The 57,671-nt window shown below is 37.4% G+C and carries 58 protein-coding genes and 1 tRNA gene (2 of these 59 cut by a window edge); 32 read left to right on the plus strand and 27 right to left on the minus strand.

What is annotated here, in order from left to right; all coding sequences use genetic code 11:
* The 3 genes in view from glmS to BQ3481_RS10490 are tightly spaced (at most 46 nt apart) and all read right to left on the minus strand, a layout consistent with a single transcriptional unit that may run on beyond the window.
* Positions 1–169, minus strand: partial view of a glutamine--fructose-6-phosphate transaminase (isomerizing) gene (glmS, locus tag BQ3481_RS10480; protein ID WP_157928209.1) — the 5' portion only. 1,592 nt of this gene lie to the left of the window's left edge; the window shows 169 of its 1,761 coding nt (coding positions 1–169); its start codon is at positions 167–169; its stop codon lies off the left edge, out of view.
* 46 nt (positions 170–215) lie between these two features.
* Positions 216–755, minus strand: coding sequence for a 30S ribosomal protein S4 (locus tag BQ3481_RS10485; protein ID WP_157928210.1), 540 nt, complete (start codon positions 753–755; stop codon positions 216–218).
* A gap of 9 nt (positions 756–764) precedes the next feature.
* A complete protein-coding gene (locus BQ3481_RS10490) occupies positions 765–1,388 on the minus strand; it encodes a 30S ribosomal protein S13 (protein WP_157928211.1) in 624 nt (207 codons plus the stop codon).
* Between the two features lie 361 nt (positions 1,389–1,749).
* Between BQ3481_RS10490 and BQ3481_RS10495 the strand changes: the two genes are divergently transcribed.
* Genes BQ3481_RS10495 through BQ3481_RS10505 form a run of 3 tightly spaced genes read left to right on the plus strand, consistent with a single transcriptional unit; the run spans position 1,750 to position 5,025 of the window.
* Positions 1,750–3,384: an AAA family ATPase gene (locus tag BQ3481_RS10495; protein WP_157928212.1), complete on the plus strand. Its 1,635-nt coding sequence runs from the start codon at positions 1,750–1,752 to the stop codon at positions 3,382–3,384.
* The gene (locus BQ3481_RS10500; protein WP_157928213.1) at positions 3,374–4,708 is read left to right on the plus strand and encodes a VWA domain-containing protein; all 1,335 of its coding nucleotides are present in this window, start codon (positions 3,374–3,376) and stop codon (positions 4,706–4,708) included. The genes BQ3481_RS10495 and BQ3481_RS10500 overlap by 11 nt, the downstream gene beginning before the upstream one ends.
* Before the next feature lie 5 nt (positions 4,709–4,713).
* Complete coding sequence (locus BQ3481_RS10505) at positions 4,714–5,025, plus strand: hypothetical protein (protein ID WP_157928214.1); 312 nt, start codon at positions 4,714–4,716, stop codon at positions 5,023–5,025.
* On the opposite strand, the gene BQ3481_RS10510 is transcribed toward BQ3481_RS10505, so the two are convergent.
* Positions 5,022–5,522, minus strand: a complete 501-nt coding sequence (locus BQ3481_RS10510; protein ID WP_157928215.1) for a hypothetical protein — start codon at positions 5,520–5,522, stop codon at positions 5,022–5,024. The genes BQ3481_RS10505 and BQ3481_RS10510 overlap by 4 nt on opposite strands.
* Before the next feature lie 257 nt (positions 5,523–5,779).
* Here BQ3481_RS10510 and BQ3481_RS10515 point away from each other — a divergent pair, with 257 nt between their 5' ends.
* The gene (locus BQ3481_RS10515) at positions 5,780–8,611 is read left to right on the plus strand and encodes a peptidase (protein ID WP_157928216.1); all 2,832 of its coding nucleotides are present in this window, start codon (positions 5,780–5,782) and stop codon (positions 8,609–8,611) included.
* Between the two features lie 13 nt (positions 8,612–8,624).
* Here BQ3481_RS10515 and BQ3481_RS10520 read toward each other — a convergent pair whose 3' ends face one another.
* Genes BQ3481_RS10520 through larC form a run of 3 tightly spaced genes read right to left on the minus strand, consistent with a single transcriptional unit; the run spans position 8,625 to position 11,808 of the window.
* Positions 8,625–9,782 (minus strand): cysteine desulfurase family protein, encoded by a 1,158-nt coding sequence (locus BQ3481_RS10520; RefSeq protein WP_157928217.1) that lies wholly within the window; start codon positions 9,780–9,782, stop codon positions 8,625–8,627.
* Positions 9,779–10,579, minus strand: a complete 801-nt coding sequence (gene larE, locus BQ3481_RS10525; RefSeq protein ID WP_157928218.1) for an ATP-dependent sacrificial sulfur transferase LarE — start codon at positions 10,577–10,579, stop codon at positions 9,779–9,781. Before larE ends, BQ3481_RS10520 begins: the two co-directional genes overlap by 4 nt.
* Positions 10,576–11,808, minus strand: coding sequence for a nickel pincer cofactor biosynthesis protein LarC (gene larC, locus BQ3481_RS10530; RefSeq protein WP_157928219.1), 1,233 nt, complete (start codon positions 11,806–11,808; stop codon positions 10,576–10,578). Before larC ends, larE begins: the two co-directional genes overlap by 4 nt.
* Before the next feature lie 129 nt (positions 11,809–11,937).
* Between larC and BQ3481_RS10535 the strand changes: the two genes are divergently transcribed.
* Positions 11,938–12,846 (plus strand): malate dehydrogenase, encoded by a 909-nt coding sequence (locus BQ3481_RS10535; RefSeq protein ID WP_157928220.1) that lies wholly within the window; start codon positions 11,938–11,940, stop codon positions 12,844–12,846.
* Between the two features lie 43 nt (positions 12,847–12,889).
* Positions 12,890–13,669: a nickel pincer cofactor biosynthesis protein LarB gene (gene larB / locus BQ3481_RS10540; RefSeq protein ID WP_157928573.1), complete on the plus strand. Its 780-nt coding sequence runs from the start codon at positions 12,890–12,892 to the stop codon at positions 13,667–13,669.
* Here larB and BQ3481_RS10545 read toward each other — a convergent pair.
* Complete coding sequence (locus tag BQ3481_RS10545) at positions 13,659–14,378, minus strand: VIT1/CCC1 transporter family protein (protein WP_231911797.1); 720 nt, start codon at positions 14,376–14,378, stop codon at positions 13,659–13,661. The genes larB and BQ3481_RS10545 overlap by 11 nt on opposite strands.
* A 106-nt stretch (positions 14,379–14,484) precedes the next feature.
* Here BQ3481_RS10545 and BQ3481_RS10550 point away from each other — a divergent pair, with 106 nt between their 5' ends.
* Positions 14,485–16,050 carry a B12-binding domain-containing radical SAM protein gene (locus tag BQ3481_RS10550; protein ID WP_157928221.1) on the plus strand — a complete coding sequence of 522 codons (1,566 nt, stop codon included), beginning with the start codon at positions 14,485–14,487 and terminating at the stop codon, positions 16,048–16,050.
* Here BQ3481_RS10550 and BQ3481_RS10555 read toward each other — a convergent pair.
* From BQ3481_RS10555 to BQ3481_RS10580, 6 genes are all read right to left on the minus strand, one after another.
* On the minus strand, positions 16,043–16,381 hold the full coding sequence (locus tag BQ3481_RS10555) for a hypothetical protein (RefSeq protein WP_157928222.1): 339 nt from the start codon (positions 16,379–16,381) through the stop codon (positions 16,043–16,045). The genes BQ3481_RS10550 and BQ3481_RS10555 overlap by 8 nt on opposite strands.
* Before the next feature lie 211 nt (positions 16,382–16,592).
* Complete coding sequence (locus BQ3481_RS10560) at positions 16,593–17,567, minus strand: PEFG-CTERM sorting domain-containing protein (RefSeq protein ID WP_157928223.1); 975 nt, start codon at positions 17,565–17,567, stop codon at positions 16,593–16,595.
* Positions 17,568–17,665: 98 nt separating this feature from the next.
* Positions 17,666–18,511: a PEFG-CTERM sorting domain-containing protein gene (locus BQ3481_RS10565; RefSeq protein WP_157928224.1), complete on the minus strand. Its 846-nt coding sequence runs from the start codon at positions 18,509–18,511 to the stop codon at positions 17,666–17,668.
* Between the two features lie 70 nt (positions 18,512–18,581).
* Positions 18,582–19,472, minus strand: coding sequence for a PEFG-CTERM sorting domain-containing protein (locus BQ3481_RS10570; protein ID WP_157928225.1), 891 nt, complete (start codon positions 19,470–19,472; stop codon positions 18,582–18,584).
* A 310-nt stretch (positions 19,473–19,782) separates the two neighbouring features.
* Positions 19,783–20,346, minus strand: a complete 564-nt coding sequence (locus BQ3481_RS10575; RefSeq protein ID WP_157928226.1) for a PEFG-CTERM sorting domain-containing protein — start codon at positions 20,344–20,346, stop codon at positions 19,783–19,785.
* Between the two features lie 64 nt (positions 20,347–20,410).
* Complete coding sequence (locus BQ3481_RS10580; protein ID WP_231911798.1) at positions 20,411–21,313, minus strand: PEFG-CTERM sorting domain-containing protein; 903 nt, start codon at positions 21,311–21,313, stop codon at positions 20,411–20,413.
* A gap of 172 nt (positions 21,314–21,485) precedes the next feature.
* Between BQ3481_RS10580 and BQ3481_RS10585 the strand changes: the two genes are divergently transcribed.
* From BQ3481_RS10585 to BQ3481_RS10615, 7 genes are all read left to right on the plus strand, one after another.
* Positions 21,486–21,737: a DNA-directed RNA polymerase subunit H gene (locus BQ3481_RS10585; protein ID WP_157928227.1), complete on the plus strand. Its 252-nt coding sequence runs from the start codon at positions 21,486–21,488 to the stop codon at positions 21,735–21,737.
* Complete coding sequence (locus BQ3481_RS10590) at positions 21,737–25,084, plus strand: DNA-directed RNA polymerase subunit B (protein ID WP_157928228.1); 3,348 nt, start codon at positions 21,737–21,739, stop codon at positions 25,082–25,084. The genes BQ3481_RS10585 and BQ3481_RS10590 overlap by 1 nt, the downstream gene beginning before the upstream one ends.
* A complete protein-coding gene (locus BQ3481_RS10595; protein ID WP_157928229.1) occupies positions 25,084–28,878 on the plus strand; it encodes a DNA-directed RNA polymerase subunit A' in 3,795 nt (1,264 codons plus the stop codon). The genes BQ3481_RS10590 and BQ3481_RS10595 overlap by 1 nt, the downstream gene beginning before the upstream one ends.
* Positions 28,871–29,188, plus strand: a complete 318-nt coding sequence (locus BQ3481_RS10600; RefSeq protein ID WP_157928230.1) for a ribosomal L7Ae/L30e/S12e/Gadd45 family protein — start codon at positions 28,871–28,873, stop codon at positions 29,186–29,188. Before BQ3481_RS10595 ends, BQ3481_RS10600 begins: the two co-directional genes overlap by 8 nt.
* Positions 29,189–29,262: 74 nt before the next feature.
* A complete protein-coding gene (locus tag BQ3481_RS10605) occupies positions 29,263–29,721 on the plus strand; it encodes a NusA-like transcription termination signal-binding factor (protein WP_157928576.1) in 459 nt (152 codons plus the stop codon).
* Between the two features lie 4 nt (positions 29,722–29,725).
* Positions 29,726–30,163, plus strand: coding sequence for a 30S ribosomal protein S12 (locus BQ3481_RS10610; protein WP_101477235.1), 438 nt, complete (start codon positions 29,726–29,728; stop codon positions 30,161–30,163).
* A gap of 3 nt (positions 30,164–30,166) precedes the next feature.
* Positions 30,167–30,766: a 30S ribosomal protein S7 gene (locus BQ3481_RS10615; RefSeq protein ID WP_148693218.1), complete on the plus strand. Its 600-nt coding sequence runs from the start codon at positions 30,167–30,169 to the stop codon at positions 30,764–30,766.
* Between the two features lie 26 nt (positions 30,767–30,792).
* Here the strand turns inward: BQ3481_RS10615 and BQ3481_RS10620 are convergent.
* Positions 30,793–30,895, minus strand: a tRNA-Gln gene (locus tag BQ3481_RS10620).
* A 31-nt stretch (positions 30,896–30,926) separates the two neighbouring features.
* The gene (locus tag BQ3481_RS10625; protein WP_157928231.1) at positions 30,927–31,247 is read right to left on the minus strand and encodes a hypothetical protein; all 321 of its coding nucleotides are present in this window, start codon (positions 31,245–31,247) and stop codon (positions 30,927–30,929) included.
* A 37-nt stretch (positions 31,248–31,284) separates the two neighbouring features.
* On the opposite strand from BQ3481_RS10625, the gene BQ3481_RS10630 reads away from it, so the two are divergent.
* Positions 31,285–31,986, plus strand: coding sequence for a YkgJ family cysteine cluster protein (locus BQ3481_RS10630; protein WP_157928232.1), 702 nt, complete (start codon positions 31,285–31,287; stop codon positions 31,984–31,986).
* Positions 31,987–31,988: 2 nt separating this feature from the next.
* Here BQ3481_RS10630 and BQ3481_RS10635 read toward each other — a convergent pair whose 3' ends face one another.
* From BQ3481_RS10635 to alaS, 3 genes are read right to left on the minus strand one after another with little or no spacing between them, the layout of a single operon-like run.
* Entirely contained in the window at positions 31,989–32,996 is a 1,008-nt protein-coding gene (locus BQ3481_RS10635; protein WP_157928233.1) for an NAD(P)/FAD-dependent oxidoreductase, read from the minus strand.
* A 45-nt stretch (positions 32,997–33,041) separates the two neighbouring features.
* Positions 33,042–35,912: a leucine--tRNA ligase gene (gene leuS, locus BQ3481_RS10640; RefSeq protein WP_157928234.1), complete on the minus strand. Its 2,871-nt coding sequence runs from the start codon at positions 35,910–35,912 to the stop codon at positions 33,042–33,044.
* Between the two features lie 3 nt (positions 35,913–35,915).
* Complete coding sequence (gene alaS / locus BQ3481_RS10645; protein WP_157928235.1) at positions 35,916–38,627, minus strand: alanine--tRNA ligase; 2,712 nt, start codon at positions 38,625–38,627, stop codon at positions 35,916–35,918.
* 77 nt (positions 38,628–38,704) lie between these two features.
* Here alaS and BQ3481_RS10650 point away from each other — a divergent pair, with 77 nt between their 5' ends.
* The 3 genes from BQ3481_RS10650 (at position 38,705) to BQ3481_RS10660 (ending at position 40,284) form a co-directional block, all read left to right on the plus strand.
* Entirely contained in the window at positions 38,705–39,211 is a 507-nt protein-coding gene (locus BQ3481_RS10650) for a hypothetical protein (protein ID WP_157928236.1), read from the plus strand.
* A 73-nt stretch (positions 39,212–39,284) separates the two neighbouring features.
* Entirely contained in the window at positions 39,285–39,584 is a 300-nt protein-coding gene (gene rpl12p / locus BQ3481_RS10655) for a 50S ribosomal protein P1 (protein ID WP_148693225.1), read from the plus strand.
* 70 nt (positions 39,585–39,654) lie between these two features.
* Positions 39,655–40,284 (plus strand): trimeric intracellular cation channel family protein, encoded by a 630-nt coding sequence (locus BQ3481_RS10660; protein WP_157928237.1) that lies wholly within the window; start codon positions 39,655–39,657, stop codon positions 40,282–40,284.
* Positions 40,285–40,301: 17 nt separating this feature from the next.
* Here BQ3481_RS10660 and rplJ read toward each other — a convergent pair whose 3' ends face one another.
* Together rplJ and BQ3481_RS10670 are read right to left on the minus strand one after the other, a co-directional pair.
* A complete protein-coding gene (rplJ, locus tag BQ3481_RS10665) occupies positions 40,302–41,168 on the minus strand; it encodes a 50S ribosomal protein L10 (protein ID WP_157928238.1) in 867 nt (288 codons plus the stop codon).
* Between the two features lies 1 nt (position 41,169).
* The gene (locus BQ3481_RS10670; RefSeq protein ID WP_157928239.1) at positions 41,170–41,826 is read right to left on the minus strand and encodes a 50S ribosomal protein L1; all 657 of its coding nucleotides are present in this window, start codon (positions 41,824–41,826) and stop codon (positions 41,170–41,172) included.
* A 188-nt stretch (positions 41,827–42,014) separates the two neighbouring features.
* On the opposite strand from BQ3481_RS10670, the gene BQ3481_RS10675 reads away from it, so the two are divergent.
* Positions 42,015–42,449 carry an Lrp/AsnC family transcriptional regulator gene (locus tag BQ3481_RS10675; protein ID WP_173848127.1) on the plus strand — a complete coding sequence of 145 codons (435 nt, stop codon included), beginning with the start codon at positions 42,015–42,017 and terminating at the stop codon, positions 42,447–42,449.
* Here the strand turns inward: BQ3481_RS10675 and BQ3481_RS10680 are convergent, their stop codons facing one another.
* The 3 genes from BQ3481_RS10680 to BQ3481_RS10690 form a co-directional block, all read right to left on the minus strand.
* The gene (locus BQ3481_RS10680) at positions 42,450–42,932 is read right to left on the minus strand and encodes a 50S ribosomal protein L11 (RefSeq protein WP_157928241.1); all 483 of its coding nucleotides are present in this window, start codon (positions 42,930–42,932) and stop codon (positions 42,450–42,452) included.
* Between the two features lie 155 nt (positions 42,933–43,087).
* Positions 43,088–43,543, minus strand: coding sequence for a transcription elongation factor Spt5 (locus BQ3481_RS10685; protein WP_148693231.1), 456 nt, complete (start codon positions 43,541–43,543; stop codon positions 43,088–43,090).
* A 1-nt stretch (position 43,544) separates the two neighbouring features.
* A complete protein-coding gene (locus BQ3481_RS10690; RefSeq protein ID WP_231911799.1) occupies positions 43,545–43,730 on the minus strand; it encodes a SecE/sec61-gamma family protein translocase subunit in 186 nt (61 codons plus the stop codon).
* A gap of 126 nt (positions 43,731–43,856) precedes the next feature.
* Between BQ3481_RS10690 and BQ3481_RS10695 the strand changes: the two genes are divergently transcribed.
* From BQ3481_RS10695 to BQ3481_RS10705, 3 genes are all read left to right on the plus strand, one after another.
* Positions 43,857–45,023, plus strand: coding sequence for an RNA-guided endonuclease InsQ/TnpB family protein (locus BQ3481_RS10695; protein WP_157928242.1), 1,167 nt, complete (start codon positions 43,857–43,859; stop codon positions 45,021–45,023).
* Positions 45,024–45,246: 223 nt separating this feature from the next.
* Positions 45,247–46,026, plus strand: coding sequence for a D-aminoacyl-tRNA deacylase (locus BQ3481_RS10700; protein ID WP_157928243.1), 780 nt, complete (start codon positions 45,247–45,249; stop codon positions 46,024–46,026).
* Positions 46,023–46,319 carry an MGMT family protein gene (locus BQ3481_RS10705; RefSeq protein ID WP_157928244.1) on the plus strand — a complete coding sequence of 99 codons (297 nt, stop codon included), beginning with the start codon at positions 46,023–46,025 and terminating at the stop codon, positions 46,317–46,319. Before BQ3481_RS10700 ends, BQ3481_RS10705 begins: the two co-directional genes overlap by 4 nt.
* Positions 46,320–46,321: 2 nt before the next feature.
* On the opposite strand, the gene BQ3481_RS10710 is transcribed toward BQ3481_RS10705, so the two are convergent.
* Together BQ3481_RS10710 and BQ3481_RS10715 are read right to left on the minus strand one after the other, a co-directional pair.
* Entirely contained in the window at positions 46,322–46,771 is a 450-nt protein-coding gene (locus BQ3481_RS10710; RefSeq protein WP_157928245.1) for a 50S ribosomal protein L19e, read from the minus strand.
* Complete coding sequence (locus tag BQ3481_RS10715; RefSeq protein WP_157928246.1) at positions 46,755–47,156, minus strand: 50S ribosomal protein L32e; 402 nt, start codon at positions 47,154–47,156, stop codon at positions 46,755–46,757. The genes BQ3481_RS10710 and BQ3481_RS10715 overlap by 17 nt, the downstream gene beginning before the upstream one ends.
* A gap of 101 nt (positions 47,157–47,257) precedes the next feature.
* Between BQ3481_RS10715 and pckA the strand changes: the two genes are divergently transcribed.
* Entirely contained in the window at positions 47,258–48,862 is a 1,605-nt protein-coding gene (gene pckA / locus BQ3481_RS10720; protein WP_157928247.1) for a phosphoenolpyruvate carboxykinase (ATP), read from the plus strand.
* A 2-nt stretch (positions 48,863–48,864) separates the two neighbouring features.
* Here the strand turns inward: pckA and BQ3481_RS10725 are convergent, their stop codons facing one another.
* Positions 48,865–50,847, minus strand: a complete 1,983-nt coding sequence (locus BQ3481_RS10725) for a S8 family serine peptidase (protein WP_157928248.1) — start codon at positions 50,845–50,847, stop codon at positions 48,865–48,867.
* A 124-nt stretch (positions 50,848–50,971) separates the two neighbouring features.
* Between BQ3481_RS10725 and BQ3481_RS10730 the strand changes: the two genes are divergently transcribed.
* The 9 genes from BQ3481_RS10730 to secY form a co-directional block, all read left to right on the plus strand.
* Positions 50,972–51,595, plus strand: a complete 624-nt coding sequence (locus BQ3481_RS10730; RefSeq protein ID WP_157928249.1) for a superoxide dismutase — start codon at positions 50,972–50,974, stop codon at positions 51,593–51,595.
* Positions 51,596–51,666: 71 nt separating this feature from the next.
* Entirely contained in the window at positions 51,667–52,089 is a 423-nt protein-coding gene (pfdA, locus tag BQ3481_RS10735; RefSeq protein WP_157928250.1) for a prefoldin subunit alpha, read from the plus strand.
* Between the two features lie 11 nt (positions 52,090–52,100).
* The gene (ftsY, locus tag BQ3481_RS10740; protein WP_157928251.1) at positions 52,101–53,402 is read left to right on the plus strand and encodes a signal recognition particle-docking protein FtsY; all 1,302 of its coding nucleotides are present in this window, start codon (positions 52,101–52,103) and stop codon (positions 53,400–53,402) included.
* Positions 53,399–54,313, plus strand: coding sequence for an ornithine carbamoyltransferase (gene argF / locus BQ3481_RS10745; RefSeq protein WP_157928252.1), 915 nt, complete (start codon positions 53,399–53,401; stop codon positions 54,311–54,313). Before ftsY ends, argF begins: the two co-directional genes overlap by 4 nt.
* Positions 54,314–54,359: 46 nt before the next feature.
* Complete coding sequence (locus BQ3481_RS10750; RefSeq protein ID WP_157928253.1) at positions 54,360–54,848, plus strand: 50S ribosomal protein L18; 489 nt, start codon at positions 54,360–54,362, stop codon at positions 54,846–54,848.
* Complete coding sequence (locus BQ3481_RS10755; protein ID WP_157928254.1) at positions 54,845–55,480, plus strand: 30S ribosomal protein S5; 636 nt, start codon at positions 54,845–54,847, stop codon at positions 55,478–55,480. Before BQ3481_RS10750 ends, BQ3481_RS10755 begins: the two co-directional genes overlap by 4 nt.
* Positions 55,481–55,488: 8 nt before the next feature.
* Positions 55,489–55,956: a 50S ribosomal protein L30 gene (locus BQ3481_RS10760; protein WP_157928255.1), complete on the plus strand. Its 468-nt coding sequence runs from the start codon at positions 55,489–55,491 to the stop codon at positions 55,954–55,956.
* 1 nt (position 55,957) lies between these two features.
* On the plus strand, positions 55,958–56,380 hold the full coding sequence (locus BQ3481_RS10765; protein ID WP_157928256.1) for an uL15 family ribosomal protein: 423 nt from the start codon (positions 55,958–55,960) through the stop codon (positions 56,378–56,380).
* Positions 56,377–57,671 carry the 5' portion of a preprotein translocase subunit SecY gene (gene secY, locus BQ3481_RS10770; protein ID WP_157928257.1) on the plus strand. It continues 145 nt past the right edge of the window, so the window shows 1,295 of its 1,440 coding nt (coding positions 1–1,295); its start codon is at positions 56,377–56,379; its stop codon lies off the right edge, out of view. The genes BQ3481_RS10765 and secY overlap by 4 nt, the downstream gene beginning before the upstream one ends.

Raw genomic sequence — 57,671 nt, forward strand, 5'->3', positions numbered from 1 at the left:
TTTTGTTTACTTCTAAAACTTTACCCACACCCTTTCTTACACTGATTTGATGTTCGGAAAAAGTGGCAACTCCTACACTGTCATAACCACGGTATTCCATTCTCTTTAATCCCTTGACTATTATTGGTGCAGCAGAGCTTAGACCCAGATATCCTATAATTGAACACATGTTGATATCGTATACATATTATTGATAAATAATGATTGCGTGTGTGTTATTCCGTTGGTTGTTCGGTTTCTACTTTTTGAACAGGCTGTTGTTTTGTCTTGCTAAGATCTAATTCTGGTGATAGGCAAATTTGATCTTCTTCCTCCACCTTTACCGTATATGAAGGAACAGTAACCACTCTTTCTCCTATCATCACATGACCGTGTACTACTATTTGTCTTGCAAGATATGGACTCTTGATTGATTCTTTTTTCTGGATAATTGTCTGTAATCGCCTGGATAAAAAGTCCGTCACCTTTAGATTAAGTACATCATCTAAGGTTGAATTCTCTTTGACTAGTCCAACTCTTGCAAGTGATTTCATCAATATTGGTTCTTTCGTACTTCTAACATCCTGAGTTAACGCCAAGAGTGATCTTGCTTGGTTTCTTATTCTTGAAAGTTCGGTATGTGCTTTCCATAATTCTCTTTTATTTTTGAGTCCAAAAGTACCTAGAACATGTAATTCTTCATTTAGTAAATCATAGTTGAGAGGACGTTTTGGTTTTCTCCACATTTTGCGTGAATTTTTTGGATGATCTCCCACCTGTTACACCTACTTTTTCTTTTCCGCTGCAGCAGGTTTTGCTGCAGGAGCTGCACCTGCCTTTGGAGCTGCTGCAGGAGCTGCACCTGCCTTTGGAGCTGCTGCAGGAGCTGCACCTGCCTTTGGAGCTGCTGCAGGAGCTGCGCCCTCAGCTGGTGCACCAGGTGAACCAGCTGGTAATACCTTGCCACCTTTCTTAACCCCGACCGCACCGCCCTTTCTACCTGTGGTACGTGTACTTTGTCCGCGAACTTTTAATCCATATGTATGACGAAATCCTCGCCAGCTATTCATGCCTTTTTCTCGCTCGATATCATTTCTTACGTTAAAGTCAATATCAGAAGTAATAAGATGAAAGTTATTTCCTGTATCCATATCCTTTTGCCTATTTAGAAACCACGTGGGTATATTGACAGATATTGGATCTCTCATGGCTTTTTCAATTTCTTCTACCTGTGATTCTGTAAGAAAACCGACATTACTGTTAGGATTAATCTTTAATACTTCTAAAAGTGATTTTGCAAAATTATAACCAATTCCTTTTACTTGACCAACTCCAATGATGGTCTTTTTAGCGCCTGGAATATCCTTACCAGCAATTCTAACTATGTGCCTAAACTCCTGTGAAGACAAGTATTAAAAAATCCCCGACATCCCCGATAAAAACCATGCTAAATAGGCGCCGTTACATCTCAGGCCGATTTCATGGTTTTGGAATGGGTGGTCATTTTCTTAGATCAAGCACAAGAGAGTTACAAGTAGATGGAACTAATAATCGAGTTATCAAAAGTAGGTTCTAGGGAAACAGCAACTCTGTACCTGGTTTGGTAATTCTAAAGACAATACAAGTGAAGCGATGGAGAAAAATGTTGTGTACACCGCCATTAATTCTTCAAGTCAATGCATCAAAGTTACAGTTGGCCGGTTATCAAATGACAACATGCGAGTCCTAGAATAATAATACTTTAAATCCAATTTAAAGAGTATTATTGTAATGTCTCCGGAATTTACAAATTTTGTTAGTAGAAGTTATGATTCTGAACCAAAGTATACTGAAATCATGGCCGGTGTTCCTGAAGACTATGAACAAATCAAAACACTACGGGATCTTCTAGAAATTAATTATAAAGTAATTGGTGCAAAGGAACAACTTCGTAGAAATTTAATCTCAAAGATCAAATCCGGGAGTGTAAAATATCCTGGAATAGTAGGTTTTGATAATGACGTCATCCCCGCTTTAGATCGTGCAATATTGTCATGTCATGATATGATTCTAGTTGGCCAGATAGGACAAGCAAAAACTAGGATAGCTCAAACAATTGCAAACACATTGCTTTCTCCAATGCCTGTAATCCAAGGAAGTGTGACAAATGATTGTCCCATGGATCTTCCACCAGACGATTTGATATTTTTATTGGAGGACAAAGACAATCCCACATCTGTTCCAAAATTCCACATAAATGGTGAAAGCATGGAAAAAATTCGTAATAACAAACTTGACACTTCTATTGAATGGATTGATGGTAAAAACAGATTCAAGTATGTGCTGGCAACTCCTGATATTTCTGTAAAAGATCTAGTTGGACAGATAGATGCAATCAAGATAACTAAAAATGGTAAAGAACTTTATGAAATTGAATCTTATTCTCCAGGCCAACTCATGCAGGCAAAACATGGATTATTTTGTATTGATGAATTGCCAGTTCTTGATACTAGAAAACAGGTAGCACTTTTGTCTGTCTTACAAGAAGGACGATTCACAACTGGCGCGTATCCTGTTATATTTGAACCAAAAACAGTATTCATCGCTACTGCAAATCCTATAGATTATACACACTCTGGAAAAATAATCGAGCCTCTTTATGATAGACTGAAAAGTCATATTCAAACACATTATCCAAAATCAATCTCAGAAGAGATGTTAATTATAATACAGGAAGCAAAAATACCTCATTCGTTTATTCCTGTATTCATACTGAAGATCCTGACAAGAATTGTTCAAGCAGCGCGTTCCAGTAATGAGATAAACCAAGACAAGGGTGTGAGTGTACGAATGGGAATACATAGTTTGGAACTACTTGTGGGAGAGGCAGAAAGAACTAGATCCATATCTCATAATGTTTTGGCATTACCCAGACCATCTGATATATTCTCAATTGAACAATCTATAAAGTTTGAACTTGTTGAACTAGATGATACTGCTATAAATCGTTCCAAAGTTCTGCATAGTCTAATATCTGATTCTATAAGAGATACCTCGCTAGAATATCTAAAAGAAGTAGGTCCAAGTATTTTTGATTCAATAAAAAATGAATTTCTGAATAAATCATTTCAAGTGTCTCAAACAATTCTTGGCTCAAGTGATCTACAAACATCTTATGATAATCAATTAAAGACTTTTCCAGCCCTTTCAAATTTAGTTGCCAGTATATATTCAAAGGTTATTTCCGATCAGGAAATATTTGTAAAAGAAACTGCACAGTATGAAATTTCTAACGATGCTCTAATAGTTTCAGATAATGCACAAAATGAACTTAAGGCAAGTGTAACCGAATTGGTACTTGATGGTCTGTGCTGGGTTGAGCCAAAAATTCTGGACAAAAAAGAAGGTATGTACATTGCAAACTAGTACTACAAAATTTGTCTATGTCTCAAGCGAAAATCACAAACCTGCAAGTCCTACAACAGAAATATCTGATGAAAAACTCAAACAAGCTCTTAAAACCCTGGCAACACAAGCCTTGAAGGAAAAAACACCATCGATGAAAGATCTAGAAAATACACTGGATAGTGTGATGTCTAACACTTTTTCCAAAAATCAATTCAACAGTGAACAAGAAACAACAGCATATGGAAACAGTGAATCCGTGACAAAACACTTGCAAAAACTTGGATATCTTAAAGATGATAAGAAATGGTTAACAAAAAAAGCGTTTTTTGAAATTGGCCAAAAAATGCTCGGAGATATAATAAAAACAATCAACGAAGGAAATTCAGGTTTCCACGAAACCAAGAACATGGGATCAAGTGATGTAATGCTTGATACTACTAGAAAATTCGAAGTGGGTGATGATATTAGACATCTGAACGTACCAGTCACAATATTAAATTTAATTCAAAGAAAAAAAAATAAAAATGAACCAATTCAATTCCCACTTGAAATAAAACTTGACGATTTTGAAAAATTTGAAACAAAAGAGGAAGTAAAAGTTGCAGTAGTTTACTGCATAGATCTCAGCTCTACGATGAAATATTCTCTAAGTTCTGGAGAGGGAACTAGGATAGAGGCTGCAAAAAAGGCTCTCTGGGCATTATTTGTATTAAATAAAAAATTCTTTCCAAATGACTCTGTTTACATTGTAGGTTTTGGTTCGCTTGCTGCACAAATCAACCCTTCTGATATACCATATCTGAAAACATATGATGCAAATGATAATTTTCTTCATTATACAAATTATCAAGCCGCATTAAGACTTGCATTAAAAATTCTAAAGAAAGATGGATCGCAAAATAAAAGAATTGTTATGATAACTGATGGTCAACCAAGCGCATGTTTTGTAGATAATGAATCTCAAAAAAATTCCATATTGGCAAATAAACCATATTCGCATTTTTACAGGCCTGATGAACCAACTCTTTCTAAAATAAAAAATGAGCGAGATCTGAGGCTGGATATCATTGATGAATCGGTATACCTGTGTTACAGATACAGGCAAGTTGATCCTGTTGTGGAAGCAAAGACTTTGCAGGAAGCAAAACAATGTAGAAAAGAAGGCATTGAAATTGATACAATCATGGTAAGCGAAGAGTCGGAATTGTTGAGCTATGTTCAAAGTCTTGAAAAACATTTGAAGGGGAGGGCATACTACATAAATCCAGAAAAAATCGATAGAGTTCTGGTAAGTGATTTTATATCTAACAGAAAAAAAATATTACATTCTAGGAACAGTTGATAGACATGAATGAAAGCTTTGACAAGCAAAAAATGATGGAAACACTAGTTGATCCAGAAGTGTCATCTATTCTTACAGAGCTTGAGGGTGGAGAAAAAGACTCTGCATATCTTACAGATAAACTACAACTTTCTCCAGGTCAGATAAAAGATCTTCTTTCATATGTGATAGAACACAAGTTTGTTGTGATAAATCAAAATGATGGCAAGGAAATTTTCAAAGTTGATCTTAACAAACTAAATAAAATTATGGAAAACGATGATAATTTTAAAAGTGTAGTTGATGGATTGACTGAACTAGATCAATTTCTCAATTAAGACCTTGCCCGATTCCTAATGAGATACATCATGCCGACGGCAAGCCCGCTGAGACCTATTATGAGTGCTATGAATCCTGAAATGTCTGCCAATTCTATATCATGTGGATAGTATCCGATAATTCCGAGAACCTGTATATCGCCTTGTCCGTGATTTTCTATCTGTAATGTATAATTTCCTGATGTCGAAATCTTGAATGTTTCCTGAATTGGGCTTTTTGTTATGGATTTTGTTATTATCGGCGTGCCGGTAGGATCAATTATTGTTGCCTTGACATTGTCATCATTTTTAAAATCTGTTATTTGAATAGAGTACACTCCTTTCTGGTTGTTATCTGGATTCATTTCCTTTGTAACAATCATCTGTGTTCCAATACCTATAGTATTTTGTTGGTTTGAAAGATTTTCTGAAGTTATCTGTGATTGATATGCTGTTATTGCAATACCGAGCAATACCAGTATTCCACTTACTATTAGAATTGGTTTGGGTTTTATCACACCACAATTTCATCTCTTGCCCTAGTTAAAACCTGTGTACAGATGATATGCCAACAAAATTCAGTATGAATTATTCGATAACGTTATCTTGTACATCTTCTCATATTAGAAAGTTGCATAAAACTCTGGTGATTCTTCTGGTTTTTTCAATGATTGTTTTACCATCATCTTCACCTGGCGTAAAAGCCTATTCTGATCATCCTAATCTTTTTGTCTCTTCAGAAAATAGTATTTTCGGTAATCATATTTCTGGACCTATGATAACAGAAGTTGTTGTACGGGAAGATAATACTCAGCTAGATCAAGCAATAGGTCAGCCAAATGTTTCAATAAATGGTAAACACCTGTTGATGGCACAAGGCTCGGATGGTAATTGGTATGCATTTTTTGCTAATACTGATAGTGCAAAACAAGCTGACCAAGCAGCATTATCTGGTTCTTCTGGACAAAGTATTGATTTCGGAGTTTTTTGTTCAAGCTCTACAACTTCTTCTGTTTTGGGAGTAGATGTGTCTCAGACTGATGGGGTGGCAATTCCAGATTCTGCAGGATTGTCCGGAACTACTCAAGGGACAGCAGGTTTTAATTCGTGTAGTGGTACGCCGACAACTCCATCAAGCCAAAATAATGTTATACGAAACCCACCCTCTCTGAATTCCAACCCCAAAGTCCCATCAGGCCAAATAGGAATAAATCAAAATGTATGGCCCATGATCCAACTCTTCACGCTTAGTAATAATGTGCACATAGAATATGATAGATCTACAGGCACGCAAAGTGTTGATCTTGATTATTCTGACATTCCAAATATATCAATAAGCCTTGATAGAACTCAATATCCATCAGGCTCTGATGTATTTGCAACCATTGATGATGCTGAATTAGGTATAGATCCTACCTCTCAAGATTCTTGGACTTTTAATGTTGGATCTACCCCTGCAACATTTTATCAAGCCTTTGCAGAGTCAGGTAAAAGTGCAAGCGGTTCAGGTCTAGTGAATCTGATACCTTACTTGAGTAGTCTTGGGTTCAAAGACAATGGAAAATTGAGTATGGATACATCAGATGTTGTTAACTTGAAAACTAACTCTGTTCAGACTAGCACATCACTTAGTGGTGGATATAACAAGTTAGTAACTTTTGTAGAAACAGGGCCGCATACTGGAATTTTTGAGAGCTCCATTGCTGGCGTATCAACCATAGGGATACTATCAAATGCTCCTAGGTCTCACGCTGGTTCAATTACTTATAATCTTCAGAGCACTTCTATTGTTTCTGGTACTACTGCTGCAAGTCTTAATGTTGGTAGTGGCCAAAGTCAATTTGGTCCTGGTCAAAAAGAAACAATCACTCTAGTGGATAATGATCAAAATATCAATTCCAATCTGATTGATCAACTAGATGTTTTTAGATCTTCTGCAAAAATCCCTACCTTGAAGATTGGAAATCCAATAACACTGAGTAGTTCTTCTGGTGTTACATTCTATAATAGTACAAAGTCAATCAGTGTACCGTCTACTGTATTTGATGCCAACTCATTACGATTGATAATTGATACCCGATCTCAATCAATGCCAAATTTTCAGAAAATTACACTAAATCTTGGCATTTCTGCTCAATCTCTCAAAGATCTATTCATAGATACCAGTCAACCGAATTCAAATGGAACCAATTGGGTTAATTATGATCTCAGATCTTTTCAACAGCAACTTGGAATAACTTCATTTTCCAGTACCAGTATGACTCTGTATTTTGGATCTGTTGGTTCTTCGCCAGTAACAATTGTCACTCCTGGAGAAATTGTGTCCGGTAATGGCTTACTGCAGATAAGCAATAGTGCCATATCTTCAATCAACTCCATGTCGTCAAGTCTACCTGTATTCCTAGAGATTAACTTCAATACTTCTGGCAAAATCTCAAACCCACGTGACACCCAACCAATAGTGTTTGATCTTTTCTCTTTTGGAATTCATAACAACCAACAGGTAAACAATGCCATATATCGAGCCGAACTGCAAGAAACATCTCCCAATTCCGGTATATTTTCAGGAACAATTGAATATGCAGTAATAAACCAACTAAACCAGTTTGATCCTGCTCTAATCAAAGGCCTCAAAACTTTTGGCAGTAATATCAAATTTCTTATAAACACTGAACTTACAGATGCTAACGCAATCCATTTTTCCATCTTGGGCGCACAAAGTGGAACATCAACAACAGTTACCTCACAACATAATCTTCCAACAAGTACTGGTACAGTAACACTTGACTCATCAAATTATAGAATTGGTTCGGATGTCACAATAACGGTAACTGATCCAGATTTGGTTACTGATTCTAATACTATCATAAGCTACCCAAGTGTAAATGATCCCGGCTCCCAGGCAGATGATACTGTAGGAGATAATAATGGAAACATACTCTTAGAAGTTTGGATTAAGGGATTTAGATTCCAGCATTGTACTATAAACGGAGTGTCATATGGAGGACTTGCTGCCACTGGTTTTACTTTGACTGAAACTGGTCCAGGTACCGGTATATTCAAAGGAGTTTTTAAAATGCCTTCTTGGATATGCAGTGAGGACAAGACAGCCTTGATATCTCCTGTGGGAGGTAATGTTCAGGCATGGTATCATGACTTTCGAGATGCATATGGTAGATCTGTAATAGTGGGATCTACAGTGGCAGTTCCTGCTAAAACTCAACCTACAATTACAAATCAACCTGTGCCCAAGATCACAATGCCAATGATTTCAACATCTACACAAATTAGTGATCAATCTGGAAGACCATTACTGCAAAGTCCACATGTTGGGCAAACAATAAACTTCAAAAGTATGCTTTCAAACATATATCAAAATTCTCAAGAAATTTCATACATCGTTCAAATAAAAGATAGTAGTGGCAAAGTAGTTTTTCTCAAATGGTCTCAAAATAATCTTGTAAACCTGTCTACTACAAATGAAGAAATTAGCTGGGTACCAACACTCCCCGGAATCTATTCTGCTGAAATTTATGTGTGGAATGGAATGAACTCTCTAGTACCACTTGTTGATCAAAATCAATATAAACTTCAAGTTCTGCCCTAATTGAATTCTTGAACTAAAAGTTGTACTTGCTTTTGTATGGGGATACAGCACGTAACTCTTGAACAACTTTTTTTAATGTGTCTACTGTCTCATCTATTTCTTGTTCTGTATTTGTTATTCCTGCTGTAAGGCGTAATGACCCTGTAACTTGTTCATGTGAAAAACCCATTGCTTTTAAAACATGTGATGCCTTCTGTATCTTTACAGAACATGCAGAACCAGTAGACGCAGATATTTTATGTTCATCCAATTTTATTATAAGATCTTCCCCATTTATACCAAAAAAAGTAAAATGAGTATTATTGGGAGTTCTCATGTTAGGATGTCCATTAAGAGTTGTGGCTGGTATTTCTTGTAATATTCTAGTAGTTAATTTTGAGGTTAGTTTTTTAAGATGAATTGAATTCTCACTCATGTTGTTTTTTGCAAGTTCACACGCTGTTCCAAATCCAACTATGCTTGCCACATTTTCTGTACCAGATCGAAGTCCATTTTCTTGACCGCCGCCTAATATCAAAGGCGATATCTTTACACCATTTCTGATGTATAATGCTCCCACACCTTTTGGACCATTTATCTTATGAGATGATATTGAAAGTAAATCAACTCCAAGTTCTTTGACATCTACCGGAATCTTTCCTACTGCCTGAACTGCATCTGTGTGAAAAATGACGTTTTTCTCTCTTGCAATCTGGACCATTTCCTTTATGGACTGTATTGTTCCAACTTCATTGTTTGCATACATTATTGTAATTAGACATGTATCGCTTGAAATTTCTTTTTTGAGATCCTCAGGATCTACAAAACCGTATCTATCTACAGGAAGAAAAGATATCATATATCCCTCTTTTTCAAGGCGCTTACATGGTTCTAATATGGCATCGTGTTCGATGGACGATGTTATGATGTGTTTTCCCTTGCTTTGTGATGCTATGCCATAAATTGCTGTATTGTTTGACTCGGTTCCTCCAGAAGTTACAAGTATTTCATTGCTATGCGCATTGATGAGTGAAGCAATTCGTTTTCTTGCATTTTGAATGGCCATATTTGCAAATCTTCCATGTCTGTGTATGGAAGAAGGATTTCCATATTGTTCTCTAAAATAAGGAACCATTTCTTCTATGACTTTTTCATGAACAGGTGTAGATGCGGCGTTATCTAGGTAGATCAATCTGTTATCACATTGAGTTTGCCGGGTCTATAGCCCTTGGGATCAATTAAGATATTGTCAAATCCCATGTCGTTCATATATTTTTCAAGTATAGACATTTTTTTCTCGTCATCTAGAAAGACTATCTCATTTTTATCTACCTCTACGCTTGCCATGTTTCCAAAATCCCGAACTCTTACCTGTCTTACTCCAAAAAGGTGTTTTATCATAACTTCACTCTTTTCTATTCTTTCAAGCTTTTCAGCTGTGACTGTGTTGCCCCATGGGATACGTGATGCCAGACAAGAGTTGGATGGTTTATCATGAATGGAAAGGCCAATCTCTTTTGCAACATCTCTGACATTAGATTTTGTGAATCCACTCTCTACAAGAGGACTTTGAACACCATTTTTTTTGAGCGCTATTATTCCAGGTCTATATTCCATCAAATCATCTAGGTTAGTACCATCTACAATCAAGTTGATTTTTTCTCTTTTTGATAGCGCGACAAGATGTTCTGCCAATTCTGTTCTACAATGAAAGCACCTATTTTTGTCGTTTTTTACAAAATCTGGATTATCCAACTCACTATATTCAATAATTATATGTCTGATTCCTATCTCTTGGCAAACTCTTTTTGCAGAATCAAGTTCTTCTTGAGAAAGTGTCTTATAATCTGCAGTAACGGCAACAGCTTGTTTACCTAATGCTATCTGAGCTGCATATGCTACTAGGGCACTATCAACTCCTCCTGAAAGAGCCACTAGGGCTTTCTCTTTTCCGTGAAACCAAGTCATCAAATCTTTCATCTGTTTCATTTTATGTTTAGCCTCGATTTGACTTCGTCTGATATCAGTCCCAACGTTTCTTTGAATGATAATGATAACGAATCTGAAATTATCTTGACATCGTCTGATTCTACCTTGAAATGTTTTATAGTTTCATTATGTTTTACAATTTTACATCTTACGATAAAATTATTTCCTTGTATCATGATGGGTATTGAAACAACTATTCTTGGAACCACATAACGACTAGATGATCTTATTCGCACACCTAAAGTACCGGTCTCTGAAATTAGTGTACTAATCAAGGTGTTTGTAACAAATGGATCACATATCACAGAAACTAGATTTGTTGGCCTCCCTTTCTTTGTTATGCCGCCTGTTACGGTAACGTCCTTTGCGCCATTTGCAATCAACTTGTCAATCATGTGCCCTATTGTTTCGCCAGATACATCATCAAGATTTGTTTCAAGAATTTGGATGGTGTCCAATTGAAACTCTTCTGTTGATTCTCCTTGGACGATCTTTAAAACATTGGGAAATCCGTCAAAGTTCTTACTCCCCGCACCATATCCTATTGACTTTATCTTCATTGCTGGATAAAACTCCGAACATCTATCTGCTAGATTTACAAGCAGACTTGCACCAGTGGGAGTAGTAATCTCTTCTTTTATCTGTCCTCCACGAATTGCTATGTCCGAACCGCGAAATATTTCTAGTATTGCACTTGCAGGGTTGGATACAATTCCGTGAGAAAATGCTAGTGTTCCACCACCAACTGCTACGGGTGTTGAAATAATCTCATCTGAAAATAATCTCAAATCATCTAATGCAATAGCAGAACCTATGATATCTATGACAGTGTCAATGCTTGATGCTTCGTGAAAGTGTACTGACTCTAGTGGCTCTCCGTGTATGTTTGACTCTGCATAAAGTAGTGATCTAATGCTTTCTTTTGCAAAAACTTTGGCTTTTTCAGATAGTCCTATCCTGTCTGATGCAGATAAAATACACTCTTGAATCTCGACTCCTTTTCTTTCATGATATTTTTCATCTGTCTCTAATACAAGATATGTAGATTTTGTCCCATGTTTTACAGTTTTTTCAAAATCCATTTTTACAATTTTAGAACCTTTGAGGTATTCTTCAACTGAATATACTCCGTCTATAATTTTGGATTTTTTTGCACCCATGTCTACTAGTGAAGAAAGCAGCATGTCTCCTGAAATCCCAGCCACCTGTGCATCAATTACTAGTACCATGATATTTTCTAAACATACTGAAATGCATATAAATTGTAATTTGATTCATGATTTTGATTACTGGATAACTGTAATCTGGACTGATGCGAAACAGTCAAGTTTAATTAGAGATTAAAGTGAGGGCCTTTTATGATTACAATTATTGGTTCAGGAAAAGTTGGTGGGGCGGCAGCACTATTCACAGCTCTTCGAAAAATCACAGATGAGATATTATTACTAGATGTTGTTCAGGGCCTCCCACAAGGAGAGGCTATGGACATAAACCATATGTTGGCAGAAAAGGGGATTGATGTCAACGTTAGAGGATCAAATGATTATTCTGAAATGAAAGGATCTGATATTGTAGTTGTTGTTGCAGGTTCTGGCAGAAAACCTGGGATGACAAGAATGGATCTCTTGAAAATAAATGCATCAATAGTAAAGGGTGTTGTAGAAAATATTCAGAAACATGCTAAAGACGCAATGATAATTCCAGTGACTAATCCACTAGATCCTATGGTGTATCTTACATACAAAGTTTCAGGATTTCAAAAGAATAGAATATTTGGAATGGGCGGCATGCTTGACTTGTCACGTTTTACACAATTTATTCATGAATCTACTGGTTACTCTAGGAATTCCATACGTGGTCTTGTGATTGGAGAACATGGTGAAAACATGTTGCCGCTTCCAAGATTCTCCACAGTTTCTGGAATCCCATTGCCTTCAATTCTGTCAAAAGAGAAAATTGAGGAAATTGTGCAAGGAACAAGACAAGTTGCAGCAAAAGTAATAGAACTCAAGGGTGCTACAGTTCATGCCCCGGGTAATGCAATATCTACTATTATAGAGGCGGTATTAAATGACACAAAACAAGTTATTCCTGTGGCTACATATTTGGAGGGAGAATATGGCTATTCTGATGTATCCATTGGCGTGCCTGCAGTTATTGGCAGAAATGGTGTTGAAAAAATAGTGGAATTGGACCTGGATTCAAATGAAAAAGAGTGGTTCAAAAAGGGAGTAGAAAGCGTCAAAAATGCAATCTCAAATCTTTGAAACTGATTAAATTTTTAACTACACACTAGTTATCAAAATGATGTTGGATCTTACCGAAATATTACAATCACTTGACCTTGGAAAGATAAATGTCTCTCAGGCCAAGAAACTGCTTTCTCTTTATTCTGTTGAAAAAATTGAAGATTTTGCCAAGATCGATATAAGTAGAAAACTGAGGCGTGGAATACCTGAAGTAATATTTGCAGAAAAAAAAGAACTTGTAGATATCAAGAAAATAATTCTTACAACCACCTCTAAATCAGATTCTGTTCTTGTTTCTAGGATAAGCAAAGATCACTACAAGAAAATATTGACCTTCTCTAGAAAGAATAAATTGAAAATACATACGGGCAAAAATACCACGACCATTCTCTTCTCTCCAAAACTACGTTTTACTGGAGGAAAAGTAGGTATACTGACAGCAGGAACTTCTGATATTGGAGTAGCGGAGGAAGCCAGACTGGTATGTGAGTCTATGGGATGTCAATGTATCTGTAGTTATGATATAGGTATAGCTGGAATTCATCGTCTTTTTCCTGTCATCAAGAAAGTGATATGTGAGGAGGTGGATGTAATTATAGTGGTTGCTGGAATGGAAGGTGCACTTGCATCAGTGGTATCATCCCTGGTTGACATACCTGTAATTGGCGTTCCATCATCAGTTGGATACGGTTATGGTGAAAAAGGAATTGCAGCACTGGCATCTATGTTACAAAGTTGCACTCTTGGGCTATCTGTTGTTAATATTGATAATGGTATAGGCGCAGGAGCATTTGCAGCTAATGTTGCAAATAGAAGCGTACGAAAGAAAACTAGGCCTTGATAATTCCAAGACTTCCCAGTTCTGAGCCTATTCCATATCCTATGAGGGCAATACCTGTTCCAAGTCCTGCCATTTCTAACCCCCCTCGTAACATGCTGATGTTTGCAATCTTTGATTTTGTTGCTCCAATTACAAAAGATGCAGAAAGACTAACACCAATTGCTACAAAAAGTGGAACATACCCACTCAGAAAGAAATATGGAATGATTGGTAAGATTCCGCCTACTAGAAAAGCACCAAACATACGAAATGCACTTTTTAGAGGACTTCCTACTATCTCTAAATTTAATTTGAGTTCTTCTGTAAGCATTGTATCTAACCAAACTTTCTTGTCTGATGTTATTTTGTTTACAATCTTATCCAAATCTTGACCTGCAAATCCTTTTGCTTTGTATATGTCTTCTATTTCTCTCCTCTCTGCTTCTGGCACATTGTTCATTTCCCATTTTTCACGTTCAATTTCAGAATCTAAAATCTGTCTTTGTGATTTCACGGCAAGATAATTTTGAACTGCCATTGCTTTTGCACCCGTAAACATTGCAACAATAGCTGCCAATATGATTATGTTAGAAGATACTTCTGCTCCGCCAACTCCAGCTACCAACCCTAAGGATGTGTTTATACCGTCTCCAAAACCAAATACGAAATCTCTTATCGAACTACTTTCTTTTTGATGCGCTTCTACATGTCGTGGTTCTATTCCGTTCACTGTCTACAGTATGTAATACCTGTTTATATGTCAAAAGTAAAAATTTTCAAAATGATATAGCAAGGTAAACGATTTATATCATAGTAGAAAGAACTCGAAGAAAGGAATGGCAGGAAGGAGAATAGTTCTAACTGCAGATCGTAGCCTTATGACCAATTATAGGGGTAATTTTCTGTATGGTTTCATAGCATGTGGTCCTTACGAAGTGGTTCCTGAATGGGTCTTTGATAAAGTATTCTGTCCACCAGTTGAAACTGATCAGATAACTGGTGAAGCCAAGGTTGCTCAAGTTGGATTACGCAGAGTAGAATCTGCACTATTACAAGGTTACAAAAGAGACGATGTGTTTATTGCAAATCCTGATTATCTTGAAAAATGCATTGGTCCTGATACTAAAGTGGTTGGAATAAATGTAATGGATCCACTTGGTATGGCGCCGGTGACTACTACCATGTCGCCTGAAAAGCTCTCTTATGTAGCAATGAAATTCAAGAGAATGTGTGCCAAGATAATCCAGCTAAAAAAGAAGTATAATTTTCATGTTGTCGTTGGTGGGAACGGAGCATGGGAGCTTGCAAAAACTGACAGAATGAAAATTCATGGAATTGACACTGTTGTTGTAGGGGAGGCAGATGAGTTAGCTTTGGATCTTTTTCACGATCTTGAAAAAGGTGATGCTCCTGAACTAATGCATTGCTTTGTTAAGAATATTCAAAACATTCCGGTGATTCAGGGACCTACTGTTAATTCTCTGATTGAAGCAATGCGAGGGTGTGGAAGGGGATGTGACTTTTGTGATGTTAACAAAAGATCGAAAAAAGATTTGCCGCTAGAACGATTGCAACAAGAAGCAAAAATGAATCTGAATTACGGTTTCGATTCTGTCTGGTTACATTCTGATGAAATGCTTCTCTATGGATGTGATAATAGAAACTTTCAACCAAATTATGACGCCATAATTGAATTGTGGAAAGGACTAAAGTCTCTAGGTCCAAGGTTTGTTGGAACAACGCACATGACATTTTCAGCTGTGTGTGCTGATCCCAAACTTTTACATGACATGTCTGAAGTAAATGGCATGAGTAATGAAAAATGGCTTGCCACCAATCTTGGAATTGAGACGGTGGCACCAAGAATGGTTAAGAAACACCTTGGTGTAAAAACAAAACCGTTTTCAACAGATGAATGGGGCTGGGTTGTACGAGAAGGCGCAAGAATACTAAATGAGAATCATTGGTTCCCGGCAGCAACCATCATAATTGGTTGGCCAGATGAGACTCCTGATGAAACACAGTATACTATAGATTTGATTGAGGATTTCAAGAAAACAAGAATGCGAGGTCTTGTTGCTCCTCTGTTGTACCAAGACTTTAATGAAAAGAACTCTATGCACTTTGGTAACCTCAATGAGGCCCAATTCACACTATTCTGGAAATCTTGGGAACATAATCTGAGAGTTATCAATGATATAATTCCTATAATTATTAGAAACAAGACATTTGGTCCTCCTATGAAACTTGTCATGTATGGCATGATAAAAGCTGGAACTTGGGCAATAATGCGATATCTAAGAGGTTTGTCTAAAGACTTGTTCAACGGCAAGCTTCCGGAAGATATAATGGAAAAATATGCAAGGAGCAGATCCGTAAATGCTCCTTCTTATACTAGGTAGATTTTTTCTCTAGTATTCTGATTGCTGCATCTGCAATAGTGTTTGATTTTGGAGTCAAAACGACGAAATAGATCTTGTCTGATCTTTCCGCACTTTCTACATTCTTAAATTTTTTCAGATTCATGTCAAACTCTAATAACTTTCCATCAAGTTTTCCTTTTACATATATCATCAAATACGAATTTCCAGAAGCAGGGGTTAGGGGAATTATTGAAAAAACATATCCTTTGTATGAGTTTATTGGTAAAATGTTTTTCATTGGTGGAGCCATAGTGGACATGGCAATAAATATGTCTTCGGGAGAATCAAACTCTTCGAATTCAAAATCCATAGATTGTCTTTCTTTGGTCTTGTATAATAATCTATGATCTATCTACACAATTTGCATTGATTGTATCTTTGTTACCTCTTTATGGTCTGATGTTGTTACTGATTTTTTGAGGCTAGATTTGTAATGCTTTGAAAAATCTGTTATTTATCGCGATTGTGTGACTTGATTGCAATTACTAGATTTCTTTGAATCTTGAAAATATGAAAATGAACTAGTATTTTGGCATAAATCTTAGTCCAGTCTTTGCTGATACTGCAATTATTGATATTATTGCAATAGCAAATACTAGAGCTGCGATTGGGCCAAACTCTGGAATTATGATGGTGCCAACTATGTCAATCTTGGAATCTCCCTTGCTGAATGGGATGCTGAGTGTTCTTGCATTTTGATTCTTTGTTTCACTGAACTGTGTAATCTGCTTTCCGCCATCTGTTACTATGAATGTGGCATCTTCCAATCCTGCTGGGTTTACCTTCGCGCCAGTCAAGTTTGCATCAGGATTTGGAGGCGGCGGTACCTTTGCATCTATTATGTTTCTAGGTAGGGTTACTGTGATAGAACCATCTGCGTTAGTGTTTAATGCAATTTCTAAAGTGTATTGCTGTGCATAGATGCTCATGCTGCTAACAGTACCACCCTTTATGATGTATGGTATGTTGTAAATTTGATTTCCTGATTGTAATCCATATGTTCCATTGATAGCTTTGGTAACTGTGGTACTTCCATCTCCACCATTATAATGAAACCTTGCAGTTGAATTCAGGTATACTCCATATTGAGCTATTATTGTGTAATTTCCAGCATCTTTCCAATATTGCCCGGTAGCTGCAAATGTCTTGGTAAAACTTCCATCTGCTCCAGGTGTTAACTGGCCGATGAAAACCAAATTCTTAAGCGGACTGATAACTTTGATTGTTACAGCAGTTGCGTTTATAGGATCTCTGATATGTCCTGTCATGATTACCGTGTCACCTTGATTGTATGTAGGCAAATCTGTATTGATGGATAAAGGTGCAATTGTAGTTTGAATTACTCCAGTTCGATTTGCTTCCTGTTGTAAGAGTTTGTAAGCAGTAGTTACATTTGCATTTGGATTGGCTGGCCCTCCTCCAACTGTAGGACTTCCACTGGTTTGTGCATAAACTGGTAATGCAATTACTGCAATGCTTACTGCGATTGTCAACAATATTATATAACAGATGCTTGATCTTCTCATGCTTGCTAGCCAATACTCAAGGATCTTGAGTATTTATGTATTGATAAAAGAAAATTTGACTTGTAGTTCTAGTATTTTGGCATAAATCTTAGTCCAGTCTTTGCTGATACTGCAATTATTGATATTATTGCAATAGCAAGTACTAGAGCTGCGATTGGGCCAAACTCTGGAACTATCTGTGTACCGATTATCTCTATATCTTGATCTCCTTGCAAGAATTGAACAGTTATGTTTCTAAAATTATTGTTTGCAGATTCACTTTGTGGTTTTACTTCTGCACCGTCTATTAGGATGATGAATGTGTCATCTTGACCTGAACTTGTCTTTGCATCGATCAAACTTCTTGGTAATTGCAGGGTGACTGTTCCGTCACTTGTGGAATTTATTGAAACAATTACTGATAAACTCTGGGCATCTATGGTCATTGTATTTATGGTTCCACCATTTATGGTGTAATTGACATTGAACGTCTGCTGGCTATTGGGGTCTTTGAGTTGAAATGCATTACTTATGATGGTAGGTGTACTTTGAAAAGCAAAAGTAGTTTGTGCAGTTACATTTGGAGGGCCATATTGAACCTTGACTGTATAGATCCCATTTAATTTCCAGTATGGTCCTACTGCCTTGATGGTGTCTGTGTACCTGCCGTCTTGCGATACGTCAATTTGTGCTATTTGAACCAAGCCATTGTTTGGATCAAAGATCTGTATGACTAGTGGAGTTCCAACTACTACTGCCCGCACTTGACCTGAGATGACAATTGTGTCCCCTAGAGTATATGATGACCTGTCAATATTTGTTGTAATTGATGCCGGTGCAGGTGGAGATGTCAATGGTGTGGTTTGTGCAAATACGGGAATTGATAATGCTGACAGAGATAAAATTAATGCCATGAGAATAGGAGTGTATTGCATATCGAATTTGTCTTTCAGTTGTATATTTCCTTTGCTATGTCAGTAATAAAAAATGAAAAAGTAGAGCGTCCTAGTATTTTGGCATAAATCTTAGTCCAGTCTTTGCTGATACTGCAATTATTGATATTATTGCAATAGCAAGTACTAGAGCTGCGATTGGGCCAAACTCTGGAACTATCTGTGTACCGATTATCTCAATTTTTTCAGATGCCATTTGGAATGGAATTGTGATTGTTCTTGTGTCTGTGGAAGGTGTTTCTGTGAATTGTTGTATTTGTTCACCGTCTACTAGAACTGCAAAGACACTGTCACCTGTACCACTTTTTGCATCAAGCACTGATCTTGGAATGTTAAGAGTGATCTGACCATCGTTGGTTGCTTGTATGTTTACAACAAGGGCTTTTGATGCAGTATCCAATGTTGCTCCAGAAACTGTTCCACCGTTGATGGTGTAGTCGATACAATACATTTCACTACCAGTTGTAGCTGCAAGTTGTTGCGGTGTGCAACTTGACTGTCCGCCACCAGGTAGTGTGAACTGTGTTGTTGTCGATAGTAGTCCTTGTTGTGAGCCAGCTTGAACATAAATGGTATAAGTTCCACCTGCTGTCCATAATGGGCTTGAGGTGTTGATTTTATCTTGAAAATCACCGTTGCTGTTCAATGTTATCTGATCTACTTCTACAACCTTTCCATTGGGGTCTGAAACTTTCATGGTAACAGCTTGTCCGCCTATGGAATTTTGGACATGTCCTGTAACAATTACTATTGACTGTCTGTCGTATGCACTTTTGTCTGTAGACACTGCAATTGGCAGAATTTGTTGAGATCCAGTACTGGGGCTGATTTGGCTTGAATTCATTGTTGTATCTGCCGGTGATAAAGCAAATGCCGGCATGATGCCTACTACAGCTGCCGTAGCAAGAATTGCGATCAACGCATATTCTTTATGAGTACTCATCTTATTGGCGATTATGAAGTAAGACTATTTATGTATATTTAAAAGACAACTAAAATTTAATGGGCAAATGTTATTTTAAAAGTGACTGCGGTTTAAAGTTCCAATTCTTGAGATGTCATAAGACTTGTATGATATACCATGCTTGTTTTCAATATTGAAATTATTGAATTGGTGAAACTTTGATCTGAAATACTCTTGACGTCGAATTATGTTTCCACGTCTTCTAATTGTATATTTTATTGCTGTACAAGATGTATGCGATCTGTGTTTGCACTAGATCCTGTAATAAAAAATGAAAAAGTAGAGCGTCCTAGTATTTTGGCATAAATCTTAGTCCAGTCTTTGCTGATACTGCAATTATTGATATTATTGCAATAGCAAGTACTAGAGCTGCGATTGGGCCAAACTCTGGAATTGCTGGTGGTGTTTGTGCTTGTGCGCCTGTGAGTTGGAATACAGCTGAATTAACTCTTGCTTGCTGGTCTCCTTGTTGTACTGTAATTGCGTATTGTCCATTCTCAAACCAGAGACTTCCAGCAGTGCTTAATTTTGTAACAAAATTTCCACTGTTGTCTAAGGGTAATTGAGCCGCTGATACTACATTGCCTGATGGGCTTGTTACCTCTACGGTTACATCTTGTCCTGGGTATGGATTTGCAACATGTCCAGTGACCATAATTTGTGAATTGTGATCGTAAACTGGTTTGTCGGTTGTCACCGTTATTGCTATTGGTGGTATTTGTTGAATGTTGCTGGTGTCGTTACAGTCGGGGCATGCTAGATATGGGTTGGTTGCTGCAAAAGCAGGTACAACACCTACTACAGCTGCCGTAGCAAGAATTGCGATCAACGCATATTCTTTATGAGTACTCATCTTATTGGCGATTAAGCATAATGGATATTTATGTATATTTAAAAAAATGAAAAAGTAGAGCGTCCTAGTACTTTGGCATAAATCTTAGTCCAGTCTTTGCTGATACTGCAATTATTGATATTATTGCAATAGCAAGTACTAGAGCTGCGATTGGGCCAAACTCTGGAACTATCTGTGTACCGATTATCTCTATTTCTTGAGTTCCATCAGTGAATGGAATTGATAGAGTTCTGTCGGTTGTTGTAGTGCTAGTCTCCTGGAAATTAGCTTCCTGACCGTCTACTAGTACATAGTACTTGTCATCCTGACCTGTTGGTAGTGTTGCATTAATCAGCGCTCTTGGGAGTGTTACTGTTAATACTCCATCCCCAGTAGTCTGTATTGATACAATCAGTGATTTTGATTGCATGTCAGCCTTTATGCCAAGGACTTTGCCATTGGTTATGCTGTATTTTACAGAAAGGCTTGTACCATCAACTGGTATAGTGTTTCCTAATGATGAACTGCCAGTAGAGCCGGCGAATTGGAAGGTTGTTTCAGCTGATCTATCCGGGCTACCAAATTGCACTTTTACTGTATATGTGCCTGCTGCCTGCCAGAGAGTGCCTGTAGCCATTATAGATGTTGAAAAGGTTCTGTCCGATCCTAGATTCACTTGATCAATTTTGACAATGTTTCCTATCGGGTTGATGATGATGACCGTGATTGGTGTATCGGAAATATAGTCTCGTGTACTTCCTGATATTGCAACCTTGTCTCCATCATTGTATGAAGTCTTGTCGGTTGTTACGGTGATTTGACCTGTGGATGTAGAACCAACGAGCGTACCTGTATTTCTAGATGTAGCGTTTGTAGAATTTGAACCTGTTGGATTCTGTAGAGCATATGGAGAAGCAAAAACGGGCATTACTCCTATAGCACAAAGCAGAATTGCAAGTAACGCAAATCCTTTAAAGCGAGTACTCATCCTGGTTGGAAGTGATTTTTTTTACTATTTAAAGTTGCGGAAAAAATTATTGACAAAAGATGCTAATTTTGACACACTTCCAATTAGATATATATTAACCTCTCGGTGGATGCATCTTAGTTTGTGGATTAGTCATACGTTTACAGCTAATGTTCAAAGGAGATTTTAAAAAATGATTAGTAAAAAAGAGAAGATACTCATTCCAGATCATATCTATGTTCCAAAACATGAGATAATAAATAAAGACGAAGCCGAAAAGGTTCTTGAAAAATATCATACCAAGCCTACTGAAATGCCGCTAATCTATGTGAGTGATCCTGCCATCAGAGGTTTGGGGGTAAAGCCAGGAGATATGATAAAAATTACACGAAAGAGCCCAACTGCTGGTGAGAGTTTGTACTATAGGTACGTGGTGGAAGAATAATGGCAAATATTTCAAACAAACGCTGGCCCATCGTTCAAGATATTCTAAAGAGAGAAGGAATTGCAAGACAACATCTTAATTCATATGATGAATTTCTTGAAAGGGGACTTCAAAGTATTATAGATGAAGTTGGACAAATTGAAATTGAAAGTGCTGAATATCCATACAAGATTCAACTTGGAAAAGTAAAACTTCAACAGCCGCGTATGATGGAATTGGATGGCTCTATTACTCATATTGCACCAATGGAAGCACGACTGCGAAATGTTACATATGCATCTCCTATCATGCTTGAAGCAAGTGTTGTAGAGGATGGAAAAATCCTAGAATCAAGGTATATTCACATCGGAGACATGCCTGTCATGGTTCGATCTAATGCTTGTATATTGCATAATCTTTCTGAACAAAAATTAGTAGAACACGGTGAAGATCCAAGTGACCCCGGTGGTTACTTTATCATAAATGGTTCTGAACGAGTTATAGTCGGATTGGAAGATCTTTCTTACAATAAAATTATTGTAGATAGAGAAACAGTTGGTGGTAATACTGTTTTCAAAGCCAAGGTCTATTCTTCTATTGTAGGCTATAGGGCAAAATTAGAATTAATAATGAAAAACGATGGCCTTATTGTTGCCAAGATTCCAGGTTCTCCTGTTGATATCCCGGTAGTTACATTAATGCGAGCACTAGGTCTTGAATCTGACAGGGAAATAGCTGCCTCGGTATCATTGGTGGATGACATTCAAGATGAACTTGAAGGTTCATTTGAAAAGTCAGGTGATGTGCCAACCGCAAAAGATGCCATAGTCTACATCAGTAAAAGAATTGCACCTGGTATGCTAGAAGAATTCCAGATTAAGAGAGCTGAAACATTACTTGATTGGGGTCTTTTACCACATCTTGGTAAACATCCTGACAATAGAAAAGAAAAAGCACTATTTCTAGGGGAAGCTACATGCAAACTAATCGAACTAAAATTGGGATGGATTGCTACTGATGACAAGGATCATTATGGAAATAAAGTAATAAAGTTCGCAGGTCAAATGCTCGCTGATCTTTTCAGAACAGCATTTAGAAATCTAGTCCGAGATATGAAATATCAACTGGAAAGATCAGGCCAAAAAAGAGGCATAAACGCAGTAGCAGCTGCTGTTAGACCTGGAATTGTTACTGACAAAATGAATAATGCCATTGCAACTGGAAATTGGGGCAGGGGCAGAGTTGGTGTAACACAACTTCTTGATAGGACCAATTATCTTTCAACTATTAGTCATCTTAGAAGAATTCAGTCACCTCTGAGCAGAAGCCAACCTAACTTTGAAGCAAGAGATCTTCATGCTACACACTTTGGTAGAATATGTCCAAGCGAAACTCCTGAGGGTTCGAATTGTGGATTGGTAAAGAATCTTGCCTTGTCTGCAATAATTTCTGTTAATGTTCCATCTGAAGATATAATTGAGAAACTCTATGACTTGGGTGTAACTTATGTATCTGACGCAAAAGATGAATTGAAAAAAGAAGGTACTAGAGTTTTTGTTGACGGTAGATTAATTGGATACTTTAAGGACGGTCAACGACTCGTTGACTCTCTACGAGATCTAAGGAGAAACTTCAAGATTCATCCACACGTTGGAATATTTCTGTACCAATCTAGCTTTGAGGGTTCTACTAAACGACTTTATGTTAATTGCAATGCTGGAAGAGTTTTGCGTCCTCTCATTGTAATCAAAGATAATAAAATTCTCTTAACGCAAGAGTTAATCGATAAGGTAAGCAAAAAATTCCTTTCGTGGACAGATCTTTTGCATATGGGAATAATTGAGTTGGTAGATGCTAATGAAGAAGAAAACTCTTACATTGCAATTGATGAAACTGACATAAAGAAACATACTCACATGGAAGTATTCCCATCTGCAATTTTGGGAGCAGGCGCATCCATCATTCCATATCCAGAACATAACCAGTCTCCAAGAAATACATATGAATCTGCAATGGCAAAACAAAGTCTTGGTTTTTCAACTCCACTCATGAATGCAAGTACATATGTGCGACAACATTTGATGTTGTACCCACAAACTCCAATTGTTAATACCAAAGCAATGGGTCTTTTAGGATTGGAGGACAGACCTGCTGGTCAAAATTGTGTTGTTGCTGTATTGCCATTTGATGGATATAATATTGAAGACGCTATTGTCTTGAGCAAGTCGTCCATTGATAGAGGTCTTGGAAGAACGTTCTTCTACAGAATCTATGAAGCTGAAGCAAAACAATATCCTGGAGGTATGCGAGATAACTTTGAGATTCCAACTGCCGAAGGAAATATTCGAGGATTTAGAGGTGACAAGGCATACAGATTATTGGAGGAAGATGGAGTTATTGCAACTGAATCAACAGCACAGGGTGGAGATATACTGATTGGAAAAACAAGCCCACCAAGATTTATGGAAGAGTATAGAGAATTTGAAGTAAAGGGGCCATACAGAAGAGATACATCGATAGGAGTCAGACCATCTGAAAATGGAGTCGTTGACACAGTTGTTATGACTCAATCGCACGATGGAGGAAGAATGTACAAGATCAGAGTTAGAGATCTTAGGATTCCCGAAATTGGAGACAAATTTGCGTCAAGACATGGTCAGAAGGGTGTTGTGGGATTACTTGTAAACCAAGAAGATCTTCCCTATACCGCAGATGGAGTAGTTCCAGACGTTTTGATTAATCCGCATGCTTTCCCGTCCAGAATGACAGTTGGAATGTTTTTGGAATCTGTAACAGGAAAAGCTGCCGCACTGCGTGGAAGTAAAATGGATGGCTCTGCTTTTGTCGGAGAGAAACTCGAAGATGTAAAAGGCGTTTTAGAGCAAAACGGATTCAAATATTCTGGGAAAGAAGTAATGTATGATGGAAGAACAGGAAAACCATTTGCAGTAGACGTATTCATTGGAGTTGTATATTATCAAAAACTTCATCACATGGTTGCAGACAAGATTCATGCAAGAGCAAGAGGTCAAGTCCAAATGTTGACAAAACAACCAACAGAAGGACGTGCAAGAGGTGGAGGTTTGCGATTTGGTGAAATGGAAAGAGACTGCCTTATTGCGTATGGAGCATCAATGATGCTAAAAGATAGATTGTTAGATGAATCTGACAAGGCTGATATCTACATTTGTGAACGATGTGGATTGGTTTCATATTATGATATCAAACAAAGAAGATTTGTATGCAGAGTATGTGGTGACAAAGCAAAAGTTACCTCCATTTCTGTTGCATATGCATTTAAACTACTTTTACAGGAAATGATGAGTCTTGATGTCGCACCTAGACTTTTGATAAAGGAGAGAGTATAATGGCACTTGAAACAATAAAAGTAATTGATGGAATAAAATTCTCTGTCTGGTCTCCAACAGAGATTAGAAAATACTCTGTTGCTGAAATCACTGCACCCGAAACTTATGACGAAGATGGAATGTCTGTTCAAGGTGGATTGATGGATGGAAGACTTGGTACACTTGAACCCGGTCAGAAATGTCTTACCTGTGGAAATACTGCAGCAAGATGTCCGGGACACTTTGGACACATTGAACTTGCAGAACCTGTCTTACACATCGCATTCATAGATAATATCTACAAACTTTTGTTGACTACATGTAGATCCTGTGCTAGATTAAAAATTCCACAGGAAGAGCTAGAAGAATATCACCAAATCATGAAAAAGGAAGCGGCGTATACCGTAATTTCAATTAAACATATTCCTACTGAAATAATTGAAAGAGCCAAGAAAGAAAAAACTTGTCCTCACTGTGGCAAGTCACAATATGAATTGATATTCACAAAACCAACAATTTTCATAGAAAGAACTGAACTTGGTGAGAACAGATTGCTTCCAATTACAATTCGAGAGAGATTCTCACATATGATTGATGAAGATCTGAAATTGTTAGGATATGATCCTACAACAGCAAGACCAGAATGGTTTATCTTACAAGTTCTACCGGTTCCACCAGTTACAGTAAGACCATCCATCATTCTAGAAACAGGAATCAGATCTGAGGATGATCTAACTCACAAACTAGTAGATATCATAAGAGTGAATCAGAGACTAAAAGAAAGTAAAGAAGCTGGAACTCCTCCACTTATTGTACAAGACTTGGTTGATCTCTTGCAATATCATGTTACGACTTATTTTGATAATGAAGTGTCAGGCATTCCACAAGCTCACCATAGATCAGGAAGACCTCTCAAAACTCTTACACAGAGACTAAAAGGAAAAGAAGGAAGATTCAGAGGTTCACTATCTGGAAAAAGGGTTGACTTTTCAAGTAGAACTGTTATTTCACCTGATCCAAGCTTACAAATCTCTGAGGTGGGAGTTCCAGAGGCTGTTGCAACTAAACTAACAATTCCGGAAGTTGTTACCGAATGGAACATTGAGAGGCTGAAAAAACTTGTCATAAACGGGCCAAGCAAATTTCCAGGTGCTAATTATATTGTAAGACCAGACGGGGTGAAAATTAGACTTGACTTTGTTGAAGACCGAGAAACCATTGCAAATAATATTGAAATAGGGTATCTTGTAGAACGACATCTCTCTGATGGGGATATAGTGATGTTCAACAGACAGCCATCATTACACCAAATGTCCATTATGGGTCATTATGTCAGAGTATTGCCTGGCAAGACTTTTAGATTGCATCCATCCGTCTGTCCTCCTTACAATGCTGATTTTGACGGAGATGAGATGAATCTTCATGTACCTCAAAGTGAAGAAGCACGAGCAGAAGCTATACTCTTAATGCGTGTACAAGACCAATTGATCTCTCCGAGATACGGCGGTCCTATAATTGGCGCATTACGTGATTTCATTACTGGTGCATATTTACTTACAAAAGATGATACTACATTAACACCTCAAGAATTTGCAAACCTTGCAATGTTGGGTGGTTATAATGGAACATTTCCAGAACCTGCAGTAAAAGCAAAAGGTGGATCACTTTATAGTGGTAAACAGTTATTCTCACTCTTCTTACCAAAAGACTTCAATTATGTCATAACATCAAAATGGTCTAAAGGTACAAAGGGCCCAGTAAAAGATGTAGTAATCAAAAACGGACAGCTAGTTAGTGGTGTGATTGATAAAGCGTCTATTGGAGCAGAAGAACCTGATAGTGTCCTACACAGAATCACAAAAGATTATGGATATGAAGAGGCCAAGAACTTCCTTAACTCTATTCTGATTATGCTAAAACAATTCATTACAGGTTATGGATTTAGTTATGGTTATGCTGATCTTGAACTTGCAACAAAGACAAAAGATGGAATTCTTGAAAATATCCAAGAATCATATGACAAAGTCTATGATTTCATTGCTCAAGCAAAGAAAGGTACCCTACAGCTTAGCAGGGGTCTTTCTGCTGAAGAAGCATTAGAAGCATACATTGTAAATGAACTTTCAAAAGCCAGAGACAAGGCAGGAAATTCGGCCGATAAATCTTTTGATGAAACCAATGCAGGTAGAATAATGGCAACTACTGGTGCTAGAGGTTCGTCGCTAAATATTGGTCAAATGGCTGGTGCATTGGGTCAACAGTCTATCAGAGGTAGAAGAATTCTCAAAGGTTATAGTAATAGAGCATTACCACACTTTAAAGAAAACGATGCCAACCCAGACGGTAAAGGGTTTGTCAAATCTAACTATAGGGAGGGATTGTCCACTCTGGAATTCTTCTTCCATGCTATGGGTGGAAGAGAAGGTCTTGTTGACACTGCGGTCAGAACACAACAAAGTGGTTACATGCAGAGAAGACTCATCAATGCACTTGAACATCTTAAACTAGAATATGACGGAACAGTAAGAGATCCACACGGTCACATAATACAATTTCTTTATGGAGAAGATGGTATCGATGTAGCAAAAAGTGATCATGGTGAGGCATTTAGGATTGCTAGATTGATAGAATCTGAGAGCATCATTGATTCTGGAAAGAAATCTACAAAAGAAGAGATAGCAGATTTGGCAAAAAAATATACAAAGACATTCAATCCACGTTTGTCAAAAACTGTGCTTGAGGCTCTACTTGAATCAAAACTTAGCAAAGAAGGTGTTGATAAAGTCTGTAAAAAAGCACTAGAGCTTTATGATAATGCTAAGGTTGAACCTGGTCAGGCAGTAGGTGTAGTAACAGCTCAATCAATAGGTGAGCCTGGTACTCAGATGACTCTTAGAACATTCCACTTTGCAGGTATAAGAGAAAGAAACGTAACACTGGGACTTCCTAGATTGATTGAACTTGTTGATGCACGAAAGAAGCCTGTAACACCAACAATGGATATCTACTTGGAAGAAAATCACAAGAAATCAAAAGAAAAGGCAATCAAAGTAGCAAGAGAAATTCTACATACCAAAATTAGTGCATTAATTTCTAGTACTGAGACTGATTATTCTACAAAGATTAAGCTCAATCTTAACCAAGACAAACTGCGAGAAAGGGCATGTACAATTGAAGATGTGGTGGATGCATTACAATCTTCCAAGAAGAAATTTGAGATCGAGCCCAGTGGGAATTCAATTACGCTGACACTGCCAGAGGAATCTGATACTCAAACGGTTCTTGCAATGAGAAACAAAATACTATCTACTACCGTAAAAGGTGTGACAGATGTAGAAAGAGTTACAATTGTACAACAGGGAGAAGAGTGGGTTATACAGACGTCTGGTTCAAACATAGCAAAAGTATGGGAAATTGATGGCATTGATAAGAAAAATATTCGAACTAATAACATCTTTGAGATTGCAGGTACATTAGGTATTGAAGCTGCACGAAATTCACTGATAAATGAATTGAGTTCTACTCTTGAAGACCAAGGTCTCGAGGTGGATGTACGATATATTATGTTGGTATCAGACCTGATGTGTTCTAAAGGCTATCTACAACAAATTGGGAGACATGGAATTGCTGGAACTAAGACTAGTGTGCTTGCAAGAGCCGCATTTGAAATTACCGTTCCAACAATTGCAGAAGCTGCACTAGCAGGAGAAGTTGAAGAACTTAAAGGTGTAACAGAAAATGTTATAGTAGGAGCAAACATCCCAATCGGTACAGGAACAGTAGATCTATACATGAGAGTGGTTCAAGATGGCTAAACTATTAGAAAAAATAATAAAAGATGCAATTGAGGATGGAAAATACTCTTTTGGCACAAAAGAAGCAATCAACACCATAAAAAATTCAAAAGTTATCGTATTATCAAACTCTATCACAGAAAAAACACTCGAGCAAATACAAGAAGCATCTAAAAATGCCAAGGTTCCTACACTACATTACAATGGTTCCTCAGTAGAACTTGGAAGACTATGTGGCACGCAATTTAGAATTTCTGCATTGTCACTTAAGACTCTAAGTGATACTAATCTCAAAGCAATAACAAAAGAACTTGAAACAGAGACGAAATAACACAATGTGCTTTTCCCCATCTATTTTCTATCAAGATTTAAATGTCCCACCAAGAGATCGAGTTTAAAAACGGCATGACGGAAACAATCAAACTATCAACAGATCAAATAAAACTGATGTCACTTTTTCAGAATGTGACAGGAGCTACAGCACGAGACTGTATTGAAGACGAGAAACAAGACCGAGTTATATTCGTGGTAAATCATGGTAAAATGGGGTTAGCCATTGGAAAAGGCGGTTCTACAATAAAGAATCTGCAAAATGTAGTAAAACGAAATGTTGAGCTTGTAGAATATTCTGAAGAACCATCTGAATTTCTAAAAAATATGCTTAATCCAAAATTAGTTTCTGAAGTGAAAATAAATAAGAGACTTGATGGTTCACTTCAAGCAATTATTCTAGTTGATGCAAAAAAGAAAGGAATTGTAGTGGGCAGAGAAGGCCGCAATGCAGAAAAAGCAAGACTCTTAGCAAAGAGATACTTTCAAATTTCCAGTGTTCTTATTCAAAGTCCGGAGAAAATAATGGAGTAATGGTATGGCAAAATCACCTTTAGGTCTATTTGCAGGGAGAGTTCTCAAAGATAAGAGAAAGCGACAGAAATGGTCTATTGGTACCTATAAAAGAAGAGAATTAGGTCTTGATAAGAAAGCAAGTCCTCTTGGAGGCGCTCCACAAGCTAGAGGTATAGTTTTAGAAAAAGTTGGAATAGAAGCAAAGCAGCCAAACTCTGCTGTAAGAAAATGTGTTAGAGTTCAACTAATAAAAAATGGTAAAACGGTTACAGCCTTCCTTCCTAGGGACGGTGCCCTTAACTTTGTTGATGAACATGACGAAGTACATGTAGAAGGCATGGGTGCATCCATGGGAGGAGCACTAGGTGATATTCCTGGTGTAAGGTGGAAGGTTTTCAAAGTAAATGGTACTTCACTTAAGGAACTTGTCTATGGAAAGAAGGAAAAACCAAGGAGATAAAAAATGACAGAAACACAAAATCTTCTACTTTTCAGAAAATGGGATATCTCAAATATAGATGTCAAAGATCCGGGATTGAAAAATGTAATATCTCTTAAACAAGAGATAATGCCGTTGTCATTTGGCAGATCAGCTCTTAAAAGATTCAACAAGGCTGAAGTTAACATAGCTGAGCGACTCATTAACAAATTATCTCATTTTGGAAAAAAATATGCAAAAAATACAGGTAGGATGGGTGGAAAAAAAATTCGAGCGATAAATACAGTCAAGGCTGCATTTGATATAATCCATCTAAAAACTGGTAAGAATCCTGTTGAAGTTTTGATAAGAGCTGTAGAATATTCAGCACCGAACGAAGATACTACTAGAATAGTATATGGTGGAACTGTTTATCATGTTTCAGTAGATGTTGCGCCACTACGGAGAGTTGATCTTGCATTACGATTCATTGCAGAAGGTGTCAGAGATGCATCATTTTCCAATCCAAAGGCAGTTGAGGAAAATCTTGCAGAACACTTGATACTTGCTTCAGCAAATGACATGAATGCGCCGTCTGTCAAGAAAAAGAATGAACTAGAACGAATTGCAATGGCTTCTAGGTAAAGAAATTATTTTTTAAAAATAATAGATAGCCCGAGGCAGATTCGAACTGCCGTCCCCAGGTGTCCTCTCATAAGATCCAGAGCCTGAGATCCCTAACCCAAAATTGTTTGGCCACTAGACTATCGGGCTACCGAGACGACTGGTATTTCTTGAGAATATATTATTTTGTACTGGCTTCACGAACTGCAGTGGCATAATCGCAATTTGCACCAAGTCTCATGTAAGGAATCAATCTGTAATGAATGGAGTACAGATCATTTTCTTTGTACAAAATTCCCTTTAACAACAATGATACAAAACCTCCTGCAATTCGAGAAGCTGGTATGTTAAGTTCCTTGCATACTTGATCACGCCTCTTCTTGTATTGTTGATTGGTGAAATTAGTTGTATTCAATTCTAAGATTAATGGCCACATGACCTTCTCCCAGACAAATCTTCGATTTTGAGTGGCAGAGGCATATTTTCCCTTTTCTTCTAGCATTGATAACGTTCAAAAAGTTCCGATCTCAATTTATTAGTTGATGAAATCAAATATCGAAGAGGCCCTAGAGCTATTATCTAAAAACTGGAAAATTGAACCGGTAATTCAAGATTTTATTTTGGGCAAAAAAACAAATGTTTCAGATTTCCAGATAAAAGTTAACGGCGTAATTTTTCATATTCCTTATTTGACAGATGAAGACGGTTATGTCTTGTGGAAATGCTATTGGCCTGACTGTCATAATTGCTGTAATAGACAGGGACGATTACCACTTACAAGCAGCGATCTGATAATAATAAGTAAAAATCTAAAATATGACAAAGTATCGGATTTTGTAAAGAAAGAGACTAACATAGCCACATGGGAAGAAAAAGGACCTGCGGGAAACTCTGTGGTAATGACCATGATTAATCTAAAACGTAAAGATGATGAAAAAGAGACAGATGATGGGACTCATATCAAGTGCAGATTTCTTGATGAAAGAGGCTACTGTGGACTTCATCCCTCTAGACCGGGAGTATGCTATCTGTATCCATTTTCATCATGGCTTGAAAATGAAAAAGGAAAAGCTCGGGTCCATGCTACATTTCAGTTCACAGGTGATTGTCCAGGATTTTATTTTGCAAAATCCCACGACGCAATGAAAGATGTTCTGTTAGAGTATTCCAAAATGATCTATGACTATACCATGAACTCAAACAGAACAACAAGAGAAAATTTTGGCTATGTAAGTATGTAACTCTAGGCCTTTGCTACTTTCATCATGTCTGTCATCTTGATTTCCATTCCAAATCTTTTCTCATTTCTCTTCATGTATCTATAAATCGATAACATGTCTACAAAATTTTTCATGATGCCGAACTTGCTTTCCATTTTGTTTCTTACAAATGATAAAACCTTTGAATAGATTGCAAATTTTTCAAGAACCATTTGTCTGTATCTCTCATTGTTACCCAAAGTATCCACAAAAATGTCTCCGCATGTCATACTTGGAATTATTCCCTCTCCAAGCAGTGGGTACACTGTACCAATGGATTCGCCTACTCCGACTACCTTTCCATGGTAAAATGGCTCACAAAGGTCTGGGGTGGCAAGACGTATTGGTCTTCCAACAGTCTTTAGGATCTTTCCCCCATATTTATTCAAGAATGCATTGGTTTCTACAATGTGATTTCTATTTTTATCTCCTGCACCAATATGGGCAATTTTATCTCCTAGTGGAAAATACCAGAAATATCCGCTAATCGAGGAAAATGGTTTGAGATAAAAATCGTCAAAAGGCACTCCATTTTCATATTCTACCTTGTATTGATATGTTGGCAGATGAAAGTCTTTTTCAAGTCTTGGAAGATATGATCTATGAAAACCTGTGGAATCCACAATTATGTCAAATTCTGATTCTAGATCTTGTAATTTTGGCACAGTACCATGATGTACCTTGCATCCCTTTGCCATGTCTTTTATCAATCCAATCTTGTTGTATGTACAAAGTCCCTTGAGCTTGATTTGAAATCTTTCTAAACCCATGTCCACATACATTTGCTTTCCATCATGTATTACATAATCGCTAAAATCAAGTCCGGCCTTTTTTGCAAATTCCTCCATTGGTGCCTTTGATGTACCCCAAGCACATATGGAATCATGATTTTCTTGTGTAGATCTCTCAAAACCTACTACCTCGTGTTGATTTTTCAATCTTGCAAGCAGATATGCTCCGGCAACTCCTATGCCAACTATAGCTATTTTCAAACAATCTTATACGAAAAATTACCTAATAAAAACATGTGGCAATTACTATTCAATTAAGATGGCAGGTTTGTATGGTCTTGCTGTTCTTGATTTATTTTTTGGATCATACTTGTCTTGATCTGATTCAGAAAATATTTGCGATGTAATTCCAAATTCTGCTTGCACAAGTGAATCAAGTTCTAAGAGAATTTTTTTTTCATCAATAAGACCGATCTTGTTCTTTGATTCTCTTTCTTCTTGTGATTCTGATAATATGTCATTGACTGTTTTTTTCACAAAATCAGGATCTTTTTTTATCTCTTCTGTTTCCTTGTCTGCAATAAGAGATTTTATAAGAAAACCTATGTTGACCTCACCTGCTACCACGCTGGACAAAATTTTCTGGTATGCCTTTACTTTCCATTGGGCCGACGTGTATATTGTTATTTTATTTGGAATAATTTTCGTGACCTTGATTATGTTTTTTATGTCATCAACTGTATTTTTTAACAGGTTTTCCGATTGAATTGATCCCAAGTCAATCACATCCTCATGATATGTTGGCCATGCAGACTTTGATACAATACCTGTATTTCCAAGTCTAGACCACATCTCTTCTGATGCATATGGCGCAAAGGGTGACATCATTGCTATTCTCGTAGAAAATATGTCGTGCAAGATTCCGGCAAAATTATCACGTTTTTTTGCCAAAGCTCGTTTGATATACCACTGAAGATCTGATTCAAAATCATAGAGAATAAAGTGTAATGCTTCTCTCAGTCTCATTTTTTGTATTGAAGATGTTGCTTTAAGAATTAACTGCTCGGTCTTGCTTTTTATCCACTTGTCCTCTTGTTCAAGTTTTACATTGTGAGAGGCTCTATATCTTGAACACTCCTCTAACATGCTCTCTAATTTGTTTTTTATTCCCTTTACTGCATCTTGGTTGAAATCTGCATCCTGTAGCAACTCTGCAGAAATCAAAATTGTAAGCCTGATTGAATCAGCACCATGTTTTCTTATGGCGTCTCTTAATGGAATTATGTTTCCCTCTGATTTGGACATTTTCTTTCCGTCCATGAGGACTGATCCATTAACTACAATCTCTTCAGGCCAGTATTCTCTTGGAAATATTGCTATATGATTGAAGATGAAAAATGTTAGATGATTTGGAACTAGATCTCTTCCAGAATGTCTTGCATTTACTGGATAAAAATATTGAAACTCTTTTTTTATTCTTTCCAAAAGATCAGGTGCTATTTTACATTGAGATGATGTGTCCTCTAATCTCCCCTTGCTCAAAAATATATAATCAAAAAAAGTATCTGATACATTTTCTGGAACGATTTCCTTGTTGTTGACATATTTTGCTATGGTGTAATATGCCATGTAAATTACGGAATCAGAAAGACTTTCTATTATCCAGTTTTTATCCCATGGTAATTTTGTTCCCAATCCATGCTGTCTTGCACATGCTCTCTCTCTGAGCCAATCTACTACATTGTTGAATTCATTTCTAATCTCTTCTGGGAGAATCTTCATCTCATTTATCCATGCGTGTACTTTTGTCTTCCATTCCGGATCTGAATAGTTGAGAAACCATTGGTTGCTGAGAATCTTTACTACGCATTCTGCACCACATCTGCATCTTATGGGAATCTCGTTTAACTCGTATAGGATATCTGCATTTTTTTCTTGCAACAGCCATTTTTTTACTTCGTCCTTTGCCTCTACAACTGTCTTGCTTGCAAACTTCCCAGTGTTCTGCTTTAATCTGCCACCGTAAAACTCCTTTGAGTATATTTCCTTGGTAGCCTCTTCTAATTTTGAACTATTTTGATTTTCAATTTGGAATTTGGTTATGACATCCAACGCAGGAATTTGGCTGTAACCTTCTGTTTCAATTATTGATATTGCCTTGACATTTTGAATGCCTGATATGTTGGGATACTTCATAATCTCTTTTTTGAGATCTTCAAGGGCCTGATAATCAAAAGGGGCATGTGCAGGAACAGACATTACAATACCAGTACCATTCCCACTTTTGACAAAACTTGCTGGCAACATCAAAACCTGATCGTCTCTTTCAGGAACTCTGACTTGTTTTCCAACCAGTTCCTTGCCTGATATCTTCCCTAGTCTTGTTATTGTTTTATTATGAAACTCTAACTTTCTTGCACATTCGCTAGTTACTATCCATTGCTCGTCATCAACCTGTATTATTTCATAAACAAACTCTGGATTTATCCAGATATTTGTTACACCAAAAATAGTCTCAGGTCGTAATGTTGCAGTGGGAATGATGTACTTGTCATATCTGAATTTGATAATTGTATATTCTGTAAAACTTGGTTCTACATCACCTTGTGTGTCATGCTGAGATACTGGATTCTGATCCTTTGGACACCATCCTACTGGATGAGTGCCCTGAATTATGAGATTTTTTTCTTTTAGTTTTCTAAACTGCCACTCGATAAACTTGTTGTATACTGGATCTATTGTAGTAAATTCTCTTCTCCAGTCTATAGAATATCCCATCTCAATCATCCCTGTCTTTATCTCTTGATGAAAATAATCTGCAATCTTCACTGGTTCCGTAAATTCTCTTATTTTGTCGTCTGGTACCTTGTACAAAGTGCGAAACGTTTCCAGTAGTTTCATGTCATTATCTTGAACCCTTCTGGCCATGCCCAAAATTGGCGTTCCAGTGTAATGAAATCCCATTGGAAATAATACGTTGTAACCTAACATGCGCATGAACCTGGCATGTACATCTGCTAGTGTGTATGTTCTTCCATGTCCCACATGCTGAGGGGAGTTGGGATAAGGATATGCCACTGTAACGAAGAATTTTTTGTTACTATTTGGATCAGCCTCAAAGTATTTTTCTTCATCCCACCTATGTCTCCATTTTTCTTCAAGTGATACCCAGTCCATCTGTTATCGTTCTCCAAGAATTGATTTTTCTATGGTTAACAAGGCATCTTTTATCTTTGATAGGTCTTTTCCTCCTCCCTGACCAAATGCGTCTCTTCCACCGCCTGAACCTCCGAGTACTTTGGAAACTTCTTTTACTAAATCTCCTGCTTTCTTGATAGGAATGGCATCAGCACCAGAGAATGATATTATCTTGATTGATTCATTTTTTACTATGAACGCACAATAGATGAGAGATTTGTCTATCTTGGTTGCCATTTCTCCAACTGATATGTGGAATTCCTCATCGAGTTCTTCGTCTACTGTAGAGTACAACTTTATTTTTCCAATACTTTTTGCCTGAGAAATGGCCTCTCTCGCCGAAGCCTCAGATGTTCTTTTGATTATATGTCGCAATCTTTTTTTTGCATCATCAGAATCTTTCATTACATGTTCAAATGATTCTAACATCTTTTCTTTACTTGAGCCAAGGGATTTTACTATGTGTGAAATTTTTTGGTCTTGATTTTGGGTGTACTTGAGTGCTGACTTGCTGGATACAAATTCTAATCTGACTACCCCATCCTGAATTCTCTCGGCTTTTGTGATTTTTATTAATCCAATCTCTCCAGTTTTTTGTACATGTGTTCCACCACATGCTTCCACATCGAATCCCTCTATGTTCACAATTCGTACTAATTTTACTGGCACTACTCCTCCCTGATAAATTCTAAAACCATATTCTTGTTCTGCCTCGCCTCTCTCAAACTGGTTGATCAAAACTGGAATGTTTTTTCTTATGGTAGTGTTTGCAAGATCCTCTATTTTCATTATCTCGTCTTCTGTGAGGTTTGAATGATGGGTGATGTCAAGTCTTGCATATTCCACATCCTTGAAAGCAGAATGCTGCCAGATCCAAGAGCCCAGAATATTTCTTGCAGACGCATTTAGTACGTGAGTACTTGTGTGATTTCGTGTTATTCCATATCTTCTAGCTGAATCGATTTTACAACTTGCAACTATACCTTCTTTTGGTACCTCTCCTTCTCTGACCTCATGTAATACAACATTTCCATGCTTGCTTACATCTATCACATCAAACTCTTCGATTTTTCCATGATCTGGCTCTTGACCTCCACCTCTTGCATAAAATGATGTCTTGTCAAGTATGACAAATTTGTTTTTTATTATTTTGAGTACTTTGGCCTTGAACTCGTGTGGATCATCTTTGTAATATAGTAAATCTGTATCAGGTATTCCCTCCAGGTCTAGTTCTTCTTTCTTCTCTGTCTTCTCTGACTGGTGCAAATCTGATAGTCTTTCGTAAAATGTAGAGGGAATTTCCTGTATTATATGAGATTCTTTGAGAAAGTCTGGAGTTATACCATCTGATTCATACAGGCGGATGAGATCATCCACTGATAATTTCTTGTTTTGTGTCTTGAATGTAGTTGCCATGTTTTTCATTCTGACTTTTGACTCGTTGTAACGATTCTTCTCTATCTCGATTATTGTTTTTACATCATTACGAGTTTGTTCAAGTTCTGGATATGTAGATTTTAGATAATCTATGTGAAGATCAATTAGATTGTTAAGGTCAAAATTCCAGCCAAATCTATCAATAGTTGCCAACGTCCTTCTGAGAATCATCCTCAAGTTGTAGCCACCTCCCACATTGCTTGGTAATGCACCATCAGAAATTGCAAAGACCAGCGTTCTCAAGTGATCTGCTATCATGTAGATCCCTTCAAGTGGAGAAATTATTTTATCTTGTTTTGTTTCATCCAACCCTGCAATTTTTGCAGCCATCTTTCTGACTATGGCAATATCGTTTGATTCTGAGAGGGCCTTTGCCACTGACATGAAATATTTGGATATTGTGCCAGAATCTATGTCGATACCTATCTTGGTTATCATATGTTTTGTTATGGGTCCAAAACAGCAATCATAAGCAGTAGGGGTTCCCATTGTAATCCATGCAAACCTCTCAAGACCGGCACCCATGTCTATGATCTTTTGATCCAATACGGAATAATTGGTCAGATCGCCTTGAAATTCCGTGAATACTGCATTGCCAAGTTCTAATCCTCTTACAAAGTACTCAAGTGATGATCCAAAGGATCCTCCACCGGCCCACACATCTTCTACAAACACTATCTCCTTTTTGTTGATTCCAAATCTTTCTGTAAGTAATTTGAAATCAAGCTCCACGCATTTATCCTTCCAATATCCTTGTGAGTTTGGTATGCTATGTTGTCCTATCATACAAAAACTGGAAAAATGTCTACCGGTTACTCCTACATTTTCAATGTCTTTGAATCTAAGACAAGTTTGTGGAACAATCAGTGGGTTGGCAGGAAATTCAAAGACAACTTTGGAACCCATTACTCTTTGAAAGTCCACAATGGATGCAATTGTAAAATAAAGATCATCCCGCCATCTGCAAACTACTGGATATCTCCCAACTGATTTGTGATTATTTTGTACAAAAAACGATTCTACTTCCTTCCATGCTTGCGTATAATCAAATCTCTTGTTTGTAGGAGGGTCTCCAATAAACGAATAACTGTTTTCTATATGATCAGGACACATGCTAATATTGTCATCCAAAGTCCAGAAAAACCTGCGACACTTGATACATGATTTCCTCCTAAATCCTTCATTTTCAAATAATGCGACCTTGTAGTATCTGTCTGGATCAGTAGAAAACTTTGAAAGGATCTGGTCCTTGTCCATTTCACAATTTTTCCTTCTGACTGATATTAAGCATTCTGAAGCAACACATTAAATATGATTTACTAGGAAAGTTTCTCATGTTTACAAAAAAAGGTTGGAAGGAAGGAGACCATGTATTTGCATCACAGCCAAATGGCGAACATAGGGATATTGTTATAGGAATTGTAACTGGAGTAGAGAATTCCAACATTGGAGTTAATGGTATGATAATAAATCCTGTAGGGCTGAAGAATAAAGTATCTCAAGGAAAAGCTGGACCTCAATCGTTAGAACTTTTGAAGAATCCCGATCCAAAAGAATGCATATTTGCTTTGATCTACAGGGTAGAACACAATAATTTTACTGGAGTTTTTGATATCACCACTGATCATGTTGAAAAAATACACAAAAACATTCACAATATTATTTCTGGCTGGGTTAGAGAATCTATACCTGAATTGATTAACAACGTACTCTCTCTGCCAGATGGTGTAGAAAAGGAGCAAGCAAAGCGAATCTTAAAACAAAGAATGGATACACTTTATGACAAGGACTTGAAGAAATACATGTATTCTATTTGTCGAGGTCTTAAAATCTTAAACTAGAGAAATCATTTTAGATTTATTTTTTACATGCCTCCATAGTTTTATATTATGCCTCTTGCAAAATTTGTTTACAATGGAATACGTATACGCTGCGTTGCTTTTGCACAAACAAAAGAAGGAAATCAACGAAGCAAATATTGCTAATGTTGTCAAGGCTTCAGGTGCTGAAGTTAATGAGGCACAAGTAAAGGCACTTGTTGCTGCACTCGCAGATGTAAACATTGAGGAAGCAATAAAGGCTGCCCCAGTAGCAGTTGCTGCACCTGCAGCACCATCAGGTGGAGGCGCATCGGAAGCAAAGAAAGAGGCTGATCTGCCATCTGCAAAGACAGAAGAACAGGCAATGGAAGGTCTTTCTGCACTATTTGGTTAAAACTGTAAATCTATTCCCTTTTTTGTAATCTCTTAAACGTTATTTACTATAGTTCTGGTTACTTTGTTATTTGACTGAACTATCATCTCCAATTCAAACTATTGTGTTGATATTGGATTTGTTTGGAACGATGGCTTTTGCAGTTACTGGGGCATTCAAGGCAATTGAACACAAAGCAGACATTGTAGGAATTATAATTCTTGCAACTATCACTGGTGTAGCTGGAGGTACTATGAGGGACATAATACTTGGACATTTTCCACCCCATTCTATATCTGATCCAAATTATGTGATAATTACTACTGTTACTGGCATTGTCATATTCTTTCTTTATCCTAGAATGCAAAAACACTGGAATTTGTTTTTAAAATTCGATGCTCTCGGATTGGGTGTCTTTACTGCCATCGGGGCAACTCTGGCATATCAATTGTTTGGGATGAATTTTCTAGCGATGGCCATGGCTGGAATGATAACTGCAGTAGGTGGGGGAATCTTGAGGGATATGTTTGTAAATGAAGTACCTATGGTTTTTGTCAAAGAACTGTATGCATCAGCAAGTTTTCTAGGCGTTGTTGTTTTTTACATTCTTCTAATAGTCCAACTTCAAATAGAAGTGGCAACAGTCGGCTCAATACTAGTTACAACAATACTGCGATTGGTTGCCATGAAATACAACTGGAATCTGCCCAAAGTACGCTAAAATATTATCTTGCTAATTTATTGAGGACTGTAACCCTTTAGTTTGCCTGATAATGATTTTGCCTGTCCATGTGCTCTTTGTATTGTTGCATCCTTGGTATCATCAGTAAGGAAGCCTGCTTCTATCGCAAGTGATCTTGCCTGTTGAGCAGCCTTTGCAAGTATCATGTTGACGTTTTCTTTAGTTACGTATCCTATCGCTATGGATAGTGATAATGCTTCTTGGTGTGCCTTGGCAAATGCAGCCCTGTATTGTTCTACATCTACTGTCAATTCTTCTTGATTGTAAATTACCTTGTCTTCCAAAGCCGAGTTTAGTACTATGCCTGCCTCTACCGCCTTGACATCTAGTTTGCTCAGCAGGGTAGCTAATTTTCCGGATATGGTATCGCCTTTCTTTGCTGCTATAGAGTCTTTTGTTATCCAAACAGTTCCTTGATCAATCTTGGTTGATACTCCCGCTTCTTTAAAATCAGTAAGAATTGGTCCTGGGGTAATTCCAGTGTTGCCAGCTTTGATGACTACATCTATGCTTGCCTTGTCTCCTCCTCTTGCTGCCATCATTATTTTATTTTTACCAAGTAAAATGTTCAGTTTGATTGGGCTCATGTTTGTAAACATCAATACACATTGTCCCACTAGATTTGCCGCAAGTTTTTCAATTCCAGGAATCTTTAGTGTAGAAAGTGATTTCTGTGCAACCTTGTCTTTGATACTTACAATTTCTACTTCACCTTTGAATTTTTTTCTTAACGGCAATAATTGCGAAGATCTTACCTTTTCCATCCTTACAAGTGCTATGACTTTGTACTTGCTTGGTAGTTCTTGTAACTGTTGATACATCTGAGCTTTCTTTTGAGGATATTTTGTTCTATTCTGGTGCATGTTACTTCGTTCCTGGTTGGATTGGTTTGATGATCTTTCCCATGCTGGTCTTGATCATTATTTTCTTGATGTTCTTATCACCACTAGGTAATTTCTTTTCGATTGTACCAATTACTGCGTTAGCATTTGCAACTAGATCTTCATCAGACATTGTCTCATCGCCTATCTTGCATGCCAAAGAAAGAGAATTTTTCAGTCTAACTCTTATTGAAGATCTAAATCTTTCCAATATCGACTCTATTGGAGCATTGAACGGAAGTGGTGTTGGCATCTTTCCTCTAGGACCCATGAATTGACCCAGAGTCTTACCAACGTTTGCCATTACTGAAGTGTCTGCAAGGAAAAAGTCATAACCATTGATTAGTTTACGAGACTCTCTTTTGTTTGATCCCATCTGTGATACTTGTGTACTGTCTACTACCAAGTCTGCATTGGCACTCTTTGCTTTTACACCAAGATCTCCTGACGCAATAACGCATATTGAAGATGACTGGTTCATTTTTTTTGGTAACTGAACTGTCTCATTTATCGCAAATCCTTTCTTTACATCAATATCTCTGAAAACCATGATTAGCTCTACTGCCTGCTTGAATTTTCTCTCCTTTGTGCTCTTTTTGGCATCGGTTATCATTTGAGCTATCTGGGACTCGGTAATCATTACGAAAGCATTCTGATTTGCCTATTTAAAATCCTTTAGCGACAAAATCCCTCGAGAATTACACGACTAGGAAAATTTCTTATGGTGATGCTAGCCTTGAAATAAGAATACTTTTGGAAAAGTAACTTACATTTATTAAATAGTAATAAAAACAAGTCGCAAAGTTGCACAAATTCGATGAATTAGATATGAAAATAATTACCGAGCTTAGCAGAGATGGTAACACGTCAGTTCCAAATCTTTCAAAAAAACTCGGTGTCAACACGTCAGTTCTCTATAGCAGAGTAAAACGACTTGTCAAGAAAAAACTAATCAAGAAATTCACAATTGTAGTTGACGAGTCTCTGATAGGCATTGGAGTGAGGGCAACTATGGGTATTAACCGGGATCCAAAGTTGAAAGATCAGATTCACAAGGCATTGTTGAAAACTCCTGAAATAGTTGTAATATCTGAAGTAACTGGAAGATTTGATATATTGTTGACTCTGAGAGCGCGGAACCTTGAGGAATTACATACTGTGGCTATAGAAAAGATAGGAAAAATTGACGGAATACAAAATACGGAAACTTTTGTTGAGTTACAGAAGACCGATAAAGATCCAATCTATTCCATGACTGGATAATTACTTGAATTTGTCGTCCCATTTGCCCGATTCTAGATCGGCTGTTGCTTCTTTTGGATTCTTGCCGCTTATCTTGATTCCTAGTGCAAGACATGTTCCGATTATTTCTTTTGATGCTGATTTTATATTAAGTGCATATGACGAATCTATTTTCAATTTGGCAACCTTGACAACTGCATCTGGTGAAATATCTCCTACCCATGTAGCACCAGAAGTTCCTGATCCTTTCTGAATACCAGCTTCTTTTAAAATTAGGGCTGCTGCCGATGGAATTCCAACCTCTACAGTCCATTTCTTTGTTCCTTTGTCGACATTAACTGTGACAGGTACCTTCATTCCTTCAAAATCTTTAGTCTTCTCATTTATGGCAGTGACTATTTGTAAAATGTTTACACCAAGAGGTCCCAATGTTGGACCCAAAGGAGGACCTGCACTGGCCTGGCCTCCTGTTACTAGTGCAGAAACGGTTTGTATGTCTGCCATATTTTTTCTTCCCTCTTAAATGTAAATTTAATCCTTGCTAATAAGGACACCAAGTTATCATGGCATGTCATAATTGTCACGAATTTCTTAAGAAATTATCTTTTTGGTCACACAATGAAAGTAATCGATGTATTCTGATAAAACTTGGCAGTACCCTAATGCGTTGATGGTTTTAGATAATTCGCATCTACTGTAACTGGCAATTGGTAAGGTGCATCAAGTAAAATCACTGTAGCTTCTTCCTTGTCGTGATCTACTCGTGTGACTGTGGCCTTCATGCCTTTGAACGGACCGCCAATAATCTCTACTACTTGATCCACAACCAATTCTGAAACAGTGGATTTCTTTACAAGATAACCTTCTATGTCCTTGAATGTCAATTCTCCTCTCAGTTGACCTCTAATATGTCTGATTCCTTGTAGTGCATCAAATGCTGCATTTGCATCTATGGCTTCCACCACTACATACCCTTTGAGGTTCTCTAACAAAAGAACTGATTGTATGTTAAGTTTTTTTAATTTAATTCTGTTTTCCAATAGGCCCATGACAACCTTTTCTTGACCTCCGGTGGTCCTAACAGCAAAAAAGTGTGATTTTGTCTCCTGAGCCATTCTATCTATGTCCTAAATTGATAACAGCAAATGTAAACTGAATTATGAATCCAATGGCTCCAAGTGTAGCCATTCCAAGAGATACCAGTCTCAAATGTTCCATGTAGTCTTCTTTATCTGACTTTCTGGCAAGTTTCATTGTATTGACCATGTCCTTGAGCATCTGCTTTGGGTTTATCTTTACCATTGGAGGACTTTTCCCAAAGTGTCCTTATAATTCTTATTTTGGAGGTTATGTCGGGTTATCAAGACCTGCCATAAATAATTAATACCGACTTTACAATATTTCATCGATAAACAAGGAGATGGCATAATGACCATAAAATCAGTAAAGCAGATTCACACATTTCCTGATGAAATCCAGTCCATGATGGAAACATTCAAGGACATGGTAAATTATTGCATACGAATAGGGATATCTGAAAACATATCAAACCTGAATAAATTCTCGTCATTGCACTACAAGGATTTGTCCCAATTCAATATACAGTCCTACTACAAACTTACTGCCATGTCTCAGGCAATGGGCAGGCTGGCACAGAGGAAAAAAGACATGAAAAAAGGAAGAATAGTAAAATCACCATACATCTCAAAACCATATCTGGTCTCATGCTATGGTTTTAAAATAACAGGCATGTTGCTTTCATTTCCAATGTACCATGGTGACAAGTTCTTGGTAAGACTGGACAGCCACACCATGTCACAATTGGAAAATGCAGAACCAAGGTCATTTGTGATAACACCTGATTCAGTATCAATCTCAGTAAGAAAACAAGTAGAGCAAATCATTCCAGAAAACGTGATTGGGATAGACAGGAACCTCAGAAACATCACAATATCAACTCCAAATCAAACTGTGATGTACAAGACTAGCAAGTTATTATCAATAAAGGAAAACATGTCTCATGTGATATCATCTTTTAAAAGATTTGACGTAAGAAAAAAGAAACATTTCCAGAAAAGATTGGGCAACAGGCGTGCAAGACGTATACAGCAACACCTGCACAAGATATCAAAGGATATCATATCAAGGGCGGTACAATCAAAGTCAATGATAGTATTAGAAGATATCAAGTGCATCAGAAAATTATACAGAAAGGGAAACGGTCAGGGAACAAAATATAGAAGAAGATTAAACTCATGGTCGTTCTATGAACTGCAAAGACAGATACAATACAAGGCAGAATGGGAAGGAATTCCTGTTGGTTTCATAGATCCTAAACGCACAAGCCAACTCTGTCCAATATGCGGAGAAAGACTCCAAGAGGACAGGTTTCACAGACGAAAATTGTTGTGCAATAATTGTAAGAGATCAATAGACAGGGATGTAGTTGCATCCATGAACATATCTTACAAGGGGTGGAGTAGGTTTTGCCATCCTAGAGGGCTTTTAGTTGAAGCGGTGAACGGGAATCTGGAAAACTTTCGGCCAGTAATCCTGCAAGTAGATGGAAGCAAGTTGGTTGAGACTCGAAAATGATCAAGATCTCGATAATCCGACAGAACCTTTTGGATGCAAATTGCTACATTTTGAACATGTTGTAATGTTTATTCTCGCTCACGTTTTTTCATTCTGATTCATGGTATTTTATAAAGTAAATCAGACAAACTTTTAGCAACTAAAATACAGACACTTTTGCACATGTTATGATAAAACCAGATTTTCCTCTACGATAATAAAGTAGTACCATGACTATTTTTTTATGGATCTACTAGTAGCATACGAATCTGATCCTGCAGGTTTTAACATGGCTACATTTCTTTCAAAACAAATGAACAAAAACGATGATGGGGTTTTTCATGGAAGTAATTTTGATCTTGTAATAATACCGACTCCGGCAATATCTGCCGATTGGCTTGAAGAAAAATATCCTTATGATGGTTATGTATTTTTATCAAAACACGCTGCTGAAAGTGGAGATCTTGCACTGACTTGTCACAGTACGGGAAACTTTGGCGATGCCATGTTTGGCGGATTTGCAAGACAAGTTGCAATACCTCATCCTTATAGACAAAAGTCATACATGAAACGATTATGGGAACAACGAGATCTCTTTTCAAAATTTGACATAACAATAGAGGCTACTCATCATGGACCTACTGCCTTGAACAAGCCAACACTGTTCATTGAAATAGGTACAACTGAAAGAGAATGGGCAGATACTGTGCTATGTGAAAATGTGGCAAAAGTTGTCTTAAAAGAAATGTCAGAATCTCCAAGCAAACATGATGTGGCCATCTGTTTTGGTGGCACTCATTATCCAAGAAAATTCAACAAGGAACTTCTCGAGGGTGATTTTGCATTAGGTACTGTTGTTCCAAAACATGGTCTTGACAATATGGATTCAGATCTTTTTGATCACATTGTAGAACGAAATAATGAAGCTAAATTTGCACTGGTGGATTGGAGCGGACTTGGAAAGAGTAAACAAAAAATAGTTGAGATGATAAGTACAAGTAATCTAGAGATGGTAAAAATTTGAAACTTGAACACAGAGTATATGAAAAACTTTTGAAAGTTCCAAAAGGAAAGGTTACTACATACTCTGAACTTGCAAAGGCAGTTGGTATAAAAAACGGGCAAAGATCTATAGGGCAAATGATGAAAAAAAATCCCTTTCCTGTTATTGTTCCATGTCATAGGGTGATTCTGTCCACTGGTAAAATCGGAGGCTATGCATGGGGTGAGAAAGTAAAAACTAACATGCTTTCTAAAGAAGGAATAACAATCAAGAAAGGGAAAATTCTTGACAAGGACAGAATCTTTAGATTCTAAATTTATTTCTTGGAATGAACTTCTTCTATCAAGCTACGAAGATGTGCCAAGTTTCTTACTTGATTTCCACCAACTTGTTTGTACAATTTCCAATAACTTTCGTTTGGTATTTCTTTTCTTGATTTTGATACTTTTAGTTGATGTCTCATTGCTCTTATTCTCTTGACATACACTTCCTTCTTTCCTACTCTTGATCCTTTTCTTCCCTTTTTGGAACCTTGTTTAGTTCCACGTTTGCGTTTCTGGGATTTCTTGAAATGTGCTCTTCCTTTTGAAGTTCCTATGATTGGCTTTACCTGAATTGTTCCAGCGGTTATCAAGCTTCTAATGTTGTCACGAGTAATTGCATCTGTTATGTCATCCAAGTATTCTGGATCAAATCTTACTCTACCTACTCCTACTCCAAGAATTCTGGAGACTAGCTGTCTTTTAGACTTAAGATTTACTACCACTAGCTGACACCCTTGCATTGAATACTTTGAAGTTTTTTTCCATTGCTTTTGTAATCATCTCTGATCTCTTCTTTTTCCCTACTCCGTGACCAAATCTGATGCCATCTTTCTTAGGATCGAGCTTTTCCAAGTCTTTTAAATTGTAAACTAAATTATCCGTAAATCCTGATGGGTGTAATCCTCTTGCAATCTTTGGCCCTCCATATCCGACTCGTACTAGAGCTGGCCATCCCTTTTTCTGTTTTCTTTGATGGTTGTCCATGCCTTTTGGCTTTCTCCATGATTCTGCAAGTTTTGAATATCTCCAGCTTTCCTGTCTAACAAAATCTGGCCTGTGCTCTGCTACCTTTTTTCTAAGTTCAAGAGCTTCTTTATTGATTGGCATGTATACGACTCTGACCAAATTTTACAATAAATACGTTTCTTGCTTGGGCTCACGTGATCCGAAGAGATAATAAGGATTTTCATAGGGAATCGTCTTACTAGATGATAGAGGATTTGGAACCTACAATCACTCGTCACGTTGTATTACAATTGGAACAAATGGGAATAAAACCTGCCAAGATACAGAGGAATCTACAGGTCAAAAATCTCATTGATCTAATAGAAGAAAGAAACGAGGGTATTTTGACTGCCAGCGGCGCATTGGCTGTGAAAACCGGAAAATATACTGGAAGATCACCTGATGACCGTTTTATAGTAGATGATGAACAAACTCACAATACCGTTGACTGGGGCAAAATTAATCACCCGTTTCCAGAAGACAAGTTTGATAAAATATTTGAAAAGATGAGAAAATACGTTGTAGATAAAGAAATCTTCATCTTTGATGGATTTGTAGGTGCAGACCCCGAACATCGATTACCCATCAGAATTATAACTGATCATCCATGGCAAAGCCTCTTTGTAAGACAACTCTTCATTAGACCTACTGCCTCGGAACTAGAGTCTCACAAACCAGAGTATACTGTTATCGCACTAAATGATTTCAAAGCAATACCAGAAGCAGATGGGACAAAAACTGATACATTCATTCTTCTTAATTATACAAAGAAAATTGTCTTGATTGGAGCAACGTCATATGCCGGAGAAATAAAAAAGGCAATGTTTTCTGTAATGAATTACATTTTACCATCACGAGGTGTCTTTCCAATGCACTGTTCTGCTAATATAGGAAAGAACGGGGACACTTCTCTGTTCTTTGGTCTCTCGGGTACTGGAAAAACTACACTATCTGCTGACTCTAATAGGAAATTGATAGGCGATGATGAACACGGATGGTCTGATAGAGGCATCTTTAATTTTGAAGGAGGATGTTATGCAAAGTGTATCAATCTAAACAAAGATGCAGAACCACAAATCTGGGATGCGATAAGGTCTGGTGCAGTTCTAGAAAATGTTGTAATTGACAAGAAAACCATGATGCCAGATTTCAATGATGGGAGTCTAACTGAAAATACTAGAGCTGCATATCCTCTTGATTACATTCCAGGTGCAGTGATACCAAGTCTTGGCGGGAATCCACAGATCATAATATTTCTAACAGCTGACGCATTTGGTGTATTGCCGCCCATCTCCAGACTCACAAAAGAAGGGGCTATGTATCATTTCATGTCTGGATATACAAGTAAGCTTGCAGGTACTGAAAGAGGAATAACCGAACCCAAGGCAACATTTTCTGAATGTTTTGGTGCACCCTTCATGTCACGACACGCATCAGTTTATGCAAAATTGCTGGGAGAAAAAATAGTCAAACACAAGGCAGTGGTATATTTGATAAACACAGGTTGGTCAGGCGGACCATATGGAATTGGAAAAAGGATGAATATTCATCATACGAGAAGTATGGTCACAGCTGCACTCTCAGGAGAATTGGATAAGGTGCAATATAGACACGATGAGGTATTTAATGTGGATGTCCCAATTACATGTCCTGATGTTCCTTCTGAGGTTTTGAATCCAAGAAATACTTGGTCTGACAAAGACGCATATGATTTGTCTGCCAAAAAACTAGCCCAAATGTTTGTTGATAATTTCAAAAAATTTGGAAATGTAGCTCAGGAAATAAAAAATGCTGGACCACACATCTGATTTTATCTACGTTTTACCAGTACCGCAATAACTGCGATTATTATGATGGAAAAAATAATGGCTGTCTGTTTAATTGGAATATGTAAAATATCTTCAATATCTGGATAGCCTTTTGTGACGTGATTTATCGTTAATATCTCATATGCATGATCCGTTTCATTTCCAACCTTGATATCAGCTTGAACCCAATATTCTCCTGTATTGTGAATGGTGATAGTCTTTGTATTTTGTGGAGTGATGCCAATTGTTTTCATATCCTGTGAGCCAGCTTTCATTAAAGAAATCTTTGCATATGACCATTTGCCAGGATAGTCTATAGTAAAATTAAGCTGCGCGTCATTCTGGTTTTCCTTTATTGTTCCCTTTGTAACGTGTACTATGACTGGAATACGGTACAAAGTTTTTGAATCATCAATTATTATAAATCCGTCATAATCACCCAGATTTCTTGCATTATCTGTAATTTGCACATTTAGTGTATTGTTACTTGCTGTGTAATTGAAAACAAGTCTTGGTTCATTCGATAAGAATTGTACTTTTAATTTTGGGATTACGGTGTTGTTAATTGAATGCAAATGTAATGTCCTAGTCTCATTGGAATTTTCATAAGAGAGATTAAAAACTAGGCTATGTGGTGAGATGATCAAACCGGCAGAAGTCGCTCTTGTAATGTTCAATCTTCCACTACCTGCAACATTGATTGGAAATGTTTCACCATACGCATCTGTAACGGGATCGGTTGTTGTAGTTATTATGGACGCTATGGATGATGGATCTAAACTTGGGTATTTTTGTAGTAGTATTGCTACTGCACCTGTAACATGTGGTGCTGCTATGCTTGTACCACTAGTTAAATTATATCCGCCGCCAATTGTCGTGGTGTTTACGTAAACTCCAGGTGCAACAAGATCTGGTTTTATGTAAAATGGGGAAACTGGTCCACGTGAGCTAAATGGCGCTACAAAGTCTGGGTGATAAAATATGTTCAACCTACCCACAGTGTTATTTTTCAACATCGCTTTTAATCCAATACCGTCTTCTCTTGATATTGAAATTACGGGAATCCTGGGATGATAGTCTTTGGTTGAATTGGGTCCTATGAGTTCACCAAAGAAAATTCCACTCTGATTGTTGTATATTATTAATCCCTTTGCACCACGGTCTGCTGCATTTTTCTCTTTTTCAGAAAAAAATACCTTTTCACCAGTTGTATTGCTACCCCGTTGTTCCAGTAGTATGGAATTTTTGACATTGATTCCCTGAAGATCTTTGACTCTTCCATATCCACCATAAATTATTTTACCCTCAATTGGGTTTTCTGAAACATTCGTACCAAGCATCGGAGCAGCACTGTATTGCTTGTTTCCAATTTCTAAAGTGGATGCAAGACTTGATGTTATATTGTTGTACGAAGCTCCCACCGTTATCACATTGAAATCTCTGCCTGGGCTACCAATGCTTTTTTCATCTGGTCCATTGTTTCCCGCTGCTACAACTACTACAATTCCTTTTTTTACTGCGTTATCAACTGCACTTTCTAATTCATCATTAGTTCTATTTACTCCAAGGCTGATGTTAATTACATTCATCTTATCTTTTATAGCACGAGAGATAGCCTGTATGATGTATTCTGATGAGACTGCCTCTCCAGTAGATGAAACCTTGTATGAAAATAACTGAGACTTTGGAGCAATGCCGGAAAAATTTCCATTGGCACCAATTATGCCTGCAATCTCTGTACCGTGACCATTTACATCCATTGGCTTTTCATTCATGTTGACATAATCATATCCGCCTGTGATTCGCCCTGATGGTCCGTAACCGTGCAAGTCTGGATGATCAAAATCTATTCCAGTGTCTATTATTCCAATTTTAATTCCCTGACCACTCAAGCCATGCTGTCGCGGAACTTGAGTACCGACTAGTTGTATGCTTCTTGAAAGTATATTCTGTTTTTCTTCATTGGAGTATGAAATAAAACACATGCTACATAAAATTAAAACAAGAGAAAAAATTAGTAATTTCTCTATCACGGTTTATCTGCATTGAGACTAGATAAAATGCATTTGCAACCAAAGCCATAAATTGCAAGAAAGACGTGTAACTTTTATGGCAAAATATGAACTTCCAAAAGTACCATACACGTATGATTCCTTGGAACCACACATTGATGCTAAAACAATGGAAATTCACCACACAAAGCATCATCAAGCATATACTGATGGCTTGAATAATGCATTGGCAAATCTGAGTCCAGAACTACAAAATATGGAACTGACCAAGTTACTTTCAAACTTGAATCAAGTCCCAGAAAATGTTCGAGGTGCAGTGAATTTCCATGGAGGCGGTTATGAAAACCATGCCTTGTTTTGGAATAGTATGAAATCAGGTGGCGGCGGAAAACCCGGAGGTAGCTTGGAGGAAGCTATTAATTCGGTGTTTGGAAACTTTGACAGCTTCAAAGAAAAATTCATCAAGGATACCATTGCTATACAGGGAAGTGGCTGGGGTTGGTTAGCTTACAATCCTCAGACAAAGAAAGTTGAGTTTACTACCATGCCAAATCAGACAAGCCCACGTACCAAAAATCTTATTCCATTGATGGGATTGGATGTTTGGGAGCACGCATATTATCTGAAATACCAAAATCGACGTGCAGACTATGTCAATGCATGGTGGAACGTAATAAACTGGGACGAAATAGATTCACGACTTTCAAAGATAAAAGCATAATTCCTTTCTTCTTTTTGTTTTATTTGATATTTTCAGAATGAATTTATAGTCAACAAGTGAATTTTTTGCAGATGAGTGAAGAACAGGCTCAGTCTTTGTTGCAACAGATGCAGGCTCTTGAATCATATCTGAATGATTTGGTACAACGTGAGGAAACAGTAATGAGACTTTTACAGGAGGCAACAAATGCGGTCGAATCAATGAAGGGGATGGTCGGTAATGTTGATTGTGAAACACTCGTACCAATTGGTTTGGGAGTTTATGTTAAAGCAAAAATAAATCCTGAACAAAAAATGATTGTAAATATAGGTGCTGGAGCTTCTGTGGAACAAGATAAAAATTTAGCAATAAACTATATGGAATCTAGAATTAAGGAACTAGAGATGGTGTTGCAACAATTAGCGTCACAGCGACATGAAGTCTCTATGAAGCTTGAACAGGGACAACATGAAATGAACAGACTTATACAATCTAATCATAGTTCAACGCAGTAAGGCAGTATAACATGTTTGAAAAATTAAGAAATGCATTTTCTATAGCCGCAAAAAGTTTTGGAGAAAAAGAGCTAAAGGAAAAAGACATTGACGAAGTTTTATTTGAACTTGAAATTGCGCTTTTAGAATCTGATGTTGCAACAGAAGTTATTGACGCACTAAAAGGTGATTTGAAAAAACAACTGATTGGTTCTACAGTTAGCAAGGACACAGTAGATGAAGTTGTAAAACAGGAATTAAGAAAAAGTATATCAAATATGTTTGATAACGCCGGCAAGGTAGATATTCTCTCTAATATTCAAACAAAGAAGGAAAAAGGCGAATCTTACATCATATCATTTATGGGAATAAATGGTACGGGAAAAACTACAACAATAGCAAAAATTGCAAATTTTCTACGTGAAAACAAATATTCGGTTGTAATTGCAGCAGCTGATACCTATAGAGCAGGTGCAATAGAACAAATAAGTGAACATGGGAAACGGCTCAACATCAAAGTTATTGCTCAAAACTATGGCTCTGATCCAGCTGCAGTTGCACGAGATGCAGTTCTTTATGCTAAATCGCACAAAATAGACTGTATACTTATTGATACAGCTGGTAGAATGCAAACTAGCAAAAATTTAATGGATCAAATATCTAAAATTAACAAGGTAGTAAATCCTGATCTTAAACTATTTGTTGGAGATGCATTAGCTGGAAATGATACTGTGAGCCAAGCAAGAGAGTTTTATAATTATACTACATTTGATGGGGCAATACTTACAAAAAGTGATGCAGATGCACGTGGTGGGGCTGCAATATCAATAGTAAAAGTAACATCTAGTCCAATTCTTTACTTAGGTGTTGGACAAGAATACAAGGATCTGAAACCTTTTGATAAAGATGTGTTTTTAGAAACACTCTTTGGTCCAGAGGAGGTTGTTGAGGGTGTTAAGAAAAAAGTACCAGAACCTAAGGTTGAACTAAAACCAGAACCTAAGGTTGAACTAAAACCAGAACCTAAGGTTGAACTAAAACCATTTTCTGAACAAGAAATGTCAGAAGATCCGTTTACTGGAATATCCACAAATGATATAGAAACATATTCTGCTCTATTTGATGTACCGCCTCCAGAAAATGATAACCAGGCAAGAAAACTTGCATCTGATATTCAAAAATGGATTTCTACAGGACGACCAAAAACTAAACAGACAGATGAACCAAAATCAGAACCTGAATCTGAATTAGAAACTGAAAAAGAAACAATTGAAGAGTCAAAAGATGAGAAGCCTATAAAGAAACGTTCGTTGTTTGGATGGATGAAGAAATGAAAGTAAAAACAAAAGATCTACTCACATTAAACGAGTTGAATAAAAATGAATTACTTGGAATAATAAATGATGCCATAAAACTAAAACAAGATCTAAAAAAGGGAATTTCTAAACCGCTTCTAAAAAATAAAACACTTGCCATGATTTTTCAAAAGCCTTCAACTCGTACACGAGTAAGCTTTGAAACTGGAATGTTTCAATTGGGCGGACATGCTCTCAGTTTGTCTGCTGATGATTTACAGCTAAAAAGAGGTGAAACAATAGAAGATACGGCCAAGACTCTATCAAGATATGTTGATGTAATTATGGCTAGGGTGTATTCTCATGATGAATTAGAAATGTTGGCAAAAAACTCAACCATTCCTGTAATAAATGGGCTCTCAGATTCTTTTCATCCCTGTCAAATATTGGCAGATCTTATGACGATCAAAGAGAAAAAGAAAAAGCTTGATGGATTAAAAATTGCATGGATAGGAGATGGAAATAATGTGTGCAATTCTATGATTTATGGGTGCGCAAAAGCATCAGTAGACATTAACATTGCAACTCCTAAAGGATACGAGCCAAATCGCGAGGTAATAAAAGAATCAAAAAAATTCATCAATATTCAATTACTTAGCGATCCAGTATTGGCAGTAAAAAATGCCGATGTTGTGGTAACTGACACATTTGTTTCAATTCATCACCAGGCAACGGATAGGACAAAGGATTTTCTACCTCGTTTTCAAGTAAACTCTAATTTGATGAAAAAAGCAAATCATGATGCAATTTTCTTGCATTGTCTTCCTGCAAAACGAGGTCAAGAGGTTACAGGTGAAGTAATAGATGGCACACAATCTGTAGTATGGGATGAAGCAGAAAATAGACTTCATGCGCAAAAGGCATTGATGGCTTCTTTGCTCAGAGTCTAACGTTTATAAGAGCTTCACCAAAATTTTTTGTAAATAGGTTTAGCAGATGGCATATTCACAAATATTACGTAGATCTCGGGACGAGAAGACCAACTATAAGAAAAGAAGGCATCTTCTTATGGGTAGACGAGACTTTATCACAGTTCAGATATCTAACGAAAATACACTTGTACAAATTCATAAACCTGAAATGGCAGGTGATAAGGTTCTTTCATCAGCTCATTCCAGATCGCTTCTAAATAAAGGTTGGAAGGGATCTAGAAAGAGTATACCTGCAGCATATCTGACTGGTTACTTGGCAGGTAAGAAAGCACTTGCGAGCGGAACCAAGAACGCTGTACTTTATACTGGTACTAGAAAATATACTCAAAGAATTGCGGCAGCATTGAAAGGAATAATAGATGCAGGTCTAGAAGTACCGGCAGACGCAGAAACTTTTCCATCTGATGAAAGGATTAGTGGTAAGCATCTTAAAGTTGCAAATGAAATCGATAAAGTAAAATCTGCAATAGATAGTGAGGTTAAATCCAAATGAGTAGAACAGAACAGAGAACAAGACCGCCAAGAAGAGAGCCAGAACAAGTGTGGACTCCAAGAACAAAATTGGGAACACTAGTGGCAACTGAGAAAATTACATCCATGAAAGAAATTTATGAAAATGGTTATAGAATTCAAGAGGCTGGAATTATTAAAAAATTATTGCCGGGAATTAAAACTGAAGTAATAGATGTTGGAATTGTTCAAAAACAAACAACCAATGGTGAGTATACTAGATTCAAGGCACTTGTTGCAGCAGGCGATGAAAATGGCTGGTTAGGAATAGGACAAGGAAAATCAAAGCAAATGAGAATCGCAATTGAAAAAGCAACAAATCAAGCTTATCTTAATGTAAGTCCAGTAAAACTTGGTTGTGGAAGTTGGGAATGCAGATGTGAACAACCTCATTCAGTTCCATTTAAAATTAGAGGAAGGGGTGGAAGTGTGACAGTGGAAGTTATACCAGGTCCAAGAGGCCTTGGTCTTGTAGCAGGTGGAAATATTAGAAATCTTCTAAAATTAGCCGGTTTAAAGGACGCATGGACAAAAAGTACGGGGTCAACAAACACCATGACCTCTACATCACGAGCTGTTTTGGATTGTTTGAGACAAACATTTAGTCAGGGTTGAATGAAGATATGGGTAAAGCTTTCTTAATAGTTAGAATGAAGGGAACCGTAAATGTTCCTTATTGGGCTACTACAACAATGGATCTCCTAAACTTGGACAAAAGATTCAGAGCTACAATAATTCCCGAGAAAGATAATACAAAAGGAATGCTTGACAAGATTAAACATTATGTATCGTGGCAGGAAATTGATGTGTCCACCACAAAAGAATTGTTGGAGAAGAAGGCACGCAAAGGTGGATATCAAAAAATTACCGAGGCAGATATGGCTCAATTAGGATTCAAAAATACCGACGAACTTGCAAAATCACTTGCTGAAGGTTCTGTTACATTATCTAAACTAAAGCCACTCAAGCCATGGTTTGCTTTATCGCCTCCCAAACATGGTTTCAAACGAAACACCAAGAAGATGTATGGAGAGGGAGGAATTCTTGGTAGTCATAAAGAACTCTTAGCACAAGTGAGGTTAATGATGTAAAATGCCAACAAGAACTAGAAAAACAAGAAAATATAGAGGAAGTAGACACTGTGGCTGGGGACAAATAGGTCAACACAGAGCAAGTGGCCATAAGGGTGGACTTGGTCAATCTGGTTTACACAAACATCATTTCATAAGAATGCTAATGACTGATCCCAAACATTTCGGTCATGATTCTACTCACCCACCACATCCAAATCTTGTCCGTAAATGGGTCAGCGTAAGAGATTTGGATGATATCTTCGCAAAATCTGGAAAACAGGAAGGTGGAAAGAAATTGATAGACCTTACTGAACTAGGCTACGACAAGCTGTTAGGAGGAGGACAGACTGAAAATGCTTATGTTGTTAAGGTGGAAAAATTCTCTGCTTCCGCCGAAGAAAAGGTAAAACAATCTGGTGGCGAGGTGCAAGCAGTAGCGTGACAGCAGAAGAAGGTACATCCTCTGCCGGTTTTTTAAAAACTATCATCTCAAAAGCTGAAGTCTATATTCCTCAAGTACCAAAGCCAAAAAAGAAAATTTCACTTCAAGTTCGTTTGATGTGGTGTGGAATTGCATTATTCATTTACATGATAATGGGTCAAACTCCTCTATACGGGGCATCTACACCATCTTTTGATTTTCTTGCATTTGCTAGAGTAATTTTTGCCTCACAGCAGGGTACATTGATAGAACTTGGAATAGGACCTATTGTTACTGCTGGACTCTTGATGCAGCTTCTAAAAGGTTCTGAGATATTTCATCTTGATTTTAAAAAGCCAGAGGACAGAGAACTGTATCAAACAGCAACTAAGATTGTTACTTACATAGTAATCATAGCCGAGTCTTCCTTGTATGGGATGGCAGTTTATGGACCAAGAATGCCAAATCATGAAGCTATATTCATTTTGATAGGGCAACTAATAGGCGCATCCGTGATAATTATGCTATTAGATGAATTGGTGCAAAAAGGGTGGGGACTTGGAAGTGGAATTAGTTTGTTCATTGCAGCAGGTGTGGCTCAACAGGTGGTTTGGAGCTTGTTCAGTCCTATACCTGCAGGAGATGGAGGTCCAGTAGGTGTATTTGCAAATATTATACATGGCGCACTGAATCATGACTTTTCTAATCTCTTTTTCAGGTCTAATCAGCTACCTGGCATATTTGGTCTACTGATAACAGCTGGAGTCTTACTGATTCTTGTATATACACAAGGAATTAAGATCGAAATACCGATAGTATCTACCAAATATCGAGGATTTTCTGCAGTATATCCAATCAAGTTGATGTATGTTTCCAACATTCCAGTGATTTTGGCTTCTGCACTTACTGCTAATGCTGTATTTGTAGGGCAAATCATGTGGGCTAACTTTAACCCGCGAAATGCAAATCCATTTATGAATTTCTTGGGAATGTTTGATCCTACTTCTCCATCCACTCCTACTGGAGGTATACTTTACTATGTTACAGCACCGCGTGGCCTTGACATTATTGCATTAGATCCAACTAGAGCTGTTTTGTATATTTTGTTCATGGTGGGAATAGTTGTCTTATTTGGTAGATTATGGATTGAGCTTGGAGGTCTTTCTGCAAAGAGTGCAGCTAAAAACTTGCTTGATGCAGAGGTGCAGATTCCAGGTTTCAGGCGTTCAAACCAACCTGTTGAAAACCTGCTCCAAAAATACATCCCATCTGTCACTATAATTGGTTCTATCATCTTGGGATTATTAGCTGG

Origin of the sequence: Candidatus Nitrosotalea okcheonensis (assembly GCF_900177045.1) — an archaeon.
Lineage (GTDB): Archaea > Thermoproteota > Nitrososphaeria > Nitrososphaerales > Nitrosopumilaceae > Nitrosotalea > Nitrosotalea okcheonensis.

Coding starts and splice junctions, on each gene's coding strand:
- BQ3481_RS10495 (WP_157928212.1), top strand. CDS start 1,750: ATGTCTCCGGAATTTACAAATTTTGTTAGTAGAAGTTATGATTCTGAA.
- BQ3481_RS10505 (WP_157928214.1), top strand. CDS start 4,714: ATGAATGAAAGCTTTGACAAGCAAAAAATGATGGAAACACTAGTTGAT.
- BQ3481_RS10515 (WP_157928216.1), top strand. CDS start 5,780: ATGATAACAGAAGTTGTTGTACGGGAAGATAATACTCAGCTAGATCAA.
- larE (WP_157928218.1), bottom strand. CDS start 10,579: ATGAAACAGATGAAAGATTTGATGACTTGGTTTCACGGAAAAGAGAAA.
- larC (WP_157928219.1), bottom strand. CDS start 11,808: ATGGTACTAGTAATTGATGCACAGGTGGCTGGGATTTCAGGAGACATG.
- BQ3481_RS10535 (WP_157928220.1), top strand. CDS start 11,938: ATGATTACAATTATTGGTTCAGGAAAAGTTGGTGGGGCGGCAGCACTA.
- BQ3481_RS10550 (WP_157928221.1), top strand. CDS start 14,485: ATGGCAGGAAGGAGAATAGTTCTAACTGCAGATCGTAGCCTTATGACC.
- BQ3481_RS10555 (WP_157928222.1), bottom strand. CDS start 16,381: ATGGATTTTGAATTCGAAGAGTTTGATTCTCCCGAAGACATATTTATT.
- BQ3481_RS10565 (WP_157928224.1), bottom strand. CDS start 18,511: ATGCAATACACTCCTATTCTCATGGCATTAATTTTATCTCTGTCAGCA.
- BQ3481_RS10570 (WP_157928225.1), bottom strand. CDS start 19,472: ATGAGTACTCATAAAGAATATGCGTTGATCGCAATTCTTGCTACGGCA.
- BQ3481_RS10575 (WP_157928226.1), bottom strand. CDS start 20,346: ATGAGTACTCATAAAGAATATGCGTTGATCGCAATTCTTGCTACGGCA.
- BQ3481_RS10580 (WP_231911798.1), bottom strand. CDS start 21,313: ATGAGTACTCGCTTTAAAGGATTTGCGTTACTTGCAATTCTGCTTTGT.
- BQ3481_RS10585 (WP_157928227.1), top strand. CDS start 21,486: ATGATTAGTAAAAAAGAGAAGATACTCATTCCAGATCATATCTATGTT.
- BQ3481_RS10590 (WP_157928228.1), top strand. CDS start 21,737: ATGGCAAATATTTCAAACAAACGCTGGCCCATCGTTCAAGATATTCTA.
- BQ3481_RS10595 (WP_157928229.1), top strand. CDS start 25,084: ATGGCACTTGAAACAATAAAAGTAATTGATGGAATAAAATTCTCTGTC.
- BQ3481_RS10600 (WP_157928230.1), top strand. CDS start 28,871: ATGGCTAAACTATTAGAAAAAATAATAAAAGATGCAATTGAGGATGGA.
- BQ3481_RS10605 (WP_157928576.1), top strand. CDS start 29,263: ATGACGGAAACAATCAAACTATCAACAGATCAAATAAAACTGATGTCA.
- BQ3481_RS10610 (WP_101477235.1), top strand. CDS start 29,726: ATGGCAAAATCACCTTTAGGTCTATTTGCAGGGAGAGTTCTCAAAGAT.
- BQ3481_RS10615 (WP_148693218.1), top strand. CDS start 30,167: ATGACAGAAACACAAAATCTTCTACTTTTCAGAAAATGGGATATCTCA.
- BQ3481_RS10625 (WP_157928231.1), bottom strand. CDS start 31,247: ATGCTAGAAGAAAAGGGAAAATATGCCTCTGCCACTCAAAATCGAAGA.
- leuS (WP_157928234.1), bottom strand. CDS start 35,912: ATGGACTGGGTATCACTTGAAGAAAAATGGAGACATAGGTGGGATGAA.
- alaS (WP_157928235.1), bottom strand. CDS start 38,627: ATGGACAAGGACCAGATCCTTTCAAAGTTTTCTACTGATCCAGACAGA.
- BQ3481_RS10650 (WP_157928236.1), top strand. CDS start 38,705: ATGTTTACAAAAAAAGGTTGGAAGGAAGGAGACCATGTATTTGCATCA.
- rpl12p (WP_148693225.1), top strand. CDS start 39,285: ATGGAATACGTATACGCTGCGTTGCTTTTGCACAAACAAAAGAAGGAA.
- rplJ (WP_157928238.1), bottom strand. CDS start 41,168: ATGCACCAGAATAGAACAAAATATCCTCAAAAGAAAGCTCAGATGTAT.
- BQ3481_RS10670 (WP_157928239.1), bottom strand. CDS start 41,826: ATGATTACCGAGTCCCAGATAGCTCAAATGATAACCGATGCCAAAAAG.
- BQ3481_RS10675 (WP_173848127.1), top strand. CDS start 42,015: ATGAAAATAATTACCGAGCTTAGCAGAGATGGTAACACGTCAGTTCCA.
- BQ3481_RS10680 (WP_157928241.1), bottom strand. CDS start 42,932: ATGGCAGACATACAAACCGTTTCTGCACTAGTAACAGGAGGCCAGGCC.
- BQ3481_RS10685 (WP_148693231.1), bottom strand. CDS start 43,543: ATGGCTCAGGAGACAAAATCACACTTTTTTGCTGTTAGGACCACCGGA.
- BQ3481_RS10690 (WP_231911799.1), bottom strand. CDS start 43,730: ATGGTAAAGATAAACCCAAAGCAGATGCTCAAGGACATGGTCAATACA.
- BQ3481_RS10695 (WP_157928242.1), top strand. CDS start 43,857: ATGACCATAAAATCAGTAAAGCAGATTCACACATTTCCTGATGAAATC.
- BQ3481_RS10700 (WP_157928243.1), top strand. CDS start 45,247: ATGGATCTACTAGTAGCATACGAATCTGATCCTGCAGGTTTTAACATG.
- BQ3481_RS10715 (WP_157928246.1), bottom strand. CDS start 47,156: ATGCCAATCAATAAAGAAGCTCTTGAACTTAGAAAAAAGGTAGCAGAG.
- pckA (WP_157928247.1), top strand. CDS start 47,258: ATGATAGAGGATTTGGAACCTACAATCACTCGTCACGTTGTATTACAA.
- BQ3481_RS10725 (WP_157928248.1), bottom strand. CDS start 50,847: ATGTGTTTTATTTCATACTCCAATGAAGAAAAACAGAATATACTTTCA.
- BQ3481_RS10730 (WP_157928249.1), top strand. CDS start 50,972: ATGGCAAAATATGAACTTCCAAAAGTACCATACACGTATGATTCCTTG.
- pfdA (WP_157928250.1), top strand. CDS start 51,667: ATGAGTGAAGAACAGGCTCAGTCTTTGTTGCAACAGATGCAGGCTCTT.
- ftsY (WP_157928251.1), top strand. CDS start 52,101: ATGTTTGAAAAATTAAGAAATGCATTTTCTATAGCCGCAAAAAGTTTT.
- argF (WP_157928252.1), top strand. CDS start 53,399: ATGAAAGTAAAAACAAAAGATCTACTCACATTAAACGAGTTGAATAAA.
- BQ3481_RS10750 (WP_157928253.1), top strand. CDS start 54,360: ATGGCATATTCACAAATATTACGTAGATCTCGGGACGAGAAGACCAAC.
- BQ3481_RS10755 (WP_157928254.1), top strand. CDS start 54,845: ATGAGTAGAACAGAACAGAGAACAAGACCGCCAAGAAGAGAGCCAGAA.
- BQ3481_RS10760 (WP_157928255.1), top strand. CDS start 55,489: ATGGGTAAAGCTTTCTTAATAGTTAGAATGAAGGGAACCGTAAATGTT.
- BQ3481_RS10765 (WP_157928256.1), top strand. CDS start 55,958: ATGCCAACAAGAACTAGAAAAACAAGAAAATATAGAGGAAGTAGACAC.